Raw genomic sequence first — 49,781 nt, 5'->3', positions numbered from 1 at the left:
CCGCTTCCGCACAGGCCGCGGCGCCTGTGGCCGCGAAGAAACCGCCGGCACCGAAGGCTGCGCGCGCTCCCGCAGCACCGGTTCCGCTCGCGCCGCCGCCGGCAACGACGGCGGCTCCCGCGGCTGCGGATAACGAGTAGATCGGCATTCCAAATGCGGTGCTGCCCGGCTAATGCTTGGGCATGCCGCTACATCTGATCAAGCTCGCCGTCGGCTGCGACTCCGTCAAGGAATTGAAGGGGTGGGTGGCCGAGCGGATGCAGACCGCGAAGAAGAAGGGTCTGCCGCAACATCACATCCACATCACCCGCATGGTGCCCAAGCGCGACGCCGAGATCCTCGCGGGCGGGTCGCTCTATTGGGTGATCAAGGGCGAGATCGCCGCGCGGGAAAAGATCATCGGCATCGAGCCGTTCCGCGACAAGGACGGCATCGGGCGCTGCCGGATCGTGATGCAGCCGAAGGTGATCTCGGTGTCGCCGCGGCCGATGCGCCCGTTCCAGGGCTGGCGCTACCTGACCGACGATTCCGTGCCGCCCGATCTCGGCAAGTCCGCCGCCGGCTCGATCGCGGCAATGCCGGAGCCGATGCGGCGCGAATTGCGCGATCTCGGGCTGCTCTAAACCCCGATATTGTCGATCAGCCGGGTGTTGCCGATCTTGGCTGCGACCAGGATCCGCAATGGGCCGTCCTTGCGCGAAGTGGCTGGCGCCAGCGTCTCGGCATTGCGGACCTCGAAATAGTCGAGCGCAAAGCCGGCTGCCTTGATCGTCTCCGCGCCGCGCGTCATCGCCGGCGCGACGGCTTCGCCCGCCTTGATCCGTCCGGCGCTGTCCTTCATCGCGCGGTAGAGCACGGTGGCGGTCTGACGCTCCTCGGGCGAGAGGTAGACGTTGCGCGAGGACATCGCGAGCCCGTCGCGCTCGCGCACGGTGCGCGAGCCGATCACCCTGACGCCGAGGTCGAGGTCGCGCGCCATCTGCGTCACCACCCGCAATTGCTGAAAGTCCTTTTCGCCGAAGATCGCGAAATCCGGCCGGACTTGCGTGAACAGCTTGCCGACGACGGTGGCGACGCCGCCGAAGAAATGCGGGCGGAAGCGGTCCTCGAGGCCGGCGAGCGCCGGCCCCTCCGGCACGATCCGGGTGGCAAAGCCGTCCGGATACATGGCCTTGACGTCCGGATGCCAGACGATGTCGACGTCCTCGGCCGCGAGCTTGGCAATGTCGGCCTTCCAGGTGCGCGGATAGGCGCCGAAATCCTCGGTCGGGGCGAACTGTGTCGGGTTGACGAAGATCGAGACCACGACGCGGCTGGCGCGCCGCTTGGCAAGGCGGACGAGGGACACATGCCCGTCATGGAGGGCCCCCATGGTCGGGACCAGCGCGATCGTGGCCTTTCGCTTGCGAAGATTGTCGGCGGCGCGGCGCAAGGCCGGGACCGTGCGGGCGATCAAGGGGCTTGATGACATCAGGACTCGACAGGTTGTTGGAATCGGCGCGGCGTGATCCGGCGCCCGGGGCGGCTAACCTTAACAAGCAGCGATCGTGGACGCCATGCACCCGGATGCGGCACAGCATCTCGCGCAAGACCGCACACGACATCGCGACATTGTGGGCTGGATCACAGACGAAGATTGGCACTGCCATTCATGATGAAGAATGGCGCAGTACGATTTGTATGACCTGTCACGCATTTCACTTGACCGCAGACGCGGCCAACTCGAAGATATTCATCAGGGGTGTTGAGGATCGCCATGCTTGTGCAGGCTAGCCAAGGCCAATCCGGCTCGGCGCATGTGGTCGTGCTCGGCAACGAGAAGGGCGGCTCCGGTAAATCGACCACGGCCCTGCACATCGCGGTTGCGCTCCTGAAGGCCGGCCAGCGCGTCGCCACCATCGATCTCGACTGCCGCCAGCAGAGCTTCACCCACTACATCAGCAATCGTTCCGCCTGGGCGCGCCGCACCAAGCTCGACCTCGAACTGCCGGTGCATCGCTGCATCAAGCTCGGCGAGACCATGCAGATCGCCGAGAACGAGAATTCCGAGTTCCAGCAATTCATGGAGGCGGTCTCGGCCGTCGAGAGCAGCTTCGACTTCATCGTGATCGATACGCCGGGCACCGACAGCTACCTGATGCGCCTCGCGCACTCGATGGCCGACACGCTGGTGACGCCGATCAACGACAGCTTCCTCGATTTCGACGTCCTCGGCACCGTCGATCCCGCGAGCTACGCGGTGACCGGCGAGAGCCACTATGCCGAGATGGTGCGCGACGTTCGCCGCAAGCGCCGCCAGCTCGACGGTTCGACCACCGACTGGATCGTGGTGCGCAACCGCCTGTCGATGCTCGGCTCCCGCAACAAGCAGCTGGTCGCCGAGGGGCTGAAGGATCTGTCGCTGCGGCTCGGCTTCCGCTACGTCGACGGCTTCGCCGAACGCGTCGTCTATCGCGAATTTTTCCCGCGCGGCCTGACCGCGCTGGACGAGATCGACGAGGCTACCCTCGGCATGCGGCCCAATCTCGGCCATCTCACCGCACGGGAAGAGGTGACGAGCCTGCTTCGCCAGCTCAAGCTGCCGCTCGACGAACGCGGGCGCCGCCGCGCCGCCAACCGGGCCGAGTGGTTCAACCAGATCGACAAGCCGCTCGAAGTCCACGACATCTTGGGCGCCTGAGGCGGTACAAAGCTACTTTCGATCGATCCGCCTGCCGGTTCCTGCGGGAACCCCGGCCGCGTTCGGCCGTTTTCACCTTGCGTTTACCGCGAAATTGAACCCGATCGAGACCGGTTGCGTCCGATGGTGAGCTGCATCCTGGCGTAGCCGTGGAAGAAGAGGATGCACAGAAAACGTGTGCGGCGCACAATGAAAGGGCTGCCGGTTCACAATATTTGGCCTTCCTGTCACGCGCCTGTGACATATATTAGCGAATAGGCGACCAGGGGACGAAGAGCCTCGGAAGAACACGATTTTCAACAGGGATTCAGGCCGCAAGAGCCTGAGGCTGAGGACGAAAATGAAGCGTGGAATTGCCGTTCTGGTTTCGGTCAGTGCCCTCTGCGGCATCGCCTATTTCACGGCGAGCAAGTGGGCGATCAAGCACGAGACCATCACATTCTACGATGCCTCGCGCGACAACCGTCCGGTCCCCGTCCAGATCGCGGTGCGCCGTGACAAGGAAATGCAGGCCAATGCCGGGATGATCACGCTGCCGGTCGCAGTGATCAATCACGGCAACACCGTCAAGAACACCGAGTACGGTTTCCTCGCCAACATCTTCGCTGCGCGCGGCTACATGGTCGTGAGCCCGCAGCACGATCTGCCGACCGATCCTCCGATGGTCACCAAGCCCGGCGAGCTCTATGTCGGCCGGCTGCCGCAGATCCTGCGCGGCGTTGCCAACATCCATCTCGCCATGCAGGAGATGAAGAAGGTTCAGCCCAACGCCGACTACGCCAAGGTGACGATGGTCGGCCACTCCATGGGCGGCGACATCACGATGTATTTCGCCAAGCAATATCCGGATGAGGTCAAGAAGGTCGTCACGCTCGACAATCTGCGCGTGCCCTTCGTCACCGCCGGCAAGTTCAAGATCCTGTCGTTCCGCTCGCAGGATCCGCAGTTCAAGCCTGATTCAGGCGTAATCCCGACCGACGAGGAATGCGAGAAGGCGGGCATCCAGGTCGTGAAGACCGAATTTCAGCACAACGACATGCGTGACACCGGTCCGGATGTCGCCAAGAGCTCGATCCAGAGCATGCTGGATAAATTCCTGAGCGCGACTGACAGCGAGATCGCGCCGGTCGACACGCAATCGTCGCCGCCCAACATCCTCGAACCCGGCCCGGTCGCGCTGATGTCGCCTGCCAAGAGCTGACACCAAGAGCCGACATCGAGAGCCGACGCGCTCACCGATTGGACTGATTTCCAAAGCCTCCGCCGGCCTCCGCCCGCGGAGGCTTTGCACATTGACCGGGCTGTCCGCGCTGACCACATTAGCTGCTTACGCAGGGTCAAGGGATGTCGGGCCAACCCATCAAGCCGCGCGGCGGCGATGCCGTCTCGGCGCAAGCAGGCGGCGCGGTCCCGCAGACGGGAACGTCGACCGCGGAGGACATTGCCGCTTTCGTCGCCAAGGCGCGGGCGCTGTCACCCCATGCGCCGGGCGCGAAGGGGCGGCTGATCTTCGCATTGGACGCCACGATGAGCCGGCAGCCCACCTGGGACATGGCCTGCGCGCTTCAGGCCGACATGTTTCGCGAGACCGCGGCCCTCGGCAGTCTCGATATCCGGCTGGTCTATTATCGCGGCCTGAACGAGTGCCGCGCCACCGGGTGGATCTCCGACAGCACCAGGCTGGCGGCGTTGATGAGCAGGATCGATTGCCGGGGCGGGGACACCCAGATCGGCAAGGTGCTGAGCGAGGCGCGGCGCGAAGCGGTCGCGTCGGGCGTGCGCGCCGTCGTCTTCGTCGGCGATGCCATGGAGGAGAAGGTCGACGAGCTCTGCGTCAAGGCCGGCGAGCTCGGCATGCTCAAGGTCCCCGTGTTCGTGTTTCAGGAAGGTCATGACGCCGTCGCCGAACAGGCCTTTCGCGAGATCGCGCGCCTGACCGGCGGTGCCTGGTGCCGGTTCGATCCGGGCGCGGCGGCGCAGTTGCGCGAGTTGCTGCGGGCAGCAGCCGCCTATGCCGCCGGCGGTCGCGAGGCCTTGTTGAAACTGGCGAAGACTGCGAGCGGGGCGGCCAAGCTGATCGGCCAGATGAAGTAGCGCTCAGGCCGTTCTGGCGCGTGACGGCGTATGCCATGCATTTTGCCGCGATGGCGACTATATTCCCGATATGACCCTGATCGCCGGCGCCGTCGCTGTTATCACGCTTTACCTGCTGCTCCAGATGTTCCGCGCCGCCAACCCGGCGGCGCTGGCACGCGCCATCAGATTTGGTGGCGGCGTGCTGGCGCTGGCGGTCGCGGCATTCACGGGACTGCGGGGCGAGCTGGTGGTGGCGATCCCGCTCGGGTTTTTCGGCGCCGGGCTGCTGGGCTGGACGCCGCTGGCCAACGCCGGATTCGGTAATCTCGGCGGCCTGTTCGGCGGCGGTGCCGCGCCGGCGTCGGGACAGACCTCGCGCGTGCGCTCGCAATTTCTGGATATGCGGCTCGATCACGACACCGGCCAACTCGGCGGACAGATCGTCGCCGGGCCGCACGCCGGGCGCGATCTCGGCGAGTTCGACCTTCCGAGCCTGCTGGCGATGGTCCCGACCTTCGATGCCGAGAGCGTCGCCTTACTTGAAAGCTATTTGGACCGCCGGTTTCCCGCTTGGCGTCAGAACGCGCAGGGCGATGCGGCAGGGGGGCAGCGCCGCCCGGCGGCGAGCGGCAAAATGACGGCGGAGGAGGCCTATCAGATCCTTGGCCTGCAGCCGGGGGCGGGGCGTGACGACATCAGCCGGGCGCACAAATCCCTGATGAAGAAACTCCATCCCGACCAGGGGGGCTCGAACTACCTCGCTGCCCGTGTAAACGAGGCCAAGGATACTCTGCTTCGTACGCATAACGGCTAACTCCGGCACCACGCCACAAACGCCCGTACCGTGTGAGCTCCGCTTGCTCCGTTTGCCGTCGCCCCGATGCCCGCCATTGTCGGCGTGGTCGATCCCTTGGGCAAAGTTTTAACCGTAAATTCTTGACGAGAGGTTGTCGCGGAACAGCCTTGTCGAGACTGTGCTCGCATCAATACATCCCCAAAACGAAAATGCCCGCGCAGGGCGCGGGCATTTGGTCTGGAACGGTGTGGGAGATCAGTTGCGGACGGTGATGCAGGAGATCTCGGCGCGCTTCAGGGTGCGGCAGACAGCTTCCGCCTGGTCGCGCTCGAGGCCGGCGAAGCGGGCGCGGTAGAGCTTGCGATTGTCCTTGGCGACGACTTCGGTGAACGGATCAGCCTTGCTGAGCAGGCCGCGGGCCGAGCTGCGCGCGGCGTCGATACGCTGCTGGGCTTCGTTCTCGCTCTCGAGCGCGCCAACCTGGACGATCCAGCCGCTGTGGGTGACGACCGGCTTGGTGGTGGCGCTCATCTGGATCGGCGTCGGATCGGCGGAGGCAAGCTTCGGAGCGGCCGGAGCGGGCGCGGCGGCCGTTGCGGCCGGCAGCACCCCGAGGATCCCGTTCCCGGTGCCGAAGCCCGCCGGCTGCCGCGGCATCTCGGCGCGGGCCATCTCGGCCTTCGGCGTTTCCGGCTGGCTGACGATTTCGGGCTTGTTGATGAGATCGGCGCGGGCGACGACGGCGCCGGAGGTTTCCGCGACGTCGGATCGGGACGCAATCGCATTGGTGACCGGCGGGGCGACCTGGGTGGGGGAGGCGGAGGCGACCTTCACGGCACCGGCCTTGACCTGAACCGTCTTGACCCGAACCGGCTTCATCGGCTCGGACGAGCCGGGGATGATGGAGAGCGGCTGGCTCGAGATCACGCCGTTGGTGAGCGGCGCCGGCTCGATCTTGGATTCCGTCGCCCGAACCTCGGGTTTGGGCGGGGCCGGCGGCACCGCCGCCGTCGCAGCTGCCAGCGTCGACAGGCGCGCAGCGAGACGTGATTGGGCGGGTTCGGGGGCGGGGGCAGCGGCCTGAACCGGCGCAGCGGGCCGGACCGGAGCATCCGATGCGTCGGCGACCTCGATATTGGCGTCAGCGCCGTTACGCTCGGTGACCGCGACGACGGTGTGGGCGGTCGAGCCCTTCTCGAGATTCTCGGCGAGCAGGTTGCGCATGATGGCATCGCGCGAGCCGCCGCTGCGGCCGCCGAGCACGACGCCGATCAAATGGCGGTTGCCGCGGCGCATCGAGGTGACGAGGTTGAAGCCGGAGGCGCGGGTGTAGCCGGTCTTGATGCCGTCCACGCCCTCGACGCTGCCGAGCAGGTGATTGTGATTGCGGATCGACTGTCCGCGCCAGTTGAACGTGGAGGTCGCGAAATAGCGATAGTAGCGCGGGAAGCGCTCCTGGATGGCGCGGCCGAGCGTGGCCTGGTCGCGCGCGGTCGTGACCTGCTCGTCGTTGGGAAGGCCGTTGGCGTTGCGGTAGACGGTCTTGGACATGCCGAGCGCGCGGGCCTTGCGCGTCATCATCTGCGCGAAGTCGTCCTCGTCGCCGGCGATTGCTTCCGCGATCACCACGGCGGCGTCGTTGGCGGAGCGGGTGACGAGACCCTTGATCGCATCCTCGACACGGATGGTCTGGCCGGCACGCAGGTTCAGCTTGGTGGGGTCCTGGTCGGCAGCGTGCTGGGACACCGGCATCTCGGTGTCGAGCTTCATCTTGCCGGACTCGAGACGCTCGAACAGCAGATAGAGCGTCATGATCTTGGTCAGCGAGGCGGGATGGCGGATCCCGTCGGGGCTCGTTGCCTGCAGCACGGCGCCCGAATTGCCGTCGACAATGATCGACGCGAATTTCGGGCTGGAGCTCTCGGACACATCGCGCTGCACCCGGTGGTGCGCGTAGTGGCGCCGATGGCGCCGGGCCTCGGCGGCATCGGTGGTGAAGATGACTGCGGTGGTGACCGTCAGAAGCCCGAAAACGCCAACCCGCGCCAAGCGCGAGGAAGACAAGTTTTTACGAAGCATGGAACCCCGTCCCCGTTTCTCAACTGATCACCGGCTCGTGAGGCGAAATTGTGCCCAATGGACCGGGATCATTACCTGCTCAGGCTGTCCCTCCGCTGGTGTTCGCCGCGGGGGACGTTTGGCCTAAGCCGCTATTCTGGCTAAGGTGATGTTCTCAAACGGCTTTTGACCGCTTGCGAAAGCTGAACACGTCCAGGGAATCAGGGTAGGGGGCCGGGGTTTCCAAAAGCTTAAGGAACTATTGCGGGAAACCCCGGGAATCTCCACGAATTCAGTCTATTTTTGTGCGTCGCACAAAGATTCTTGACTTTTTTGTGCGTTGCACTAATTGTGGGCAGAGTCAGGGAGCCGGGGCTTCCCGACGAGAGCCAGGGAAAAGGATTCCGAAATGTTCAAGGTTGAAGACTTTCAGAACTACGGGAAAGAGCACTTCGAGCAGTACGTCGCCTCCGCGACCTCGGTGCAGCACGGCATCCAGGCGATCGCCAGCGCCTATGGCGACTATACGAAGAAGTCGTTCGAAGACACCAAGTCCTTCGTCGAGAAGCTTTCCGGCGTGAAGTCGCTGGACAAGGCTATGGAAGCGCAGACCGACTTCGCCCGTTCCGCCTACGAGACCTTCGTTGCGGAATCGCAGAAGATCGCCGGCCTCTACAGCGACCTCGCCAAGCAGGCGTTCAAGCCGGTCGAGACCATCGTGTCGAAGTTCACCCCGGCCGCCCAGTAATCCATTCAGGACTTCCTGGAATCGAAAAGCCCGGCTGAACCAGCCGGGCTTTTTGTTTGCGTGCGGTTTGTTTGCGTGCGGTCGTTCCCTCAGCGCGCGACGCGCAGCCTCGACAGCGAGGTGCCGATGTCCTTGAACACGGAGACGGTCTGGCTCGCCGACGTGACCAGATAGAATTTGTCGGTGCTGCTGGCGCAATATTGCAGCACGCTCGAGGTCGGATCGCTGCCGGTGTTCACCTGCACCGTGTAGATCGTGATGTTCTCGGCCTTGGCGTTGTCGCACAGCTTCTTCTGTCGCGCGTCGATCTGCGAAGCATTGCTGTACCAGCGGTTCTGCGTGTTCAGACCGTCGGAGAGCAGAACGATCGCGTCCTTGTAGGTGTAGTTCGGATCCTTGGCCGGCGCGTTCATGGGATTGCCGGTCGACAACGTCATCCAACCCCAGGCGAGGCCAATGCCCTGGTTGGTGTTTCCGGTCGGCTTCATGGCGTCGATGCGGCCCTTGAGTGAGCTCCAATAATAGCTCAGCGGCATGATCGGCTGCAGATAGGACGAGCTGCCGGGGTTGCAGTAGGAATACTGCTCGGCCGGGAAGAGGGTCCCTACATTGCCGCTCGTCGGCGTGGTGTTCTTGGTGTCGTAGTCCTGGTCGCGATCGACCACGCAGCCGGTCCAGCCGTTGTGGTTGGCCGGCACCCATTTCCACTTGCTGCAGTTCCAGTCGTTGCCCGCGGCGCAGGTCCAGTTGCCGTTGACGGAATCCCAATCGCTGAAATCGATCCAGTCCTTGTTGTAGTTGCTGGCGCCGACATTGACGTCCTTGGCGAACGGAACGATCGAGATGTAGACGTCGCCGGCCGCCTTCGCGAGCGTGCTGAGCTGATCGACCAGGTTCTTCGCGGCCGTCTGCATCGCCGGCATCTTGCCGTCCTGCGCCATGGAGCCGGTGTTGTCGAGGACCAGGGCCACGCGCATGCGCACGTTGCCCCAGGCGCTGGTGGACGTGGTGCCGATGTCGAGCGTCGGAAAGCCGGCGATCTTCATGAAGCTGGTCGTGTAGGTGCCAGTTCCGGTGAGCTGGATCGTGGAGCCCATGCTGGTGCTCGCCGTATAGGTGGCGGCGACGCTGACCGAGGGCAGGGTGGTGCCGGTATGCAGCGCGTTGAAATAGGCCTGCGCTTTCGTGCCGATCTGCGACGTGGTGATGGTGCCGGACGATAGATCCTTGGAGAGCATGAGGGCGGCGGAGTCGAGGGCCGCCTGCATCGACGTGCGGGCCTGGACGGCGCGGCTGTAATCCACCGCGGCACCGACCATGCTCAGAACCGGGACCAGCGCGATCGCGAAGATCACGGCGATATTGCCTTGCTCGGCCGCTGCGAAGCGGGCGAGCCGTCGGCCGATCTGTCTGAAAAGCGGCGAGCGAAACATGGCGGTCCCCGAAATCCGGTTGTCTGCCCGATTTCGCGCCACGCGTTTGAATGCTTGGTAAATTGCACCGTAGAAGTCCGGGGTATCCCGAGCGAAAGGTCGCAATCGCGTAAAATGGCCGGGTTCCTGGTCAATATGGTCTTACCGGCGCCGCGGAAATTTTTGTCAAATCGGTCCGGGTTGATTAACCTTGGGCAGATCGCCCGGACCGGGAATCAGGACTGCCGTGGCCGCATCCGCCGGACTTCTGTGCGCTTGCGGCGAGCCTGGGGCAGGCCCATATTGCTGGCGAACGATCCGGTTTGGACCGGATTTGTCGGGAGCGGCGATCCAACAAGGCGGCGCGCCTGCGCCAGGCTCCGAAGGGCGGGGTCGCGCGGTAACCGCCATTCGCTTCCGTGGGGAATTTGAACGCCTGAGCCATGCCGCAATTGACTTCCAGACTCGAACTGTCCGCGCCAGCCGCTGCCTACGCTCCTCGCATGAGCAATGACGAGAACCGTTCGGGTACCCCCTCGGGTCCGAACACGTCGGTCATCACCAAGGTCAAGCCCAAGACCAAGCGGCCGAACCTCTACCGCGTGCTGATCCTGAACGACGACTACACGCCGATGGAGTTCGTGGTCCACGTGCTGGAGAAGTTCTTCAACAAGGACATCGAGGCCGCGACCAAGATCATGCTGCATGTCCACCATCATGGCATCGGGGAGTGTGGCGTGTTCACCTACGAGATCGCCGAGACCAAGGTGACGCAGGTGATGGATTTCGCGCGCAAGCACCAGCATCCTCTGCAATGCGTGATGGAAAAGAAGTAGTCGCCGGTCGCGTTCTCTGGGGGCTGTTTAGAGTGGTTCTGTTCGTGCGCTGTGTGATGGCAGCACGTCTAGTTGCGTGATCCCAAGATCATCGGCGCCAGCGCCAAGCCCGCCCAGTCAAGCCTGCCCAAATGGGTAGTTCTGCCCAAACCGGAACGGGTCTTGCATCGAAAATACCGCGGGCGTGTCGCTGCCTGAGTCGCGGAACCGGTCTTTCGCCGCGGTCTTGTATAACTATATGTGACAAAGGTTGTTGTTGCCTGACCGGGCGATGGCGATCATGATGGTGGGGGCCATAGAGGACGCGAATGCCGACTTTTTCCCAAAGCCTTGAACAATCCCTGCATCGTGCACTGGCGATCGCAAACGAGCGTCATCACCAATACGCGACGCTCGAGCATCTGTTGCTCTCCTTGATCGACGATTCCGATGCAGCCGCCGTCATGCGCGCCTGTAGCGTCGATCTCGACAAGCTCCGCACGAGCCTTGTCAATTATCTTGAAACCGAATTCGAGAATCTGGTGACCGATGGCGCCGACGACGCCAAGCCGACCGCCGGCTTCCAGCGCGTGATCCAGCGGGCGGTGATCCACGTACAGTCCTCCGGTCGTGAAGAGGTGACCGGCGCCAACGTGCTGATCGCGATCTTCGCCGAGCGCGAGAGCCACGCCGCGTATTTCCTGCAGGAGCAGGACATGACGCGCTACGACGCGGTCAACTACATCAGCCACGGCATCGCCAAGCGGCCGGGCGTGTCCGAAGCGCGCCCCGTTCGCGGTGTCGACGAGGAGACCGAGGCCAAGGGCAACGAGGACGCCAAGAAGAAGGGCGAGGCGCTCGAGACCTATTGCGTCAATCTCAACAAGAAGGCGCGCGACGGCAAGATCGATCCGGTGATCGGACGTAATTCCGAAATCAACCGCGCGATCCAGGTGCTGTGCCGCCGCCAGAAGAACAACCCGTTGTTCGTCGGCGAAGCCGGCGTCGGCAAGACCGCGATCGCGGAGGGCCTCGCCAAGCGTATCGTCGACAGCGAAGTGCCGGAAGTTCTGGCGGCCGCCACCGTGTTCTCGCTCGACATGGGCACGTTGCTCGCGGGCACGCGCTATCGCGGCGACTTCGAAGAACGCCTGAAGCAGGTGCTGAAGGAGCTCGAAGCACATCCCAACGCCATCCTGTTCATCGACGAGATCCACACCGTGATCGGTGCGGGCGCGACGTCGGGCGGGGCGATGGATGCCTCGAACCTGCTCAAGCCCGCGCTGGCCTCGGGCACGATCCGCTGCATGGGCTCGACCACCTACAAGGAATACCGTCAGCACTTCGAGAAGGATCGCGCGCTGGTGCGGCGCTTCCAGAAGATCGACATCAACGAGCCCACGGTCGAGGACGCTATCGCGATCCTCAAGGGCCTCAAGCCGTATTTCGAGGACTACCACCGGCTGAAGTACACCAATGAGGCGATCGAGGCCGCGGTGCAGCTCTCCTCGCGCTACATCCACGACCGCAAGCTGCCGGACAAGGCGATCGACGTGATCGACGAATCCGGCGCGGCGCAAATGCTGTTGGCCGAGAACAAGCGCAAGAAGACCATCGGCATCAAGGAGATCGAGACCACGATCGCCTCGATGGCGCGGATCCCGCCGAAGAGCGTGTCGAAGGACGATGCCGAGGTGCTCAAGCATCTCGAGACGACCCTGAAGCGCACCGTGTTCGGTCAGGACAAGGCGATCGAGTCGCTCGCCGCTTCGATCAAGCTGGCGCGCGCCGGCCTGCGTGAGCCGGAGAAGCCGATCGGCTGCTATTTGTTCTCAGGGCCCACCGGCGTCGGCAAGACCGAGGTCGCCAAGCAGCTCGCGGCAAGCCTCGGCGTCGAGCTGCTGCGCTTCGACATGTCCGAATACATGGAGCGGCACACCGTGTCGCGCCTGATCGGCGCGCCTCCCGGCTATGTCGGCTTCGACCAGGGCGGCCTTTTGACGGACGGCGTCGACCAGCATCCGCATTGCGTGGTGCTGCTCGACGAAATCGAGAAGGCGCATCCTGATCTCTACAACGTGCTGCTGCAGATCATGGATCACGGCCGGCTCACCGACCACAACGGCAAGCAGGTCAATTTTCGCAATGTGATCCTGATCATGACCACGAACGCGGGTGCTTCCGATCTCGCCAAGCAGGCGTTCGGCTTCACGCGCTCCAAGCGGGAAGGCGACGACCACGAGGCGATCAACCGGCAGTTCGCGCCGGAGTTCCGCAACCGCCTCGATGCCATCGTCTCGTTCGGCCATCTCAGCGTCGAGGTGATCGGCACGGTCGTGGAGAAGTTCGTGCTGCAGCTCGAAGCCCAACTCGGCGACCGCGACGTCACCATCGAGCTGTCCGAGCCCGCCAAGGCCTGGCTGGTCCAGCACGGTTACGACGAGCAGATGGGCGCGCGTCCCATGGCCCGCGTGATCCAGGAGCACATCAAGAAGCCGCTGGCCGACGAGGTGCTGTTCGGCAAGCTGAAGGGCGGCGGCCATGTTCGCGTCGTTCTCGTCAAGGACGAGACGGACGAGACCAAGGAGAAGATCGGCTTCGAGTTCGTCGAGGGGCCGGTCACGCCGAAGCAGGAAAAGCTGCCCGGCGCCCGCAAGCGGCCGCCAGGCAAGTCCAAGCCGGGCGGTCCCGGCGGCTCGAAGGGGCCGACCTCCAAGGGGCCGCTGGTCAAGGCTTGACGGCGAGTGATGAAATCGAAAAGGCCGGCTGCGAAGCCGGCCTTTTTGTTTGTGGCGGGAAACAGCGACCTTGTGGCGAGGCTGACGCAAATAGTAGCCTTAGGTAGCAATGCCCAAGGATTCCCGCGATCTCATCAAGGAATTGGAAGCTGCCGGCTGGCGATATGTCGGAGCGACGGGAAGTCACCATCACTTTAAGCATCCGGTCAGACCGGGTAAGGTGACGGTACCGCATCCCAAGCGGGACTTGCATCCAAAGACTGTTCGCTCGATCTATAAGCAGGCAGGAATGAAGGAGCCAAGGTGAGTACGAGCGCAGGCTATATTGCCCTCGTCCACAAGGACGACAATACGAGCTATGGCGTCAGTTTTCCCGATGTTCCGGGGTGCATCTCGGCAGGGGACTCGTTCAGTGATGCGCTCAGGAACGCCTCCGAGGCGCTGGCGGGACACCTTCGGCTCATGGAAGCGGACGGCGACGCCATCCCTGCGGCGAGGAGCTTGGAAGACCTGAAGAAAGATCAGGACTTTCTCGACGATGCGGCGGACGCCATCGTTGCCGTCGTCGCACCCGAAACCCAGGAGGTGACGACTGTTCGGTTTGAAGGGCAGACGACGTTGATCAAGGAAGTCGCGTACGAAAGTATTCGCCGCGAGCTGTTGATCACGTTTTCCTCGGGGCGACGATACGTGTACGACAACGTTCCTGCCGAGCTCGTCGAGGCGCTCAAGGCCTCGGTCTCAAAGACGCCCTTCTTTGATCGCGAAATTCGTGAGCGATTTCCCCATCGGGAGTTCGACGAGCGGTTTCTGATTGCCGCGAGTGAAGGGTAGCCAAAGCTTCCGGCGCGTGCCTTGGCTGCCTCGCCCACCTGAATTTGGGTGCGCGGAGCGGCCCTAGGTCCCGGCCTCTGGCGCGGCCGCCGGGGGACGCGGCTTCTTCGGCGCGGCTGGTCGCGCGCTACGCGGAGGGGCCGACGGCTGCATCGTCACGATGACCGGATTGGGCTTGTGATCGGTGGCTGCCCCGGTCGCGGCATCGACACCCATGCCGATGACACCGCCGGCGAGGAGGTTGCCGGCGAAGCCGGCGGCGCCCGTGCCCGACACTTCTTTGGTGAGTTGCACCGTCTGGGATTGATAACCTTCCTTTTCGAAGGTGATCGTGATGTCGGCGCTACGCTTGGCGACGATGGCGCAAGGTGTTGTGCAGGTTGTCGGCACCTCAAGCCCCGTGACCACGGCCTCCACACCGGAAGGTGACGATGAGATGCTGATATTCTCGGTCGTGCCGCGCGTGACGGACGCGCAGCCGCCCAGCATGACGCTGAGCGCCATTATTCCCACTAAACGCATGAAATGCCCCTAATTCCCCGCGACAATGAAGCGCAACCGGAGCGCGAGGGCAAGGGGTCATTGGTCCGAATAGTTAAGCCACGCAGGGGTTGTGCACGAAAACAGCGGGTACCCGGACGTGGGCCCTTGCTACTCGCCGCGCAGGCGCTGATCGTCCTGGACGCGGACGTGCTCGGCGCCGCGCGCGCCGGCCGGCGACAGCCGCAGCATGCTCAGAACGGCGCCGCAGAGTGCAAAGCCGACGCCGGCAAGCAGCGCCAGCCGGGTGCCCTCAACCGGATACCGTCCGAGCAGCAACGCCACCAGTGCGGCGCCGGTGGTCTGGCCGAGCAGGCGCGCCGTGCCCAGCATGCCGCTGGCGCCGCCGGCGCGCTCGCGCGGGGCGGCTGCGATCATGGTGCGGTTGTTGGGGGTCTGGAACAGGCCGAAGCCGGCGCCCGCCAGCGCCATGCGCCAGATCACGTCGAACGGCGTCGGGTTCGCAGGCAGGAAGGCGAGCGCCGCCAGGCCGCAGGCGAACAGCGTGAGTCCGATGCCGCCGAGCAGGCCGGCCGGATACCGCTCGACCAGGCGGCCGGCGAGCGGCGCCGCGAACGCCACGGCGATCGGCCACGGCGTGATCAGGAGGCCCATATGCACCGCCGAATAGCCGAAGCGGCTCTGGAGGTAGAACGGGATCGCGACGAAGGCGAGCATCTGCCCGCAGAACGAGGCGATCGAGGTCGCGATCGACAGCGCGAAGACGGGAATGCGCAACAGGTCGACCGGCAGCAGCGGCGAGGTCATGTGGGTTTCGCGCCAGATCAGCAGCGCACCGGCGACGAGGGCGACGGCGAACTGCACGAGGCACGTGATGGCGGCCTCGCCATGGCCGACGCTGTCGACCGCGGCGATGCCGACACCGAACGTGATCGCGGACAGCCCCGCGCTCTGCCAGTCGAACGAACGGCTGGCGGGCTTGGTGTGCGGCAGGCTGCGTAAGCCGATCAGCAAGGTCACCGCGCCGAGCGGCACGTTGATGGCGAACAGCCAGGGCCAACTTCCGACCGCGAGGATGCCAGCGGCGAGCGTCGGGCCGACCGCCGCGGAGAAAGCGACGACGAGCGCATTGAGCCCGATGCCGCGGCCGAGCTGGCTGCGCGGATAGGTGAAGCGCACCAGCGCCGCGTTGACGCTCATGATGCCGGCCGCACCAAAGCCCTGGAGGATGCGCGCGATCGTCAGCAGCGGCAGCGTATGCGCCAGCGCGCAGAAGGCTGAGGCCAGCGTGAACAGAACGAGCCCGACCAGATAGACGCGGCGATAGCCGACGATCTCGCCGAGCGAGGCCAGCGGCAGCAGCGAGATCGTGATCGCGAGCTGGTAGCCGTTGACGATCCAGATCGAGAAGGCCGGACTGGCGTCGAGGTCGGCCGCGATCGTCGGCAGCGCGACATTGGCGATGGCGCTGTCGACGACCGCCATGATGATGCCGAGCGCAATCGTCAGCACCGCCTGGTTGCGCTGCGGCTGCGGCAGGCCGTCGGCATGCTCGATGGGGGCGGACGACATGTTGGCGAGCTTGATTCGAGCCGTGATTCATCTCCGAATAGGGAATTGCCGGATCGACGGCAACCCGTCAGGATACCGGCAGTTCCCGTAGCGGGCGCGCGAACATGGATCGGGACGGCGTCCCCAGCCCTACCAGCGCGCTGTCGACTTTCCGAAGACGTAAAGTGCGATGAGGCCGAACGTCACGGCCGTCGAGGAGATGAGGACGGCGCGATCCCAGTCGATCCGCTGCCGCTCGGCGCGGTTGAAATTGAGCACCATGAACAGGGCCTTCATGGCAAATCGGCGCATCGGGGGCCTCGCGACGGCCGCAGAATGTCACAGCCGACGCGAGCGGGCTTGATGCAGCTCAAGCGTCCTAAACCGCCGGCGGATTGCGGTCGGTGAAGGTCGTGCGCTGGTGCCAGTAGGGATAGGGCAGCGTCACCTTGCTCGCTGCGTCGAGCTTTGTGACCTGGTCCTTGGTGAGCGACCAGCCGACAGCGCCAAGATTCTCGCGCAGCTGCGCCTCGTTGCGCGCGCCGATGATCAGCGTCGCGACCGTGGGGCGCTGCAGCAGCCAGTTCAGCGCGATCTGCGACACGCTCTTGCCCGTTTCCTTCGCGACCTCGTCGATGGCGTCGACGACGCGATAGACGTGCTCGTCCGGCACCGGTGGGCCGAAGTCGGCGGTCTTCGGCAGGCGGCTGACCTCGGGCTTCGGCTGGCCGCGCCGGATCTTGCCGGTGAGGCGCCCCCAGCCGAGCGGCGACCAGACCACGGCGCCCAGCCCCTGGTCGAGGCCGAGCGGCATCAGCTCCCATTCGTAGTCGCGTCCGATCAGCGAATAATAGGTCTGGTTGGCGACGTAGCGCGGGAAGCCGTGCTTGTCGGCAACGGAGAGCGATTTCATCAGGTGCCAGCCCGAGAAATTCGAAACGCCGACGTAGCGGATCTTGCCGGCGCGCACGAGCACATCGAGCGTCGAGAGCACCTCTTCGGGCGGGGTGAAGGCGTCGAAGCCGTGAAGCTGGAACAGGTCGATGTAGTCGGTGCCGAGCCGACCGAGCGAAGCGTCGACGGCGGCGAGCAGATGCTGCCGCGACGAGCCGATGTCGTTGGGGCCGTCGCCGAAGCGGAAGGTGGCCTTGGTCGAGACCAGAACCTTGTCGCGACGGCCCTTGATGGCTTCGCCGAGCACGCGCTCGGACTCGCCGAGCGAATAGACGTCAGCGGTATCGAACATCGACACGCCAGCCTCGAGGCAGATGTCCAGCAAACGTCTCGCCTCGGTCGCATCTGTCGTTCCCCACGCCGCGAGACGGCCGACGCCGCCGAACGTGCCGGTGCCAAGACTCAAGGCGGGCACCATGAGGCCTGATCGGCCCAAGCGTCGGTGTTCCATCGATATGCTCCTCGGCTGAGTGCTGATTGTTCGTTGCGGTTTTAGCGGCGAAGTTAGCGCAAGCATGATCGTCGTACCATCGCCCGCGCACATGGCGGCTCTGCTTTGCGAGGTGCGCGCTCGTTACATCAGTGTCGCCTGCAGATTCGCAGCCGTAATCTTTGCGCGCAGCCAGGTCTCGAACGCGCCGACATGGCTGCGGCCTTTGGTTTCGACAGACCTCACCAGATAATAGGACACCGTCTCGACTTCGAACTTGGACTGGCGGAACGGCGCAATCAATGTGCCATTCGCGAGCTCCTCGGCGGCAAGGATCTCGCTTTCGAGAACGACGCCGAGACCTTCGGCGGCTGCATCGATCGCCATGGTGGACCGGTCAAACCACAATTCGTGGCGTGCCTTGATGGTCGATCCGGTGACCTTGCGCAGGTAGTCGGTCCAGGTCAACGCGTTCGAGGAGTGGATCAGGGTTGCGCGGGCGAGATCAGCAGGCTCGCGAAGCCCGAGTTGCTCGATTAGTTGCGGGCTGCACAGCGGACGCAGACGTTCGGCCAACAGCGGCTCGACCTGCCTGCCGTCGAGAGTGGGAGGGCGACCATAGGCAATGGCAAGATCGAAGCGAATGGTCTCGAGATCGCGCAAGTCCGAGATGGTCGACAGCCTGATGCCGATCTCCCGATGCAGACCGATGAAATCTCCGATCCGTGGCTGAAGCCATTTGGCGGCGAAGCTCGGGCCACTCGCGATGAAGAGATGATCGCGCTGCGATTGCGGCGCCACCAGCCGTGTCGCGCCGATGATCGTTCCGAACGCGCGCTCGATCTCGCTGGCATAGAGGCGGCCGGCATTGGTGAGCACCGCGCGACCGGCGTGCCGGGAAAACACGCGCACGCCGAGGAAATCCTCGAGGTTCTGGATGTGATGGCTGATCGCCGATGGCGTTACGCTCAGCTCGTCGGCGGCGCGGCTGAAGCTGCCGTGGCGCGCGGCCGCTTCGAACGCCGATAGCGCCTTGAGCGGCGGCATTCTCGGCCGCTCCGTTGACTCCAGCTCATCGGCTGCTGAGTTTTTTGAACTGGCGCCCATTATGCCTGCCCGTTACCAATTGCCGTGTTGCTCAGGCAATTTTCGTACCGCAAACCTCCTGATGCAACAGCTTCCTACCCCAAAACCGCCCAGAGACCGGCGAGCGCAATCCGCGTCGCGGCGCCGCCCAGCCGTGCGGCCGACGTCGCTCGCCCCGAGGAGACCAAATGACTTCATCGCTGAAACAGGCCGCCGACGAATTCATGGTCCGGTACGGCGGAGACGTGTTCCCGAACCTCTTCACTTCGGCGAAGGGGACGATCGTTACTGACAGCGACGGGCGCGACTATCTCGATTTCACCTCCGGCCAGATGTGTGCCACGATCGGCCACAACCATCCCGCCATTGTCGCGGCTGTGGAGCAGGCCGGCAAGAAGGCGTTCCACCTCTTCAGCGGAATGATCCCCGAAGTCGTGGCCGAGCTTGCTCAGGTGCTCGCCAAGGACTGGTTGCCCGGCGATCTCAAGCGCTCGATCTTCATCAACACCGGCTCGGAGGCGACAGAAGTCGCGCTCCGAATGGCCAAGATGTACACCGGCGGCTACGAGGTGCTTGTCCTCGGCGGCTCCTGGCACGGCATCACCGGCGGTGCCGCCTCGGTCTCCATGGCGAGCGACCGCAAGGGCTACGGAGTGCCGCCTCCCGGCGTATTCGTGATCCCGGAGCCCAACGCTTACCGGCCCTATATCGACAAGGGAAGCGAGGAGGCTTCCGCCCTCGCCAACCTCGAGTTGGCGTTGAAAATGTTCGACATGCAGTCAAGCGGGCGAGGGGCGGCGATCATCGCCGAGCCCGTGATCAGTGCCGGCGGCGTGCTGGTGCCGCCGAAAGCCTTCATGGAAGCGTTGCGCAAGGCCGCCGATGAGCGCGGCATGCTGCTGATCTTCGACGAGGCCCAGACCGCGTTTGGGCGCATCGGGAAGAAGACCGGGGCCGAATATTTCGGCGTCGTGCCCGACATCATGACCATGTCGAAGACGCTCGGCGGAGGGCTTCCGCTTGCGGCAGTGTCGACCACGGAGCCGATCGAGAGCAAGCTCTATGCGGATCATTTCACCTACTACACCAGCCACGTCTCCGATCCTCTCCTGGCGGAGGTCGGGCTCGCGGTGCTGCGCGTGATCACCGCGGAGAAGCTCGTCGAACGCGCCAATGTCATGGGCGCCTATCTGCGCGGCCGGTTCGAGGGCCTTCAGCAGAAATACGAGCAGATTGGCGACATCAGGGGGATGGGACTTCTGCTCGGCGTCGAGCTGGTCGTCGACCGCAACAGCCGGCGCGCGGCCCATCAGCTTGGTGCGCTGACAACGAAGAAGTGCTTCGAGTATGGGCTCAGCATGAACATCCGCCGCCGCCCCGAGCGCGGATCGGTCTGGCGCATCGCACCGCCCCTGACCGTCTCGACCGACGAGATCGACCGTGCTGTCGACATCCTGGACCGTTCCTTGAGGGAAAGCCTCGACGAGCTTGCGCAAAATCCCGCTGCCTAAGTAACAGCCCGGAGGCTGACATGATCTGCAAACACGCGCCCACGCTCGCCATTGCCGCTCTCTCGCTTGCGCTATTGGATATTCCGGTAGCGCAAGCGGCTAGCCAGACTCTCGAGAAAATCAAGGAGGTCGGAAAGGTCACGTTCGGCTATCGTGAGGCCTCGATCCCGTTTGCCTATCTAGGGGCCGATCAGAAGCCGGCCGGGCTCTCGCTTGATCTCTGCTCCGCAGTGGCCGACAAGATCAAGGCCGTGTTGAACAGGTCCGCGCTGCAAATTGACTATGTGCCGGTGAATGCGTCCAATCGTATTCCGCTGCTTCAGAACGGTACCATCGACGTCGAATGCGGCAGCACGACCAACACCGCCGAACGGCAGAAGCAGGTCTCCTTCTCCATCGCGACCTATGTGGCGTCGCCGCGCTGGCTGGTGCTTGCCTCGTCTCGTCTGACGGAGCCGAAAGAACTTGACGGACAGACGGTCGTCATCACGCAGGGCTCGCTGAACTTTGGTGTCGTCAGGAAATTTCTCGACGACCAGAGACTGAACGTGACGATAGTTCAGGCCAAGGATCATGCCGAGTCGCTTCTCATGCTTGGCACAGGCCGGGCCGCGGCGTGGTTCGAGGACGACATTTTGGTCGCCGGGCTCGTCGCAAACGCACCCGATCCCAAGTCGTTCCGGATGCTGGCGACGACCTATGCGCCGTCCTATTACGGGCTGATGACCCGCAGCGAGGATCCCGAGTTCAAGATGCTCGTGGACGCCGCGATCAAGGAGAAGATGGCCTCCGGCGAATTCGACCGCCTCTACGTCAAGTGGTTCGAATCGCCGATTCCCCCGAGAGGACAGAACCTCGAGCTTCCCATGAGCAAAGCGATGAAGGCGCGCGTGACCTCTCCCAGCGACGCGCTGGTGCCTTGAAGCGAGAGGGCAGGCGGCTTCACCATCACGTGCCTGCCGCGGCTGGAGCATGATGGTGCGGCTAAGAAACCTCTCTCGACGCTAGCCCACGCAATGGCCGAGCAATTCGGAATGTGCGGCGCAGATGTGATGCGCGCCGGCGTCCCTGAGCTCGGCCTCGCTGCCATAACCATAGAGCACGCCGATCGCGGTCATGCCGTTGGTGCGGGCGCCAATGACGTCGTGGCTGCGGTCGCCGATCATGATCGAGCTGCGGGCATCGATCTTGGTCTCGTCCAGCGCGTAGCGCAGCAGGTCGCGCTTGTCGACGCGCGTGCCGTCGAGCTCGGAGCCGAACACGCGCTCGAAATACGGCTTCAGGCCAAAATGATCGACGATCCGGGTGGCGTAGACCACGGGTTTGCTGGTGGCGACGAACATGCGCTGGTTGGTCGCGGCGATCGTCGTCAGCGTATCCACGATGCCGGCATAGGCTTCGTTCTCGAACAGGCCGATATCGCTGAAGCGTTCGCGATAGAGCAGCAGCGCGCGGTCGGCGAGTTCGTCGGTTCCGGTGAGCTTCTTCAGGCTCGCATGCAGCGGCGGCCCGATGCACCAGGTCAGCTCGTCCTCGCTCGGCACCGCGACGTCCAGCCGCGCCAGCGCGTATTGGATCGAGCGCGTGATCCCCGGCTTCGGGTTGGTCAGCGTGCCGTCGAGATCAAAGAAGATTGTAACCATCAGGGTAGGCCCAGGTTGAGAGCGCCGCCCCGTTGCGCGGGCGTGACGCATATGTGCGAATTGGCGGCTCCGAGTTCCTGCCACGTGTTTGAACATCGCGACAAGTCTGAAGAAGTGCCGCCCAGAGCGACGAAAGGTGGCATGACGTAACCGAGGCGGGCAAGCGGCGCAACTCTGGACCTCCAGTGGCCCTTTACGCCGACGTCGGGGGCTCGCTGACGTCGTACGGCACTTTAAAAGCTCGCTATTCGCAGAACCAAAGCGTAGGGTAACTGCATCACCGCCCTTCCCACGGCTTCCATCGGTGACTGAGGGTCACGAGCGCTCCCGCCGACTGAGGAGGAGGGTGCATGCCTCGATTTCGCCTGGCCGATTGGATCGTGCCGCCGGTGATGGTGCCGCTGTTTCTCGTGCTCCTGATAGCGGCGGCGGCTCTCCTGCATGGATAGGCCGCCACAACTGCAATATCTGGTTAGCGGTCGCGATCAAAGCGGCTATGTCAGCTTGAGCCGTGACACAACCAGTGCTGCCCTGAAGAAGGCGCGGGAACTTTTGCAGGAAGGCTATCTCGATGTGCGGATATGCACACCACAAGGCCGGCTGCTGCTCTCTGACGAGTTCGATGGGTTCGAGACATGAGAACCCTCCTGGTCGCATTGGCGTTCGGCACGTTCGCGCAAGGTACGTTCGCACAAGGCGCGCTCGCCGCTGAATCCGATTGTCGCGCAATCGAAAGCTCGAGCGGACGGCTCGCCTGTTACGACGCCGCGTTTCCTCCGATATTGAAGAAGCCCAGTGCCGTGGAGAACGACGCATTCCGGCCGCCTTACAAGGACCCGTTCGTTGCAGAAGAGGCTCGAACCGCGGCGAAGCTGAAGAACATCTGCCGCGGTTGTTGACGTCTATTAACCAAGCAGCGCGGTCTTGGCAGACGGCCGATGGCGCGAACAGGCGCCGTGAACAGGAGGATCTCCCATGCCCGAGTCGGACAACAGATGACCATCGAGCATGCCTCGGTAGAGATCGCTCGCAAACCCTGGGGCCGGCTCGATTTGCGACCCTGGAGCAGCATCGACGCGTCGACTGATCCGGTCGGAGAGTTGTGGCTCGAGCGGACGGACAAGAGCGCGCCCAACCCGGCACTCTTGCTCAAGCTGCTGTTCACCAGCCAGCCCTTGTCGATCCAGGTTCATCCAAATGATGCATTCGCGCGCTCCATCGGCTTGCCGAACGGGAAAACTGAAGCGTGGTACATCCTTTCGGCGCTGCCGGGCGCGCGGATTGCGTTGGGATTGAATCGGCATCTCACGCCGCAGGCGCTGCGCGAAGCGATCGGGGACGGCTCGATTGCGGACCTCGTACAATGGCGTCCAGTGGCGCAAGGCGACGTCATCTTCGTTCCCGGCGGTACGATCCACGCCATCGGCGCCGATATCGTGCTCGCCGAAATCCAGCAGCGGAGCGACACGACGTTTCGCCTGTTCGATTTTGGCCGGCATCGCGAATTGCACGGGGACAGCGTCGTGGCCGCCTCCGAAGCCGGGCCACCTCCGACACAACCGCCTCCGCGACGCCTCACCGATGCGCGACTGGTTTTGGTCGCGAGTTCGCATTTCGTGTTCGAGCGGATCGACCTTCAGGCGAATTCGCTTTGGGGACTCCAGACTGATCGGGAAGCCTGGATTTTCGTGATCGAGGGGGAGGGACGCATCGGACGGGCAAATGCAACAGTCGGGGACGCAATCTTCATTGAATCCGATAGCGCCGGCATCGACGTTGGCTCGAGCGGGATGAGCATCCTGATCGCCTATCCGGGACCGGATCCAATTGCATCCTTGTTGCAAGATTGCAGCGAACGCATGACGAAACCCACCGACGCTCTCTCCGGCAGTGAAATCATCGAGGTGCTGACATGACGCCGCTCCGCCGTATCGCCGTCATCGGCAACTCGTTGCCTCGCCGGTGCGGAATTGCGACCTATACGACCGACCTGAAGAACGCGATATCGATTGCGCGCCCGGACCTGGAGGCTTGCATCGTGGCGATGACCGATCGCGGCCAGACCTATGATTATCCTCCGGCGGTCGCTTTCCAGATCGGGGATAACAATATCGAAGACTACATGCGTGCCGCGGATTTCCTCAATGCGGGTCAGTTCGACACCGTGTGCCTGCAGCACGAGTTTGGCATTTTCGGCGGTGAAGCCGGGGCCCACATCCTGGTGCTGCTGTCTCGCCTTGCCATGCCGGTGGTGACGACGTTCCATACGGTGCTGGCCAAACCGTCACCCGCGCAACGGACGGTCATGGAGCGCATCGTCGATGCGTCGTCGAAGGTCGTGGTGATGGCCCACAAGGGCCGCGAGTTGCTGCACGACGTCTATCTGGTGCCCGACGACAAGATCGAGGTCATCCCCCACGGCATTCCCGATGTCGCCTTTGTCGAGCCCGATGCTGCGAAGGCCAGGCTCGGATTTGAGCAAAAATCAGTGATCCTGACGTTCGGCCTGCTGTCGCCCAACAAAGGCATCGACGTGATGATCGATGCGATGCCTTCGATTCTGAGGCGCTGCGAGAACGCCGTGTACGTCGTGCTCGGCGCGACGCACCCCAACCTGGTTCGGAACGAGGGCGAAGCCTATCGCGAAGGCCTGATGGCGCGGGTCCGTGAACTCGGAATAGACGATCACGTCGTGTTCCTCGACCGGTTCGCCGATTTGGCGACGCTGCTCGAGTTCATCTCGATGTGCGACGTCTATGTCACGCCTTATCTCAACGAGGCTCAGATGACGTCGGGCACCCTGGCCTACAGTTTTGGAATGGGGAAGCCGGTTGTCTCGACGCCATATTGGCACGCACGCGAGCTGCTTGCTGACGAGTGCGGAGTTCTGGTGCCGTTCGGCGACGCTGCAGCGATCGGCAGCGAGATCGCCAACCTGCTGACCGACGCCGCCCGCCGGCAGGCGATGTCTCGGCGTGCCTATGCGGCGAGCCGGACGATGACATGGGAGCGGGTCGCTGAGCGCTACGCGGCGGTCTTCGAGAATGCACGGCAGGGACACAGGTTGAAGGTCTTCGTGCGCTCCGACGTGGGCGCGCAGGAACCACGTAGTCCCGCGCCGCCCGATATGCAGATCGGCTACTTTCTATCGATGTGCGACGATGTCGGCCTGTTCCAACATGCGGTGCATTCGGTGCCCGATCGCGCGCACGGCTATTGCGTCGATGACAACGCGCGAGCGTTGCTTCTGGCCTGCGCTCTCAATGGTCCGGGCGAACGGCCGCTGCCGGATGTCCTGACGACCCGATTTGCAGCCTTCGTGCAGCATGCCTGGAATCCCGACACCAGGCAGTTTCGCAACTTCATGGGCTTCGATCGAACCTGGCTCGAGGACAGGGGCTCCGAAGACAGTCACGGACGGACGCTATGGGCGTTGGGTGAGGCCGCGCGCAGAGACGCGAGCCCGGCCCGGCGCCTGTGGGCTGCTGCCTTGTTCGCCCAGGCATTGTCGATCGCGGAGAGCTTCCGCTCGCCCCGTGCGTGGGCGTTCATGCTGCTGGGTCTGGACGCTTATTGCGCCGTAGCGCCGGACGATGTTCACGCCAGGGAAGTCCGGCATTCCCTGGCCGACAGGTTGATATCCTGCCTGGCGTCGGTCGAGACGCCGGATTGGATATGGTTCGAGGAAGGGCTGGCCTACGAGAACGCGCGATTGCCGCAGGCCCTCATCCTCACGGGTATGGCGACACAGATGCCTCGATATCTCGATGCCGGATTGAGGTCTTTGCGCTGGCTCATGACGCAGCAGACGTCCGCGGCGGGCTATTTCCGGCCGGTCGGTACCGCTGGCTTCGGAGAGCAGCGACAGCCCCCCCGTGCCTTCGATCAGCAGCCGGTGGAGGCAACGGCGACGATTGCCGCATGTCTGGCCGCGTGGCGTGGCGACGGCGATGCCGAATGGAAAGCCATGGCCATGCGGGCCTTCGCCTGGTTTCTTGGCAGGAACGACCTCTCGGTGGCGCTGGTTGATCCGATCACCGGCAGTTGCCGCGATGGATTGCACCCCGATCGGGCAAACGAAAATCGCGGCGGCGAGTCGGTCGTTTGCTATCTCCTCGGCCTTGCCGAGATGCGTCAGCTCGCGCGTGCCCACAGCCTGATGACAAAACCCGCACCCTTGCGTGCCGTGGGCGCCTGAATTTCCCCCTCCCATTCAGCTAGCCGAGGACACCCGTGCCACACGCTTCTTTCCTAAACCGGCAGGCGCTCCACCTGCGGCCCGATCCAGCGCGAGTCATCGTGCGACCGTTCAAGCCGGCAACCGAACCCCGCGATTTGAATCCGACCGACAAGATGCGCGCAAACCATATCGTCGACCGGGTTCTGGCGCTTAGTTCGGAAGCCGTCGCCGCGCAGCTGGCGGACGTCCTGGACAATTTCCAGGGGCGGCATCGTAACCTCCTGGAGAGCTTCGAGGCCCGCGCCGACGAGATGGAAGATGCTTTCACGAAGCATGGCGCATTCTCAAAGACCCAGCGCCAGCTGGTCGGCGCCTATTTTCTCAGCGAGTATTCGTTCGAGGCGTCTGCCTTGTTCAACCCCAGCATCGTGCCACACCCCGACCAAACGGAGACACCGCACGGGGCCTCGCGCTTCATCATGAGTCTCCGTGCCATCGGCGAAGGCCACGTTTCGTCGCTGACGTTTCGAACCGGAACGATTGCGGTTGACGGAAGCCTGGCCGTCGATCCGACGGTGCGCCTTGCCTCGGTTCCCCGGATCAACCGTCGCATATCCGGCCCGGACGGAGACTCCGTGGAATTGACGTTCAGGCCCGAGCAAGACCTCAGCGAGCGCGTCATCTTTCCCGTGACCGAATCCCAATCGAACGGCATCGAGGATGCGCGGTTTGTCAAATTCAACGACGGCGGTCGAGAGACCTACTATGCGACCTATACGGCTTATAGCGGACGGGCGATCCGGTCCGAGTTGATCGAGACCAGTGATTTCATGTCGTTTCGACTGACGCCTTTGCGGGGGGCTGCGGCACACAACAAGGGAATGGCGTTGTTCCCCCGCAAGATTGGCGGCAACTATGCGATGATCGCGCGACAAGACAATGAGAACCTGTATCTGATCTATTCGGATGACCTCTACACCTGGGAGAGCGGCCAGCTCCTTCTGAAACCGCAATTTCCATGGGAGTTCGTCCAGATCGGCAATTGTGGGTCGCCGATCGAACTCGACGAGGGCTGGCTGCTGCTGACCCACGGCGTCGGCCCGATCCGCAAATACTCGATCGGAGCGGCGCTGCTCGACAAACGTGACCCATCGAAGGTGCTGGCGCGTTCGAGCGAGCCGCTATTGCGGCCCGAGCCGTCCGAGCGCGAAGGGTATGTCCCCAACGTCGTCTACACCTGCGGTGGGATGAGGCACAACGACCAGATCATCCTGCCATATGCCGTGTCCGACACATTCTCCAGTTTCGCGACGATCAAAATTGCGGCGCTCTTGGATGCGATGCGGCGCTGATGGTGGGCTGAGAACTTGGTCGGGATCGAACAGATCTGCGCAGAGGAGGCTCCATGAGCGAGCGACTTGAGACACTGAAGAAGGCCCGTGATCGCATGATCGAGGACAGGGACGCGCACGCGAAAGTGCTGGCGGCGCCTTTCGAGCGCGACACGGCCGAGCGGGCGCGCAACAAGTTCGTCGAATTTCAGGCGCTGATTGACGCCCTTGACCGCGCCATCAGCGGCGAAAGCCTGGTTCCGGTCAAGAATTAACAACGAAAGGCGAGACCGGCTGTCGTTTCAACGCAGTGAGCCGGGAGCATGCCAACGGCGGGCGTGCTCGCATCATTGCTGGCGGGCCCATTCGGCGATCGCGGCGGCGTCCGCACCGGCCTGCGCCTCCCAAGAGCTGACCGTGGCCGTTGCGGCCTTCCGGAGCGCTTCGAGGAGGGATTGCGGCGCCGGCTCGGCGATGGTGACGCCGTTGTCGCGCATGCGCGCATAGTTCTCGGAGGTGCGATGGGCCAGAAGCGCGAACTGGCTTTGCTCGGTCTCGGCGGCTGCCGCCATCACCTCGCGCTGCATCGGCTCGGGCAGCGCCGCAAAGGTCTCGCTGCGGACGAACGCGATGGAGACCGGCATCGCGTAGTTGATGGCGGTGAAGTGCGGCAGGAAGTCCCAGAGCTTGCGTCCCGCGCCGCCGTCACCGGAGGTGAGGAACGCATTCAGACGATGCTCCTTCAACCCGGCGAGCGCCGCGTCCATCGGCAGGAACTGCGCATTGGCGCCGGCCGCCCGCATGACCTCGCTGGAATTGGCGTCATAGGCTCGTAAATTCAGCGTCGGCAGGTCGTCGGCTCCCTGGAGCGCACGCTCCGACCACAGCCCCGTGGCAGGCCAGATCGTCACATACAGCAGCTTAAGGCCGCGTGCCGCCAGCGCCTTCTCGTAGAGCGGGCGCGCCCGCAGATTGGTGGCGCGGGCGAGCTCGACCGACTGCACCAGGAAGGGCAGGGTGGACAATCCGAGCACCGGGTCGATGCCGGAGAGCGCGCCTGCGAATGCATCGCCCCCGGCGATCCGGCCATCGAGCGCAGCGCGCGGCATCTCGCCCGAATTGATCTTGAGCTTGTTGTCGAAGGCGTTGGCCACGGTCACGAAGCCGTGGGTGCGTTCCGCTACGCGGCTGGCAAAACTGGTGAGCCCGATCCCGGAGATGTTATTCTCAGGGTATTCCGTGGTCATTTGCCAGGTGCCTTTGGAGGTCTCTTGCGCGACGACAGGTGCGACGCTGAGAACGATCGCGATCCAGACGGCAAGGGCGACAATGGAGCGGATCCGTTTGGCGGGGTAACGCATTGGGAGAGGCAGGTCAGGCAGCATCAATTGGCAACTCGTCGAACCATGGCACGATGCCACAGCATGGCAGATCATCTTGTTGCACGCCGCGCCGGCGGACGCCATCGTCATGCCTGCCCGCAATGGATGCAGATTGCGTCTAGCATGCTCACTCTGCTGCTCGTCGCGGCGTCACAGGCCGCGGCTTTGGAGAGCCCGCCCGCGAAGACCGAGGAAGCCGGTCCCGGCGTCGAGGAGCCCGCGAAGCCGGCAGAGAAGCCGGCTGACGCGCGCGAGAGCGACACGCGGGAGTCGATCTGCCTGATCGTGGAGGCGGCGGCGCGCGATGCCAACCTGCCGCTGGAATTCTTCGCCCGGGTGATCTGGCAGGAGAGCCGCTTCCAGGCCGACGCGGTCGGGCCCACGACGCGCAGCGGCGAGCACGCGCAGGGCATTGCACAGTTCATGCCGGGCACGGCAAGCGAGCGCGGGCTGCTCAATCCGTTCAATCCGGTGCAGGCGCTGCCGAAGTCGGCCGAGTTCTTGAGCGAGCTGCGCAGCCAGTTCGGCAATCTCGGTCTTGCCGCGGCCGCCTACAATGCCGGTCCGCGGCGCGTGCAGGAATGGCTCGCCGGTACCGGCGCGATGCCCGAGCAGACCCGCAACTATGTGTACGCCATCACCGGCACCAGCGTCGATGCCTGGGCCAAGGCGGGAGCGACAGGCAAGGGCCCGCCGAGCTCGCCGCCGACCAGTTGCCGGGATCTGATGGCGCTCCTCAAGCGTGCGCCGAATGCCTTCGTCGCCGAGCTCGAGCAGCATGTGGAGCTGGCGGCCGCAAAGGCCTGGGGCGTCCAGCTCGCCGCCGGCTTCGATCGCAACCGGGCGCTGGCGATGTACTCCCGCGCCGTCACGCGGCTCAGCACGGTGATCGGCGAGCGCGATCCGAGCCTGCTGTCGTCGGTAATGCGCAGCCGCGGCACGCGCGCGTTCTACCAGGTGCGGATCGGCGCGGATACGCGCAGCGAGGCGGATGATCTGTGCAACCGCATCCGCAAGGCGGGCGGAGCGTGTTTCGTGCTGAAGAACAAGGGTGTCGCGGGGTAGGCTGACGGCGGTGGGTGTGTCATGCATGCCAGCCCCGACGCCGGCTTCCTTGACGCGAGCCGCTGCATCGCCCGTTATGCGCGCACGATTCCTCACCAGCCAAAGCACCCGTGGCGCTTCCTCCGCTCGACTCACCGCAATGGAATAGTCCCTGGCTTGCCTTCGGCTGGGGGCTGCGCTCGATCACGCAGACGATCCTCACGCTCGTCCTGTTCGCGACCTATCTCGGTATCGGCGCGCTCGCCCACGACACCCATTTCAGCCTGCTGTGGGCGCTCTGCTCGACGCTGTTCGTCTGGGCAGGTCCAGCGCAGATCATCCTGATCACCACGCTCGGCTCGGGCGCCACCATCATTCAGTCGGCGATCGCGGTCACCGTGAGCGCCATCCGGCTGTTTCCGATGGTGGTCTCGGTGCTGCCCTTGATGCGCACGCCGACCACCAAGCGACGTGAGCTGTTCTTCGCGGCGCATCTCACGGCCGTGACGCTTTGGGTCGAATGCCATCGCTTCCTGCCGCTGGTGCCGCGCGAGCGGCGCATCGCCTTCGTCAACGGGCTTGGCTTCGGCTTGGTCTCGGTGTGTCTCACCGCCAACACGGTGGGCTATTTCCTCGCCGCCAATTTGACGCAGACGCTCGGTGCCGCGATCCTGATGCTGACGCCGCTGTCGTTCCTGTTCTCGACCGCGCGCAACAGCCGCGAGGTCGCCGACGTCGTCGCGCTGGCGCTCGGCGTCCTGCTCTATCCGTTGGCCGCGAAGATGAACTCCGGCCTCGACATCCTCGTCAGCGGGCTCATAGCCGGCACGATTGCCTATGGCGTGCATTGGTGGCGGGAGGTGCGCGCATGAGCTACGCGCAGCTTATCGGCGACTGGCAGGCGCTCGTCGTGCTGTTCGTCGCCGGCGTCGTTCCCAATCAGATCTGGCGCATGCTGGGCCTGTGGTTCGGCGGCGGCATCGACGAGGGCTCCGAATTGCTGGTCTGGGTGCGGGCGGTTGCCACCGCGATCCTCGCCGGTGTGATCGCCCAGATCGTGGTCCAGCCGCCGGGCGCGCTCGCCAGCGTGCCCGATGGCCTGCGCTACGGCGCGGTGGCCGCCGGCCTCGTCGTGTTCCTGTTGACCCGCCGCTCGATCTTCGCAGGCGTCGTGACCGGCGAAGTCTTCATGCTGGCCGGGAAGTGGTGGTTGGGTTAAAACCGCCGGCGAACAGCCGGGGAACAGGAAATATGGTTCGCGAACAGGAGCTCCGCGAGGGCGAGGTCGCCATCGAGCTGCCATCGACGCAAGATGCCGGTCTCGTCTTCATCGGCCGTATCCGCACGCCCTGGACGTCGCGGCTGGAGACGCCGCGACAGGGGCGCCAGGACGGCCCGATCTGCCGGCTCGAGATCTTCGAGCCGTTCGTACCGGCGATCAAGGGCGTCGATTTCTACAGCAATCTCGAAGTGCTGTACTGGCTCGACCAGTCGCGCCGCGACATCATCCTGCAGAGCCCGAAGAACAACGAGAAGACCCGCGGCACCTTTTCGTTGCGCTCGCCGGTGCGGCCCAATCCGATCGGCACGTCGATCGTGAAGCTGGTCGGCATCGAGGGCAACACGATCCTGGTGCGCGGTCTCGACTGCATCGACAACACGCCGCTGATCGACCTCAAGCCGGATCGCTGCGAATTCACGCCGCTGGCGGCGCCGCAGAAGGGTGATTTCGAGACGGAGTGAGGGCGCAGCGCTCTCACCCGGTCATTGCGAGGAGCTTTTGCGACGAAGCAATCCAGACTGTCTCCGCGGCGACGGTCTGGATTGCTTCGCTTCGCTCGCAATGACGAGGAGAGATCGTAGCCTGCATGGAGCGAAGCGGAATGCGGGAACAGTCCCCCGGATTGCGCTGCGCTCCATCCGGGCTACGGGGCTACCCCGCCTTCAACGCCGCGATCAGCTTCGCCGCGTGCTCTTCCAGCACCTTGGCGTCTTCCTTGCGGCTCGCCGGCGGCAGCATGGCGACGCCGTCGTGGCGCGGCATGACGTGCATGTGGAGGTGAAACACCACCTGTCCGCCGGCGGGCTCGTTGAATTGCTGCACGGTGATGCCATCGGCCTTGAACGCCTTCATGGCGGCGGCGGCGATCTTGTGCGCGCCGCGGGCGACATGGGCGTAGTCGTCGGGCTTGATGTCGAGGATGTTGCGGGCAGGAGCCTTCGGGATCACCAGCGTGTGACCGGGGACGCGCGGCATGATGTCGAGGAACGCGAAGACGTGCTCGTCCTCGTAGACCTTGGAGCAGGGCAGCTCACCGCGCAGGATCTTTGCGAAGATGTTGTTGGTGTCGTAGGCGATCATGACGGCTCCCCAAAAATTTTGCGCTCAGAATTTTGCGCTTACTGTCACCAGCCACGGCAAGGCGTCAAGGCGCCTCGTCGATGCCTTTGCGGAACGGGCCGAGCTCGGCGAGCTCCCGCCCAGCCTCGGCGACATAGGCGCGCTCGCGCTTGAGATAATCGTCGATGGCGCGGCGCAGGCCGGGATCGGCGATGAAGTGGGCGGAATGGGTGGTGCGCGGCAGGTAACCGCGCGCGATCTTGTGCTCGCCCTGCGCGCCGGCCTCGACATGCGTGAGGCCGCGTTTGATCGCGAAATCGATCGCCTGATAATAGCAGACCTCGAAATGCAGGAACGGATGATGCTCGACCGCGCCCCAGTTGCGGCCGAACAGCGTGTCCGAGCCGATGAAGTTGATCGCGCCTGCGATCCAACGGTCGTTGCGGCGGGCCATCACCAGCAGCACGTCCTCTGCCATGGTCTCGCCGATCAACGAGAAGAATTCCCGCGTCAGATAAGGCCGGCCCCATTTGCGCGAGCCGGTCTCCATGTAGAACATGAAGAATGCATCCCAGGCGTCCTCGGTGATGTCCTTGCCGGTGAGCCAGTGGATGGAGATTCCGGCGGAGAGCGCATCGCGACGCTCGCGCTTGATCGATTTGCGGTGGCGCGAGTTCAGCGTCGACAGGAAGTCGTCGAAACCAGCAAAGCCCTCATTGTGCCAGTGGAACTGCTGGTCGGTGCGCTGCAGGAAGCCGTGCTCGGCGAGCAGCTTCCACTCGGTCTCGCGCGCGAAGGTGACGTGGACGGAGGAGGCCTTGCTGACGCCGCATAGCGCGATGAGGCCACTCGCCAGAGCGTCCATGATGCGCTCGCGGTCGACGCTGTCGCGGACCAAGAGCCGCGGTCCGGTCGCCGGGGTGAAGGGAACCGAGACCTGGAGCTTCGGATAATAGCGTCCGCCGGCGCGTTCATAGGCGTCGGCCCAGCCGCGGTCGAAGACGTACTCGCCTTGGGAATGCGATTTCAGATAGCAGGGCACAATTCCGACGACGCGGCCATCGATTTTGGCCACGAGATGCCGCGGGCCCCAGCCGGTGCGGATCGTCGCCGAACCCGATTTCTCCGCCGCAGACAGAAACGCGTGCGAGACGAAAGGGTTATAGGCAGGCTTTGAGAGGCTAGGGGAATCGCCTGGAAGGACGGATGAGGTTCCGTTGCCAGCCCCATGGCACCGCCCGGCGGGATTGGCGCAGGCGTCCCAATCCTCCGGTGACACGTTGTCGATCGAAGGTACGGCCTCGAGGGTGATGTCGGATGATGCCATCGACCCCCAAGATCGTGCATTGCAGCAGCGACTTCAAGGGGGTGGGAAGAGACGCTCCCTTGCCCCGGATGCAGCGCAGCACGCAGTGGTGCGCTGCTGAGCCGGGGCCCAACTCTCCGCGCGAGCACCGCCCTGGGTCCCGGCTCTGCGCTGCAACGCTGACGCGTTGCCGCTTGTCCGGGGCACGAGCGAGGCCTACGGCACAAACCCCTCAAAAATCATCTGATCCGCATATTGCCCGACCCGGGTCCGCTGCCCCGCCGTCCGCACGGTCCAGCCGAGCAGGGCGCATCCAAAGACGTTGCGGGCGATCCAGGGGGCGGGGGCCGGGAGGTCGTCGACCCGAAAGGCGACGAAATGGGGTTGGGTCTGAAAGCCGTGGCGCAGGTACAGCATGCTGTCGCGCTGCGGCGGCGTGAGCTTGGCCCAGTAATCGTCCTCATAGGTCCGCTGGGCAACGATGCCGCGCGGGCGGCCCGGCAATAGCTCACGCAGCGCCAGCACCTGGTCGGGATCGAAGGACATGCCGACGGCCCGTCCCTGATAGGACGCCAGCACCTCGGCCATCCGCTTCACCAGCTTGCGGTCGCCGCCAAAATGGCTCTTCACCTCGATCACCAGCGGCACGCGGCCGGCGACAAGGGCGCAGAGGTCGGACAGCGACATCATGCGCTCGTCCGTATCCCTGAACTTGACGGCCTTCAGCTCCGCGGCGGTCTTCGACACGACCTCGCCGGTGGCCTCGGTGAGGCGGCCGAGCGCATGGTCGTGATGCACCATGGCCTCGCCGTCGGCGGAGAGCTGGATATCGACCTCGATCGAGAAATTGCCCGCGATCGCAGCTTGCACCGCGCCCGGCATATTCTCGACGATGCCGCGGGAGATGTCGTGCAGGCCGCGATGGGCGACCGGCCGGGCCGTCAGCCAATCAGGAGCGCGCATTTTCCGTCAGGCGACCTCGAACACGCCATCGACCTCGACCGCCGCATCGGCGGGCAGCGAGGCGACGCCGACGGTGGTGCGGGCATGGCGGCCCTTGTCACCGAAAGCCGCGACCATCAGGTCGGAGGCGCCGTTGAGCACCTTCGGCCCGTCCAGGAAGTCCGGCGCCGAATTGATGAAGCCGCCGAGGCGCACCACGCGTACTACCTTGTCGAGATCGCCGAGCGCCGCCTTGACCTGGGCCAGCAGGTTCACCGCGCAGCCGCGCGCCGCCGCCGCGCCGTCCTCGATCGAGACGCCGGCACCCAGCTTGCCCTTGGCGATCAGCTTGCCGGCGGGATCGAAACAGACCTGGCCGGAGACGAACAGCAGATTGCCGGTGCGCACGAACGGGACGTAATTGGCGACCGGGGTGGGCGCCTCGTGCAGCTTGATGCCCTGTTCCGCCAGCTTCTGCTCGACCGTGCCCGCCATGTCCGACCTCGTTGTCCAAAATCATTCGCCCCGGCGCGTCCGCAAGGCGGCCGGGCGCGCCCTGTTTCGCCCATCGGGCCGCCACATGCAAGCAACCCGCAAGAAGATGCTTTGGCCCGCGGCGAGGCGGCAGGTTCAACGGCAGGGCCGCAACTTTACGTGAAACGGCCTCAGTTGCGACGCAATGGAACGGTCATTAAAATGTCGAATCTGCGCTTCCCAAGGACGCGTCCCCAAGGACTAGACATGGTGCACCTTTTCCGGACTTCGCTCGGTGTGATGGCGCTCGCGGCGGCCAGTTTCGGCCTTGGCGACCGCGCGCAGGCCGCCAACGGTCCGTTCCTGGCGCATCAGGCCCTCTATGACCTCAGCCTGGTGAAATCGCGCTCCAATTCGGTCAACAGCGCACGCGGCCGCATCCTCTACAATTTCACCGGAAGCTCCTGCGAGGGCTACACCTCCGAATTCCGCCAGGTCTCCGAGCTCGACAGCGGCGAGGGCAAGGTCACGCTGAGCGACCTCCGTTCCAATTCCTGGGAGGACGCCACAGGCAAGAGCTATCGCTTCAAGATCGAGACGCGGATGAACGAGGCGGACGCCGGCCGGGTCGACGGCTCGGCCGAGCGCGACGGCGACCACATCAACGTCAAGCTGAAGCTGCCGGCGCCGAAGAGCTTTACCCTCGACGGCAAGATCGTGTTCCCGACCGAGCAGATCCAGCGCATCATCGCCGCCGCCAAGGACGGCAAATCGCTGCTCGAGCTCTCCGTCTATGACGGCTCCGACGACGGCCAGAAGGTCTACAACACGCTGACCGTGATCGGCCAGCCGATCCCCGCCGACCGCGCCGCCTCGCCGGATCCGTCAACCGCGGACGAACACATGAAGTCGCTGAAGCGCTGGCCGGTCACCGTCAGCTATTTCGACCGCGAGGCTCAGCAGAAGGAAGGCGAGCAGACGCCGGTCTATGCGATGGCGTTCGAGCTCTACGAGAACGGCGTCTCGCGCCAGCTCGTGCTGGATTACAACGACTTCGTCATTTCCGGCGCAATGGGCAAGTTCGACGTCAAGGACAGCAAGCCCTGTAATTGAGGGGCTAGGGTCTCTCCTCCGTCATTGCGGGCGTAGCGAAGCGATCCGGAATCTCTCCGCGGAAAGATTCTGGATTGCTTCGTCGCATCTGCGCAAAATTGCTACGCAATTTTGTCGCTGAGCTCCTCGCACTGACGGGACTAGCTCTCGTCACACTCCCCAGCTACGCTCTCCCAACAAAAACCCTAGGGAGGCAAGCACCCATGCCCAAGCTCGATCATCTCCGCCCCAGCGGCCTGCATCACAATCCCGCTTATTCCCACGTCGTCACGGCGACCGGCGCGCGCACCATCTACATCTCCGGCCAAGTGTCGGTGGACGAGGAGGGGCGGATCGTCGGCGAGGGCGATATCGCCGCGCAGACCACGCAGGTGATGCAGAATCTCGGCCACGCGTTGAAAGCGGCGGGGGCGAGCTATTCCAACATCGTCAAGATCACGACCTTCGTCGTGAACTACAAGCCGGAGCTGCGCCCGATCATCGGCAAGGCCCGCTCGGCCTTCTTCGAGGGCATGGAGCCGCCGGCGTCCACGCTCCTGGGCGTCACCGCGCTCGCCGCGCCGGAATGGCTGATCGAGATCGAGGCGATCGCGGTCGCGGATTGAGGCCGCTCACTCCTGCGCCTTCTCCGGGCCCTCATAGGCGATCCCGCGGATCACCGCGGCGCTGCCGAACTTCTTGCGCAGGATGTCCACCGCGCGCTCGGCATGGGCGGCGCGGCGGTCGAGCATGTCGGTGTCGTCGGAGACCGAACCGTCGCGTAGCGCGCTGACGCCGGCGCCCATCAGGCGGAACGCGGTGCCGTCGATCTCTTTCGCCAACATCTCGCGGCAAATCGCAAAGATCTTCGCGGCGAGCTGGGTCGGCGCGGCGATCGACTGCGAGCGCGTGCGTTGGCGGAAATCGGCGGTCTTCAGCTTCAGCGTCACGGTCGAGCCAGCGAGCTCGCTGCTCTTGAGCCGCGACGAGGTCTTCTCGCACAGCCGCCACAAAATCTTCTCCAGCGTCGCGAAATCGCGGATGTCGGTCTCGAAGGTGGTTTCGCTGGAAATCGTCTTGGCGCCCCGGTCAGGCTCGACACGGCGGTCGTCGATGCCGCGCGCGAGCCGCCACAGCCTGCGGCCGTCGCTCGGAAACTGCCGCATCATCTCGATCTCATCGGCCTTCTGCAGGTCGGCGATGACGCGGAAGCCGCGCTGCACGAGACGCTCCTGCGTGGCGGGGCCGACACCGAAGATGAAGCCGACCGGCTTGTCCGCCAGCATCACCCGCGCTTCCTCCTGATCGAGCGTGGCAAAGCCGCGCGGCTTGTCGAGGTCGGAGGCGATCTTGGCCAGAAACTTGTTGCGGGACAGGCCGACCGAGACGGAGATGCCGATATCGCGCTCGACATCGCGGGCAAAGCGCGCCAGCACTTTTGCGGGGATCATGCCGTGCACGCGCTCGGTGCCGGAGAGGTCGAGGAAGGCCTCGTCGATCGAGAGCGGCTCGACCAGCGGCGTCAGGGCCTGCATGGCCTGGCGCACCTCGCGGCCGACGCGAACATATTTCGCCATGTCGGGCGGGATCACGATCGCATGCGGGCAGGCGTCCAGCGCCTTGAACATCGGCATCGCCGAGCGCACGCCGTAGGTGCGGGCGATGTAGCAGGCGGCCGACACCACGCCGCGCTTGCCGCCGCCGATGATGACGGGCTTGTCGGCGATGTCAGGGTTGTCGCGCTTCTCGACCGTCGCATAGAAGGCGTCGCAGTCGATATGAGCGATGGTCAGGCTCGCGAGCGCCCGGTGGCGGACGAGGCGAGGGGAACCGCAGGCCGAACAGCGCCGCGCTCCCATGTCAAGATCGGCCGAACAATCCCGGCAGAAGCAGCGGGGCCCGGCCGGGTCGGGACTGGTCACGGCACGTCGCGCTCCCAGGAGGGGTCGCCGAGCGCATCGCCCAGGACCTGCCGCGCTGCGGCGACGTTGGTCGGGTGCAATTCCGCGGAGCCGGCAAAGGCGTTCACAGTGGCGTCATCGCGCAGCACGAAATCGAGCACGCTGAGCAGGAAATTGGGGTCCGCGGCGGCATTGCGCAGGGTCTCCGGACCCACCCCTGTCTCGGCCAGGAACAGGCCCAGCCGCTCGGGCTCGCTCGCGACGAAGGACAGCGCCTGAATCGCAACGATTTCAGCGACTTCGCGGGGGTTGTGAACAGGCTTTTTCAAGGGGGCGGTTTGCCTTTCCGTTAACTTTCGGTGTCTACTTTGCATCATGCCCGAGTCTCCGCCGTGAGTCTTGCGATCCCGGGGCAAGCAACTGGAAACCACATCGCAGAAAGTCGACCCTCGGGTTTAACGAAACTCAAGCGAATCTGAGGCTAGTTTGAATCCAGTTTTCGAAACGCCGGAAAGCGGCGTCTGAGGCGTCACATGTACCGGTCCGTCGGACCCATCAGGAGGGCGGGATGGCTAAGACCGTCCTGATCGTGGAAGACAACGAGCTCAACATGAAGCTCTTCCGCGACCTGTTGGAGGCGCACGGCTATCAGACCTCCGGCACCAGCAACGGCTACGAAGCGCTCGATCTGGTGCGCAAGATGCGGCCGGACCTGGTGCTGATGGACATCCAATTGCCGCAGGTCTCGGGCCTGGAGGTGACGCGCTGGATCAAGGACGATCCGGAGCTGCGTTCCATTCCCGTCGTCGCGGTCACCGCGTTCGCGATGAAGGGCGACGAAGAGCGCATCCGCGAGGGCGGCTGCGAGGCCTATTTGTCCAAGCCGATCTCGGTCGGCAAATTCATTGAGACGGTCCGGCGTTTTATCGGATAGGAAGTGAGTTCACAGTGTCCGCGCGTATCCTGGTTGTCGATGACGTTCCTGCCAACGTCAAACTCCTCGAAGCCCGCCTGTCCGCCGAATATTTCGACGTGATGACCGCCTCGAACGGCACCGAGGCGCTGGCGATCTGCGCCCGCGCCGAATGCGACATCATCCTGCTCGACGTCATGATGCCCGACATGGACGGCTTCGAAGTCTGCCGCCGCCTCAAGACCGATCCGGCCACGCACCACATCCCTGTCGTCATGGTCACCGCGCTCGACAGCCCCTCCGACCGCAACCGCGGCCTCGAGGCAGGCGCCGACGACTTCCTGACCAAGCCCGTCTCCGACGTCGTGCTGATCGCGCGCGTCCGCTCGCTGACGCGGCTGAAGATGATGACGGACGAGCTGCGCATGCGCGCCATCACCTCGCTCGAGATCGGCATGCAGGCGCCCGAGCGCAGCGCCGTTTCCGACACCGGCAAGGGCGGCCGCGTCCTGCTGGTCGACGACCGCGAGTCCTCCTACGAGCGGCTGGCGACGATCCTCGCCGCCGAGCACACCGTCGACGTCGAGCCGAACCCGACGGAGGCGCTGTTCCACGCCGCCGAGGGCAATTACGACCTGCTCATCGTCTCGCTCGACCTCAACAATTTCGACGGCCTCAGGCTGTGCAGCCAGGCGCGTTCGCTGGAGCGCACGCGCCATGTGCCGATCCTGGCGATCGCCGACCCCGAGAACTCGACGCGGCTGCTCCGCGGCCTCGAGATCGGCGTCAACGACTATTTGCTGCGCCCCATCGACAAGATCGAACTGCTGGCGCGCGCCCGCACCCAGATTCGCCGCCGCCGCTACACCGATCATCTGCGCGACAACGTGCAGAACTCGATCGAAATGGCGATCACCGACGCGCTCACCGGCCTGCACAATCGCCGCTACATGGAGAGCCATCTGGCAACGCTCGCCGAGCAGGCCGCGACCCGCGGCAAGCCCTTGGCGCTGATGATCCTGGACATCGACTTCTTCAAGTCCATCAATGACAATTACGGCCACGACGCCGGCGACGACGTCTTGCGCGAATTCGCGGTGCGGGTGCGCAAGTCGATCCGCGGCATCGATCTCGCCTGCCGCTACGGCGGCGAGGAATTCGTCATCGTGATGCCGGAGACCGATCTCCACGTCGCCGGCATGGTCGCCGAGCGCCTGCGCCGCTCGATCGCGGGCGAGCCGTTCGCGATCCACAAGGGCGCCAAGCGCATCGAGGTCACGATCTCGATCGGCTTGACCACGCTGGAGCAGAAGGGCGAGGCGGTCGCCGACGTCCTCAAGCGCGCCGACACCGCGCTGTACCGCGCCAAGCACGACGGGCGCAATCGCGTGGTGTCGCAGGCGGCGTGACGGCTGCCCGCACAAATTTTGCGAAAACAACCCCATGCACAGTAGCCGGCGTGAGCCGGATCAATGGGTTAGGCGGGTGCAAAAAGGCGTTTTGCTGGCGGTCGCGTCGTTGGACCTGTCGGGCAAAACAGGGGCATGTTGGTCGGATCGCCGCGGTCCTCTAAGCTCCGCTGTCATTCCCCGCGAAGGCGGGGAATCCAGTACGCCGCGGCTTCTCGGCTAGAACCTCACTGTCTTTGGAATACTGGATGCCCCGCCTCCGCGGGGCATGACACCGAAATTGCGGTGACAGCAATCACTGGGGCGGGCGCTTGCTCTTCACCGGCTTCGCTGCTTCATCCCCCACATCCACCCCCGCATTCCGCAACAGCACTTTCGCCGCGTCCTTCGCTGCTCTTGCCATCGCCGGATCGTCGCGCACGAGGTCCTGCGCGATCGAGCCGTCGACTAGCAGCACCAGCTGCGTCGCGAGCGCCTCGGCATCGGCGACGCCGAGTTCGTTCAGGCGGTCGCGAAACCAGAGGCGGCGGCTTTCCTTGAAGGCGATTGCGATCTTCTTCACGGCGCGGTCGGCAGGCCCGAGCTCGGCGACCGCGTTCACGAACGGGCAGCCGCGAAAGTCTTTCGCCGCAAAGCGTCGCTCCAGCGAATCGAAGGTGGCGAGGATCTGCTCGGCCGGCGGCTTGTCGGAAGGGGACGCGTGCACGAAGCGTCGTTCCAGATAGGCCGCGATCAGCGCGTCCTTGGAGGGGAAGTGGTTGTAGAGCGTGCGCTTGGAGATGCCGATCTCCGCCGCGATGGTGTCGACGCCGATCGCGCGAATGCCCTGCAGATAGAACAGCTTGTCGGCGGTCTGAAGGATCCGCTCTTTCATCGTCTGTGGGGCGGGCGGGGGAGCCATGCAGCAGAAAAGGTCCTGTTCGCTTGACAGCAGGCGTCCAACATAGCCTAAGTACACAGGTCTGTGTAACCAAAATCAACGGCAAAAGCGGACGACGGCAATTGCGCCGTGCCCAAAAGGGAGAAGAAAAATGCCCCTGCTGCAGGTCCTGCGTCCGACATTGCCCATCCTGATCGGCGCCTCGATCATGCTGACGCTGAGCATGGGGCTGCGGCAGTCGCTCGGCATCTTCGTGCAGCCGCTGACGCATGACATTCACATCTCGATCTCGGACTTCACGCTGGCGCTGGCGGTGCAGAACCTCGCCTGGGGCTTTCTGCAGCCGCTCGCCGGCGCGATGACGGTGCGCTACGGCTTCCGCCCGATCATGATCGTGGGCTCGCTGATGTACATCGCGGGGCTCGCGCTGATGGCGACCGCGAACGGACTCGTCGCCATCATGATCGGCGCCGGCGTGCTAATCGGGACGTCGATGGCTTGCACTGCGGCTGCGATCGCCATGTCGGTTGCGGCGCGCGCGGTGCCGGCAACGGTGCGTTCCACCGTGCTCGGCATCGTCTCCGGCGCGGGCTCGCTGGGCGCGCTGCTGTCGGCGCCGATCGGACAGATGCTCAATGAGGGTTTTGGCTGGCGCGTCGGACTCGATGGCTTCGTCGTCATGTCGGTGCTGATGATTCCGGCCGCGTGGTACGCGGGACGCGTCGACCAGGTCCCGCTGCCGAAGCCGTCTACCGACGACATCGGCGATGCCACCGCTGCGACCGCGGCGAAGACCGCGTTCGGCAATGCGTCCTTTGTCGTGATGACCTGCGCCTATCTGGTCTGCGGCATGCAGCTGGTGTTCCTCACCACGCATCTGCCATCGTACCTCGCGATCTGCGGCCTCGACCCGATGCTCAGCGCGCAGACGCTCGGCATGATCGGCGGCTTCAACGTGCTGGGCTCACTGTTCTTCGGCTGGGCCGGCCAGCGCTGGAACAAGCTGGCGCTGCTGGGCAGCATCTACATCCTGCGTTCGCTCGCGCTCGCCTGGTACTTCATGCTGCCGGCGACGCCGTTCTCGACGCTGCTGTTCGGCGCCATCATGGGCTTCCTCTGGATGGGCGTCGGCCCGCTGGTCGCAGGCGCCGTCGTCGAGATGTTCGGCCTGCGCTGGCAGGCGATGATCCAGGGCCTCGCCTTCATGAGCCACCAGATCGGCAGCTTCCTCGGTGCCTACGGAGGCGGGGTGCTCTACGACGCGCTCGGCTCCTACACCATGGCCTGGCGCATCGGCGTGGCGCTGGGCTTGGCGGGCGGCATCGTGCAGGTGGCCTTCGCGCTTGTAAGGCCGTCACAGCCGCCGACGCCGGTGCTGCGGGCGGCGTAGACGGGAAGGGGCTCATGAGCGTTCGCTTGGGGGCCGACTGGCAGACGAGCCACTGCCTCGTTGTGATCGAGAGCTAGTGATCCCTTGCGGTCATCGGCGATCAACTAACGTTCTTGCAAGCCCCCGATACGTCAGGCAACGTATCATTGCGATCGGACCAGTATGGGGAACGGCATGGCGGAGAGAACGCCAGGCAAGCCGGAGCACCGGGCTGCGAGCGAGAACGATGCTTGCCGCCAGACCCGTGTTTTCATCTCCTATTCGCGCAAGGACTTAACGTTCGCCGAAACGCTGGTTACGTCCCTCGTCGCACTCGGATTCGAAGCCTACCTTGACAAGAAGGACATCCTGCCCGGCGAGCTCTGGCGCGAGCGGTTGACGGCGCTCATCGCACGCGCGGACGCCGTCGTCTTTCTGATCTCCCCGGATTCAGTTCTGCCCACCTCCGTGTGCGATTGGGAGCTCAACGAAACCGAGCGCATGGGCAAGCGCCTGTTGCCGGTGGTGATGCGGCGGACCGAAAACGCTCCCTCACGCCTTTCTCGCCTCAACTGGATTTTCATGGACGCGGGCGAGGTGCTTGAGCCCGGGCTGAACACGCTCGCGAGCGCGCTCATGCGCGACATCGCCTGGATACGCGAGCACACGCGCATCGGCGAATTGGCGTTTCATTGGGCCAATGCGCGCAACAAGGACGAGCACGCGCTGCTTCGCGGGAAGGACATCGACGACGCCGAACTGTGGATTTCCTCGCAGCCGTCGCTCTCGCCGGAAACGCCCGAGGTGACGGCGGATCAGCGCGCCTTCATCCAGGAAAGCCGTCGCGCCGAGCAGGCGCAGGCGCAACGCACTCGCCAACAACTCGACCGGACAGCATGGTTCCAGAGGTGGTTTGGCCGGGCTCTGGCGGGCGTGGGCGTGCTGTTGCTGGCGGGCCTCGCCGGTGTGATCTGGCAGGACATCGAGACGACGCGGCGGGAGCAGACAGTGTTCGTCAATCCGGTCGATACTGCTGTGCGCGAGCAACGCTATGACCGCGCCATGCGCTATGCGCTCCAGACATTTCCGGCTGAAGGTGCGATGCCCTGGATACCGATATCTACAGCCATTGAAGGCAAGCTCGCCGGCGCGGCCCTAGCCAATCAATTGAGCTTCGCAACAGTTGGACATGCAGGACCTGTTCGCACGGCAAAGTTCAGCCCGGATGGCAAACAATTCGTCACGGCATCGGATGACGGCGAAGCGCGGATCTGGAACGTCGGGACAGGTTCGCAAGCTGTAGTGCTGAGGGGACATACAGAGCGGGTGGTTAGCGCGGAGTTCAGCTCCAACGGCAGGCGGATTGTGACGGCCTCTGCCGACAAGACAGCCCGACTTTGGGATGCTGCTACCGGGAATCAGATCGGGGTGCTCTCGGGGACCAACCGAGGCGTTCATAGTGCTCGGTTCAACCCGGATGGGACGCGCGTCGTCACCGCGTCGGGCGACGGGACCGTCCGCATTTGGGATGCTGCAACGGCAAAGGAGCTCGCAGTCCAAAAGGCTCCGGATGGTTTTTCCAGTCTCGGCACTGCCGCGTTCAGCGCCGACGGGAAACATGTCGTCTCGACGTGGGGAGACGGCGCGCGCGTTTGGAACATGGCAAGCGATTCTGACCCCGTTCGCTTCAGCGACGGCTCTGTCGTGCACTACGCCGGCTTCAGCCCTGACAGCGCGAAGGTGCTCGTCGGCTACGCTGCCCTCGGAACGCCAGCCGACAATGCAGCGCTCTGGGACGTAGAGACTGGAACTGAAAAGCTGAAGCTCGATGGCTCCTCTGACCTTCGGTGCGCTGCCTTCAGTCCCGACGGCAAGACGATTGCCGGCTGCGTCGGGAAAAGCGTGCGTCTCTGGGATGCCGACAGTGGACAGATGAAGCTCGAGCTCAAAGGTCATGCGGGCGCCGTCAGCGCACTGGCGTTCAGCGGCGACGGAAGGCTGCTCGCCTCGGGATCGGCGTCGGACGGCAATAGGTCGGCTGCGATGGTGATGTCCTTCTCATTCATCCCCTTGCCACCGGGTAGTGACGACGTTCGCATTTGGGACATGGAGCGCGGCGAGGAGCTTGCCGACCTGAGGAGCCATACGGGTGGGATCACCGATGTGAGCTTCAGTCCCGAGGGTGATTATGTGCTGTCCGCATCCGACGACGGAACCGCACGTGTTTGGCTTGCGCAGCCGAATTTCACGAGGGCGATCCTGATTGGTCATGAAAAGGGCGTCGTCAGCGCTGCGTTCAACCCTGAGGGCAGCAGGATCGTCACCGGCTCCGACGACGGCACCGCACGCGTCTGGGACGTGGCGACTGCCAAGGAGTTGCTCAAATTTTCCGGGCATGGCCGCGATAGCTTCGAGGGCATTAAATCCGTTGCGTTCAGTTCCGATGGCAAGAGCATTGTTAGCACGGCCGTCGACAATACCGGCCGCATCTGGGATGCCGTGACAGGAAGCGAGCGTATCGTTCTGGCTGGCCCGGAAAAGGGCAAGCACACGACACCAAATGCCCCCATGGCGGCGTTCAGTCCGGACGACACGCGCGTCGTTACTGCTGGGATGGGTCCGAACGCTTATCTTTGGGACGCAAAGTCTGGTACCCAGATTGCGGTCATGGAGGGACAAGTGGGCCTCTCGCATGCCGCTTTCAGCCCCGACAGCAAGCTTCTTCTATTGGTCAATTCGCCAACTCTTCGCGACAACGTCGCAAGTCCGCGTCCCCGCCTGTTCGACGGGCAGACAGGCAAGATGATCCGCTCTTTACCGTTCGATATCGGCGGCGTCGTCGCCGTGGCTTTCAGCAGCGATGGCCAGCGAATTCTCGCTGGCTATGCCCGGGCGCCGGCGCGCGTGTTTGATTTGGAGACAGGCGCCAGCGTCAGTGTTCTCAAGGGTTACGAAGGTTTTGTCACGAACGTTGCCTTCAGCCCCGACGGCACGCGCATCGTCACGGCGTCCGCGGACGAGACCGCGCGGTTATGGGATACTGAAAGTGGCGAAGAGATCGTGGCGTTGCGCGGTCATCACGATTGGGTGACGGATGCGCAATTCAGTCGCGATGGCGCGAGGCTTGTCACGACTTCGCGCGACGGTACGGCCATCGTCAGGGATGTGGCAAAGGCCACACTCGTCAAAGGCGAGAAGCTGCGAGCGCACGTTTGCAACGATGTGCTGACGGGCGTGCAGGAGTTCTCGGACGCGGAACTTGCGGATCCGTTCCTTCGCAGCCTTGATAAGGCCGACCCGGTCGCTCGCAACCCTTGCCTTCGGCGCGGGCCGCTGCATTGGGAATATTATACGCAGGCCGCTGCCCGTTGGGGGCGCTGGGCGCGCAAGCAGCAGGTAGTGATTCCCAAACCCGCTCCTGCTCCGGTGCCGCAGTGATGGAATCCCTGCCTGAAGCACAACGAGGACAATGATGCGAATAGCTTCATTCGCGCTACTCGGCGGCGTCGAATCCAAGGAGCTGATGTCGCAGATCCTGGACCTGCTCCGCCCGGGCGACGTGCTGACCTATGCCTATTCCTGCGAGCTAGGACGGCGCGACGTGCACCTTCACCGCAACGGACAGCGGAAGACGCAGCCCTCGCGCCAACACCGAGCGGCGCGGTGCCGGCAGCCTGTGCGGCAGCTTGCCGAAATGCGCGACGGCCTGCAGCAGTGCGGTCCTGACGGCCGGCTCGATCTTCGCGCAGATGAACCAGCAGACCGGGACAAGCATGCCCAGCGCGAGCCACACGGCCGTGGTGGCGTCCAGGCCGGCCGCGACCAGGGCACGAATGATCGCGGTACCGATCACGTTGTGGGTGAGATAGAGCGGATAGGTGATGAGCCCGAGCGTCCTCAAATAGGCCGGAGCCTCAGCGGAAGCGACGGCCGCACTGCGCCGGCTCCTGTTGGCGGCACGGGCAATGAGCAACACCGCAGCTGCCCAGACCATGATCGGCACCAGGGCTGATTGATCCGCGATGGCGGAGATGGACTCCAGGAAGAAGGAGGCGAAGACGTAGATCTCCGCGGCACCTGAAAGACAGGTGACGGCAATTGCGAGCTGCTCGAGCGCCGTCAATTCTCTGTTGGCGGAAATGAACAGCCAGATGCCAAGCGCAAAGAAGCAGCCATGCGACAACAGGAACGCCGCGCACGGCACCCGGAACATCAGGATGACGAGAAAAGGCAGGTCGGACGGTGTGGTGCACGAGGCGACCAGCAGCGCGACGGCGTTGAAGATGGCGCTGTAGATGGTGAGGCCGAAGGCGAGATGCCGCAGGGTGATCTTCCTCGTGAGCATCGCGCAAAACACGAGGCCGTAGAACGCCGTTTCGGCGGCCAGCGTCCAGTAGACCTCGTCAAGCCACTGACCCGTGACGCCCTTGGGAACCATCAGCATGGCGTGGACGTAGGGCACGATCAGTTCGGAGGCCGGGCCGCTGCCAAAGAGCAGCAGAACGAGCAAGGTCGCGGTGGCGCAGACCCAGACCGCCGGATAAAGCCGGAGCGCTCGGCCGAGCAGAAACGTGCCCGGCGAAGATTGGCACGCCGAGTTCGCGATGACGAAACCGGAGATGACAAAGAAGATCTCGACGCCGACCCAGCCGAACCACGTGAAGGGCGCGGCGGAGGGGTAGATCACGTCGGCGGCGACGGTGCGCTCGAAGCCGGGGACGCCGATCGACGTCCAGGCCCAGGACCAGAACATCTGGTGGAAAATGGCAACTCCGAGTGCGGCTCCGAAGCGCAGCGGATCCAGCAGGGGCAAATGGCTCTTCACGGCAATGGACCAGGTTCATGAAGCGATCCCGCTGGAGATAGAGAAGCCGGTCAGGGTGCTCTGCGAGGTTGGTCACACTTGCTTTTGCGGACGTGAAATGCGGCGGTCCCAGCGAAGGTTAGCGCCGCCGGCGCGGCGCGGACAACTCACCGTCGAGAACGTTTCTGGTAAACGTTGGCCCAGCCGGCGAGCCGAGGGCGGCAGCGCACGATGGCGGTGAATTGACTCGATATTCGTGCCTCAGGCGCGCATGCTGCGGCCTCACGTATTTTCGACATGCTCCGACAAGCGACTTTTCACCGAATGGCGCAGGGGTAATCCATGAAGAAAATCCAGATGATGGCTGTTGTTTTCGCCGTGGTCGTCCTCACTGTCCTGGGCGGTCTGGCCGTTGCGCAGCAGGACAGATACGCGCTGAAGGTGCCTGGCGGGCTCGCATTCTCGGAGTTCAGGGGTTACGAAGGTTGGCAAGTCGTTGCCACCAGCCAGAGCCCGGCGCTGAAGCTCGTCGCAGTGATCCTCGCCAATCCCGAGATGATCGAAGCCTACAAGGCTGGCATTCCCGACAATGGCAAGCCGTTTCCGGACGGGGCCAAGATGGCAAAGATCCATTGGACGCCGAAGATGAACCCGCACTTCAAAGACACGACGGTGCCGGGCACGCTTCACGACGTGGACTTCATGGTGAAGGACAGCAAGAGGTTCGCGGACAGCGGCGGATGGGGATGGGCCGTGTTCAAATATGACGCTGCGACCGACACGTTTGCGCCGGGGACCGAGGCGGACAAGCCGCCGCAGTCGCATGACGCGAAATGCGGATTCTCGTGTCACACGGTGGTGCAGGCGAAGGACTACGTCTTCACCGAATATGGCAAGCGATGACGCCGAGCGGAGTGTTGCAACGCGCTTGTCGGGAGCGCCGGGATACCCGTGCCCGGGACGCGGCGCTTCCTGGCGCCGCGCCGCGTCCGCAACGCGAGAGGGCGGAGCTCGACGCAACAGAAGAGAGCAAGAACTAACGCGCACGTCCCGATCGCTTGAGATCGGCGACCTTGAACCTGTTGCCGGCGGCCAGGCTGCTGCAGAACCAGTGGGCTCGGTTTCGATTATCGCCGAGGAACACCTTGGTCTCGACGCATTTGTCGTAAGACGCATGAGTGATGGTGTCCCGGCACGTCGGCGAGAAGGGTCCATAGTTCAGGCCGCCACCCGACTCGCTGCACCCAATCCACGGCTCGTTGCCGTGTCGGAAGCTCGATGCACAGCCACCGTTACAGCTGCTGGCGACTCTCTCCAGGCTGGCAATCCTCGCCATTGGCGAGCCCGGCGCATAGGACGGCGTGCCCGCGGTTGCCGTTCGCGTTGGCGCAGTCCGGCGCGGCGCCGTTGTGCTTGCACCCCGGTCCGACACGTGCGGTCTTGCCACCGGTTTCGGCGCATCGACCGTGATGGGGGGAAGCGTGGCGGCGGATCCGCTCGGGATTTGCGATGACGCCGGGGCGCACAGCAGGACAGTCGACACGATGGCGATGGTAGAAGGCACGACAAGGCTTGATGAGATTCTCATGACCATTGTCCTTCCAAATCCGGCACGGAAATGCCGTGCAGGCAAGTGCACGCTAACATACATTCCGGTGTGAGCAACCAAAGGTTGAGATGATCTCTGCCCAATCTTTGGCCTGCGTGGCCCAAAGAGATTGGAGCGCTGTTCGTTCTCGTGCCCGGACGCAGCGCTGCAGCGTTGCACGCTGCAGCGCGTCCGGGACACGCGGGTCTATCTAAAACGAAAACGGGGCCCGTGAGGGCCCCGCAAAACTCTTCAACGCTTCGCCGATCTTACTTGATCTTGGCTTCGCGGAATTCGACGTGCTTGCGCGCGACCGGATCGTACTTCTTCTTGACCAGCTTGTCGGTCATGGTGCGCGAATTCTTCTTGGCGGTGTAGTAGAAGCCGGTGTCGGCCGAGGACACGAGCTTGACCTTGATGGTGACCGCTTTGGCCATGTTCTGAACCTCAGGAATGAAGGGAATCTGGAGCCGGCCAAACGGCCCGCGTTGGCCGGCAACCTAGCCAGAAACGGCCTGATGTCAAGGTTTTAGGTCCCGAAAACCACTCAAATCGGCCCAATTACCCCTCGAAGAAGCGGTTTTTCGGTCGTGGCAGTCCGAGATTCTCCCTCAAAGTGGGCCCTTCATACTCCTTGCGGAAGATCCCGCGCTTCTGCAGCTCGGGGACGACCTTGTCGACGAAATCGTCGAGGCCCGCCGGTAGGAACGGGAACATGATGTTGAAGCCGTCGGAGCCGCGCCCGACCAGCCATTCCTCCATCTGGTCGGCGATGGTCTTGGCGGTGCCGACAAACGAGAGGCCGCCATAGCCGCCGACGCGCTGGGCGAGCTGGCGCACCGTGAGCTTGTCGCGCTTGGCGAGGTCGACCATGCGCTGGCGGCCGCTCTTGCTGGCATTGGTCTCCGGAATCTCCGGCAGCTGCCCATCCGGATCGAAGCCCGAGGCATCGGTGCCGAGGATGACGGAGAGCGAGGCGATGGCGCTGTCGT

47 protein-coding genes and 1 pseudogene are annotated in these 49,781 nt (G+C 64.1%); 28 read left to right on the top strand and 20 right to left on the bottom strand.

Annotated features, from left to right (window positions below; translation table 11 throughout):
* The first annotated feature begins 182 nt into the window (after nucleotides 1-182).
* Entirely contained in the window at nucleotides 183-623 is a 441-nt protein-coding gene (locus SE92_RS06345; RefSeq protein WP_063194962.1) for a DUF1489 family protein, read from the top strand.
* Here the strand turns inward: SE92_RS06345 and panC are convergent.
* Nucleotides 620-1,471 (bottom strand): pantoate--beta-alanine ligase, encoded by an 852-nt coding sequence (gene panC / locus SE92_RS06340; protein ID WP_063194961.1) that lies wholly within the window; start codon nucleotides 1,469-1,471, stop codon nucleotides 620-622. The genes SE92_RS06345 and panC overlap by 4 nt on opposite strands.
* 285 nt (nucleotides 1,472-1,756) lie before the next feature.
* On the opposite strand from panC, the gene SE92_RS06335 reads away from it, so the two are divergent.
* The 4 genes from SE92_RS06335 (at nucleotide 1,757) to SE92_RS06320 (ending at nucleotide 5,570) form a co-directional block, all read left to right on the top strand.
* On the top strand, nucleotides 1,757-2,680 hold the full coding sequence (locus tag SE92_RS06335) for a division plane positioning ATPase MipZ (RefSeq protein ID WP_063194960.1): 924 nt from the start codon (nucleotides 1,757-1,759) through the stop codon (nucleotides 2,678-2,680).
* Between the two features lie 340 nt (nucleotides 2,681-3,020).
* Nucleotides 3,021-3,881, top strand: a complete 861-nt coding sequence (locus SE92_RS06330) for an alpha/beta fold hydrolase (protein ID WP_063194959.1) — start codon at nucleotides 3,021-3,023, stop codon at nucleotides 3,879-3,881.
* Nucleotides 3,882-4,024: 143 nt separating this feature from the next.
* Nucleotides 4,025-4,774: a vWA domain-containing protein gene (locus SE92_RS06325; protein ID WP_063194958.1), complete on the top strand. Its 750-nt coding sequence runs from the start codon at nucleotides 4,025-4,027 to the stop codon at nucleotides 4,772-4,774.
* A 70-nt stretch (nucleotides 4,775-4,844) separates the two neighbouring features.
* Complete coding sequence (locus SE92_RS06320) at nucleotides 4,845-5,570, top strand: DnaJ domain-containing protein (RefSeq protein WP_063194957.1); 726 nt, start codon at nucleotides 4,845-4,847, stop codon at nucleotides 5,568-5,570.
* A 237-nt stretch (nucleotides 5,571-5,807) separates the two neighbouring features.
* On the opposite strand, the gene SE92_RS06315 is transcribed toward SE92_RS06320, so the two are convergent.
* Nucleotides 5,808-7,631 (bottom strand): D-alanyl-D-alanine carboxypeptidase, encoded by a 1,824-nt coding sequence (locus SE92_RS06315; RefSeq protein WP_063194956.1) that lies wholly within the window; start codon nucleotides 7,629-7,631, stop codon nucleotides 5,808-5,810.
* Nucleotides 7,632-8,019: 388 nt separating this feature from the next.
* Here SE92_RS06315 and SE92_RS06310 point away from each other — a divergent pair, with 388 nt between their 5' ends.
* Nucleotides 8,020-8,358 (top strand): phasin family protein, encoded by a 339-nt coding sequence (locus tag SE92_RS06310; RefSeq protein WP_063194955.1) that lies wholly within the window; start codon nucleotides 8,020-8,022, stop codon nucleotides 8,356-8,358.
* A gap of 89 nt (nucleotides 8,359-8,447) precedes the next feature.
* Here the strand turns inward: SE92_RS06310 and SE92_RS06305 are convergent, their stop codons facing one another.
* A complete protein-coding gene (locus SE92_RS06305) occupies nucleotides 8,448-9,791 on the bottom strand; it encodes a TadE/TadG family type IV pilus assembly protein (protein ID WP_063194954.1) in 1,344 nt (447 codons plus the stop codon).
* Between the two features lie 482 nt (nucleotides 9,792-10,273).
* Here SE92_RS06305 and clpS point away from each other — a divergent pair, with 482 nt between their 5' ends.
* The 4 genes from clpS (at nucleotide 10,274) to SE92_RS34685 (ending at nucleotide 14,157) form a co-directional block, all read left to right on the top strand.
* Nucleotides 10,274-10,606: an ATP-dependent Clp protease adapter ClpS gene (clpS, locus tag SE92_RS06300; protein WP_063194953.1), complete on the top strand. Its 333-nt coding sequence runs from the start codon at nucleotides 10,274-10,276 to the stop codon at nucleotides 10,604-10,606.
* A gap of 308 nt (nucleotides 10,607-10,914) precedes the next feature.
* The gene (gene clpA / locus SE92_RS06295) at nucleotides 10,915-13,323 is read left to right on the top strand and encodes an ATP-dependent Clp protease ATP-binding subunit ClpA (RefSeq protein WP_063194952.1); all 2,409 of its coding nucleotides are present in this window, start codon (nucleotides 10,915-10,917) and stop codon (nucleotides 13,321-13,323) included.
* Between the two features lie 109 nt (nucleotides 13,324-13,432).
* Complete coding sequence (locus SE92_RS34845; RefSeq protein WP_084251765.1) at nucleotides 13,433-13,630, top strand: type II toxin-antitoxin system HicA family toxin; 198 nt, start codon at nucleotides 13,433-13,435, stop codon at nucleotides 13,628-13,630.
* On the top strand, nucleotides 13,627-14,157 hold the full coding sequence (locus tag SE92_RS34685) for a type II toxin-antitoxin system HicB family antitoxin (protein ID WP_063921208.1): 531 nt from the start codon (nucleotides 13,627-13,629) through the stop codon (nucleotides 14,155-14,157). Before SE92_RS34845 ends, SE92_RS34685 begins: the two co-directional genes overlap by 4 nt.
* Nucleotides 14,158-14,220: 63 nt before the next feature.
* On the opposite strand, the gene SE92_RS06285 is transcribed toward SE92_RS34685, so the two are convergent.
* From SE92_RS06285 to SE92_RS06270, 5 genes are all read right to left on the bottom strand, one after another.
* Complete coding sequence (locus SE92_RS06285; RefSeq protein WP_063194951.1) at nucleotides 14,221-14,679, bottom strand: peptidase associated/transthyretin-like domain-containing protein; 459 nt, start codon at nucleotides 14,677-14,679, stop codon at nucleotides 14,221-14,223.
* A 129-nt stretch (nucleotides 14,680-14,808) separates the two neighbouring features.
* Nucleotides 14,809-16,230: an MFS transporter gene (locus SE92_RS06280; RefSeq protein ID WP_063194950.1), complete on the bottom strand. Its 1,422-nt coding sequence runs from the start codon at nucleotides 16,228-16,230 to the stop codon at nucleotides 14,809-14,811.
* Nucleotides 16,231-16,359: 129 nt separating this feature from the next.
* A complete protein-coding gene (locus tag SE92_RS36510) occupies nucleotides 16,360-16,521 on the bottom strand; it encodes a hypothetical protein (protein ID WP_198172568.1) in 162 nt (53 codons plus the stop codon).
* Between the two features lie 67 nt (nucleotides 16,522-16,588).
* Nucleotides 16,589-17,614 carry an aldo/keto reductase gene (locus SE92_RS06275; RefSeq protein WP_063194949.1) on the bottom strand — a complete coding sequence of 342 codons (1,026 nt, stop codon included), beginning with the start codon at nucleotides 17,612-17,614 and terminating at the stop codon, nucleotides 16,589-16,591.
* A gap of 123 nt (nucleotides 17,615-17,737) precedes the next feature.
* The gene (locus SE92_RS06270) at nucleotides 17,738-18,640 is read right to left on the bottom strand and encodes a LysR substrate-binding domain-containing protein (RefSeq protein WP_063194948.1); all 903 of its coding nucleotides are present in this window, start codon (nucleotides 18,638-18,640) and stop codon (nucleotides 17,738-17,740) included.
* A 227-nt stretch (nucleotides 18,641-18,867) separates the two neighbouring features.
* Here SE92_RS06270 and SE92_RS06265 point away from each other — a divergent pair, with 227 nt between their 5' ends.
* Both SE92_RS06265 and SE92_RS06260 read left to right on the top strand, forming a co-directional pair.
* Complete coding sequence (locus SE92_RS06265; protein WP_063194947.1) at nucleotides 18,868-20,190, top strand: aspartate aminotransferase family protein; 1,323 nt, start codon at nucleotides 18,868-18,870, stop codon at nucleotides 20,188-20,190.
* A 20-nt stretch (nucleotides 20,191-20,210) separates the two neighbouring features.
* A complete protein-coding gene (locus tag SE92_RS06260; protein ID WP_063194946.1) occupies nucleotides 20,211-21,113 on the top strand; it encodes an amino acid ABC transporter substrate-binding protein in 903 nt (300 codons plus the stop codon).
* Nucleotides 21,114-21,194: 81 nt separating this feature from the next.
* On the opposite strand, the gene SE92_RS06255 is transcribed toward SE92_RS06260, so the two are convergent.
* Nucleotides 21,195-21,833 (bottom strand): HAD family hydrolase, encoded by a 639-nt coding sequence (locus tag SE92_RS06255; protein ID WP_063194945.1) that lies wholly within the window; start codon nucleotides 21,831-21,833, stop codon nucleotides 21,195-21,197.
* A gap of 441 nt (nucleotides 21,834-22,274) precedes the next feature.
* Between SE92_RS06255 and SE92_RS34840 the strand changes: the two genes are divergently transcribed.
* The 5 genes from SE92_RS34840 to SE92_RS06230 all read left to right on the top strand — a co-directional run bounded on the left by SE92_RS34840 (nucleotide 22,275) and on the right by SE92_RS06230 (nucleotide 27,619).
* The gene (locus SE92_RS34840) at nucleotides 22,275-22,472 is read left to right on the top strand and encodes a hypothetical protein (RefSeq protein WP_244611808.1); all 198 of its coding nucleotides are present in this window, start codon (nucleotides 22,275-22,277) and stop codon (nucleotides 22,470-22,472) included.
* Between the two features lie 356 nt (nucleotides 22,473-22,828).
* Entirely contained in the window at nucleotides 22,829-23,749 is a 921-nt protein-coding gene (locus tag SE92_RS06245; RefSeq protein ID WP_063194943.1) for a class I mannose-6-phosphate isomerase, read from the top strand.
* Complete coding sequence (locus SE92_RS06240; RefSeq protein WP_063194942.1) at nucleotides 23,746-26,031, top strand: glycosyltransferase family 4 protein; 2,286 nt, start codon at nucleotides 23,746-23,748, stop codon at nucleotides 26,029-26,031. The genes SE92_RS06245 and SE92_RS06240 overlap by 4 nt, the downstream gene beginning before the upstream one ends.
* A gap of 35 nt (nucleotides 26,032-26,066) precedes the next feature.
* Nucleotides 26,067-27,365 (top strand): glycoside hydrolase family 130 protein, encoded by a 1,299-nt coding sequence (locus SE92_RS06235; RefSeq protein WP_063194941.1) that lies wholly within the window; start codon nucleotides 26,067-26,069, stop codon nucleotides 27,363-27,365.
* A gap of 53 nt (nucleotides 27,366-27,418) precedes the next feature.
* A complete protein-coding gene (locus SE92_RS06230) occupies nucleotides 27,419-27,619 on the top strand; it encodes a hypothetical protein (RefSeq protein WP_063194940.1) in 201 nt (66 codons plus the stop codon).
* A 72-nt stretch (nucleotides 27,620-27,691) separates the two neighbouring features.
* On the opposite strand, the gene SE92_RS06225 is transcribed toward SE92_RS06230, so the two are convergent.
* Nucleotides 27,692-28,729, bottom strand: a complete 1,038-nt coding sequence (locus tag SE92_RS06225) for a TRAP transporter substrate-binding protein (RefSeq protein WP_063203370.1) — start codon at nucleotides 28,727-28,729, stop codon at nucleotides 27,692-27,694.
* Nucleotides 28,730-28,849: 120 nt separating this feature from the next.
* Between SE92_RS06225 and SE92_RS06220 the strand changes: the two genes are divergently transcribed.
* From SE92_RS06220 to tsaA, 4 genes are all read left to right on the top strand, one after another.
* Nucleotides 28,850-29,791, top strand: coding sequence for a lytic transglycosylase domain-containing protein (locus SE92_RS06220; RefSeq protein WP_245324469.1), 942 nt, complete (start codon nucleotides 28,850-28,852; stop codon nucleotides 29,789-29,791).
* Nucleotides 29,792-29,901: 110 nt separating this feature from the next.
* Nucleotides 29,902-30,642: an AzlC family ABC transporter permease gene (locus SE92_RS06215; protein ID WP_063194938.1), complete on the top strand. Its 741-nt coding sequence runs from the start codon at nucleotides 29,902-29,904 to the stop codon at nucleotides 30,640-30,642.
* Nucleotides 30,639-30,989: an AzlD domain-containing protein gene (locus SE92_RS06210; RefSeq protein ID WP_063194937.1), complete on the top strand. Its 351-nt coding sequence runs from the start codon at nucleotides 30,639-30,641 to the stop codon at nucleotides 30,987-30,989. Before SE92_RS06215 ends, SE92_RS06210 begins: the two co-directional genes overlap by 4 nt.
* Nucleotides 30,990-31,021: 32 nt before the next feature.
* A complete protein-coding gene (tsaA, locus tag SE92_RS06205; RefSeq protein WP_063194936.1) occupies nucleotides 31,022-31,513 on the top strand; it encodes a tRNA (N6-threonylcarbamoyladenosine(37)-N6)-methyltransferase TrmO in 492 nt (163 codons plus the stop codon).
* A 190-nt stretch (nucleotides 31,514-31,703) separates the two neighbouring features.
* On the opposite strand, the gene SE92_RS06200 is transcribed toward tsaA, so the two are convergent.
* The 4 genes from SE92_RS06200 to SE92_RS06185 all read right to left on the bottom strand — a co-directional run bounded on the left by SE92_RS06200 (nucleotide 31,704) and on the right by SE92_RS06185 (nucleotide 34,854).
* The gene (locus SE92_RS06200) at nucleotides 31,704-32,132 is read right to left on the bottom strand and encodes an HIT domain-containing protein (protein ID WP_063194935.1); all 429 of its coding nucleotides are present in this window, start codon (nucleotides 32,130-32,132) and stop codon (nucleotides 31,704-31,706) included.
* Between the two features lie 64 nt (nucleotides 32,133-32,196).
* The gene (locus SE92_RS06195) at nucleotides 32,197-33,438 is read right to left on the bottom strand and encodes a GNAT family N-acetyltransferase (RefSeq protein ID WP_084251764.1); all 1,242 of its coding nucleotides are present in this window, start codon (nucleotides 33,436-33,438) and stop codon (nucleotides 32,197-32,199) included.
* A gap of 195 nt (nucleotides 33,439-33,633) precedes the next feature.
* Nucleotides 33,634-34,380 (bottom strand): glycerophosphodiester phosphodiesterase, encoded by a 747-nt coding sequence (locus SE92_RS06190; protein WP_063194933.1) that lies wholly within the window; start codon nucleotides 34,378-34,380, stop codon nucleotides 33,634-33,636.
* A 6-nt stretch (nucleotides 34,381-34,386) separates the two neighbouring features.
* Nucleotides 34,387-34,854 carry a RidA family protein gene (locus tag SE92_RS06185; protein ID WP_018321130.1) on the bottom strand — a complete coding sequence of 156 codons (468 nt, stop codon included), beginning with the start codon at nucleotides 34,852-34,854 and terminating at the stop codon, nucleotides 34,387-34,389.
* 246 nt (nucleotides 34,855-35,100) lie between these two features.
* Here SE92_RS06185 and SE92_RS06180 point away from each other — a divergent pair, with 246 nt between their 5' ends.
* Nucleotides 35,101-35,946, top strand: coding sequence for a cell envelope integrity EipB family protein (locus SE92_RS06180; RefSeq protein ID WP_063194932.1), 846 nt, complete (start codon nucleotides 35,101-35,103; stop codon nucleotides 35,944-35,946).
* A 203-nt stretch (nucleotides 35,947-36,149) separates the two neighbouring features.
* Entirely contained in the window at nucleotides 36,150-36,551 is a 402-nt protein-coding gene (locus SE92_RS06175) for a RidA family protein (protein WP_063194931.1), read from the top strand.
* A gap of 6 nt (nucleotides 36,552-36,557) precedes the next feature.
* On the opposite strand, the gene SE92_RS06170 is transcribed toward SE92_RS06175, so the two are convergent.
* Together SE92_RS06170 and SE92_RS06165 are read right to left on the bottom strand one after the other, a co-directional pair.
* Nucleotides 36,558-37,847: a DNA polymerase IV gene (locus tag SE92_RS06170; RefSeq protein WP_063194930.1), complete on the bottom strand. Its 1,290-nt coding sequence runs from the start codon at nucleotides 37,845-37,847 to the stop codon at nucleotides 36,558-36,560.
* The gene (locus SE92_RS06165) at nucleotides 37,844-38,155 is read right to left on the bottom strand and encodes a DUF3572 domain-containing protein (RefSeq protein ID WP_063194929.1); all 312 of its coding nucleotides are present in this window, start codon (nucleotides 38,153-38,155) and stop codon (nucleotides 37,844-37,846) included. The genes SE92_RS06170 and SE92_RS06165 overlap by 4 nt, the downstream gene beginning before the upstream one ends.
* A 239-nt stretch (nucleotides 38,156-38,394) precedes the next feature.
* Here SE92_RS06165 and SE92_RS06160 point away from each other — a divergent pair, with 239 nt between their 5' ends.
* Nucleotides 38,395-38,760 carry a response regulator gene (locus tag SE92_RS06160; RefSeq protein ID WP_008130064.1) on the top strand — a complete coding sequence of 122 codons (366 nt, stop codon included), beginning with the start codon at nucleotides 38,395-38,397 and terminating at the stop codon, nucleotides 38,758-38,760.
* A gap of 14 nt (nucleotides 38,761-38,774) precedes the next feature.
* A complete protein-coding gene (locus SE92_RS06155) occupies nucleotides 38,775-40,148 on the top strand; it encodes a PleD family two-component system response regulator (RefSeq protein ID WP_063194928.1) in 1,374 nt (457 codons plus the stop codon).
* 295 nt (nucleotides 40,149-40,443) lie between these two features.
* On the opposite strand, the gene SE92_RS06150 is transcribed toward SE92_RS06155, so the two are convergent.
* Nucleotides 40,444-41,049 carry a TetR/AcrR family transcriptional regulator gene (locus SE92_RS06150; RefSeq protein WP_063194927.1) on the bottom strand — a complete coding sequence of 202 codons (606 nt, stop codon included), beginning with the start codon at nucleotides 41,047-41,049 and terminating at the stop codon, nucleotides 40,444-40,446.
* A 130-nt stretch (nucleotides 41,050-41,179) separates the two neighbouring features.
* Here SE92_RS06150 and SE92_RS06145 point away from each other — a divergent pair, with 130 nt between their 5' ends.
* Nucleotides 41,180-42,418, top strand: coding sequence for an MFS transporter (locus SE92_RS06145; protein ID WP_063194926.1), 1,239 nt, complete (start codon nucleotides 41,180-41,182; stop codon nucleotides 42,416-42,418).
* A gap of 174 nt (nucleotides 42,419-42,592) precedes the next feature.
* Nucleotides 42,593-45,835: a toll/interleukin-1 receptor domain-containing protein gene (locus tag SE92_RS06140; RefSeq protein ID WP_198172565.1), complete on the top strand. Its 3,243-nt coding sequence runs from the start codon at nucleotides 42,593-42,595 to the stop codon at nucleotides 45,833-45,835.
* Between the two features lie 148 nt (nucleotides 45,836-45,983).
* On the opposite strand, the gene SE92_RS06135 is transcribed toward SE92_RS06140, so the two are convergent.
* A complete protein-coding gene (locus SE92_RS06135) occupies nucleotides 45,984-47,222 on the bottom strand; it encodes an acyltransferase family protein (protein WP_084251763.1) in 1,239 nt (412 codons plus the stop codon).
* A 321-nt stretch (nucleotides 47,223-47,543) separates the two neighbouring features.
* Between SE92_RS06135 and SE92_RS06130 the strand changes: the two genes are divergently transcribed.
* Complete coding sequence (locus SE92_RS06130; protein WP_063194924.1) at nucleotides 47,544-48,104, top strand: cytochrome P460 family protein; 561 nt, start codon at nucleotides 47,544-47,546, stop codon at nucleotides 48,102-48,104.
* Nucleotides 48,105-49,058: 954 nt separating this feature from the next.
* Here the strand turns inward: SE92_RS06130 and rpmG are convergent.
* Complete coding sequence (rpmG, locus tag SE92_RS06125; protein WP_008139339.1) at nucleotides 49,059-49,226, bottom strand: 50S ribosomal protein L33; 168 nt, start codon at nucleotides 49,224-49,226, stop codon at nucleotides 49,059-49,061.
* A 124-nt stretch (nucleotides 49,227-49,350) separates the two neighbouring features.
* Nucleotides 49,351-49,781 (bottom strand): annotated as a pseudogene (locus SE92_RS06120) (LLM class flavin-dependent oxidoreductase); the annotation flags it as partial.

Origin of the sequence: Bradyrhizobium sp. AT1, from assembly GCF_001590795.1 — a bacterium.
In the GTDB taxonomy this organism is placed as follows: Bacteria; Pseudomonadota; Alphaproteobacteria; order Rhizobiales; family Xanthobacteraceae; genus Bradyrhizobium.
Note: the sequence above shows the minus strand (reverse complement) of the source record. Positions and strands in the feature narration are given on the sequence as shown.

Bases quoted from the DNA above. Each gene is read 5' to 3' on its own strand.
- SE92_RS06345 (WP_063194962.1), top strand. From the start codon at position 183: ATGCCGCTACATCTGATCAAGCTCGCCGTCGGCTGCGACTCCGTCAAG.
- panC (WP_063194961.1), bottom strand. From the start codon at position 1,471: ATGTCATCAAGCCCCTTGATCGCCCGCACGGTCCCGGCCTTGCGCCGC.
- SE92_RS06335 (WP_063194960.1), top strand. From the start codon at position 1,757: ATGCTTGTGCAGGCTAGCCAAGGCCAATCCGGCTCGGCGCATGTGGTC.
- SE92_RS06330 (WP_063194959.1), top strand. From the start codon at position 3,021: ATGAAGCGTGGAATTGCCGTTCTGGTTTCGGTCAGTGCCCTCTGCGGC.
- SE92_RS06325 (WP_063194958.1), top strand. From the start codon at position 4,025: ATGTCGGGCCAACCCATCAAGCCGCGCGGCGGCGATGCCGTCTCGGCG.
- SE92_RS06320 (WP_063194957.1), top strand. From the start codon at position 4,845: ATGACCCTGATCGCCGGCGCCGTCGCTGTTATCACGCTTTACCTGCTG.
- SE92_RS06315 (WP_063194956.1), bottom strand. From the start codon at position 7,631: ATGCTTCGTAAAAACTTGTCTTCCTCGCGCTTGGCGCGGGTTGGCGTT.
- SE92_RS06310 (WP_063194955.1), top strand. From the start codon at position 8,020: ATGTTCAAGGTTGAAGACTTTCAGAACTACGGGAAAGAGCACTTCGAG.
- SE92_RS06305 (WP_063194954.1), bottom strand. From the start codon at position 9,791: ATGTTTCGCTCGCCGCTTTTCAGACAGATCGGCCGACGGCTCGCCCGC.
- clpS (WP_063194953.1), top strand. From the start codon at position 10,274: ATGAGCAATGACGAGAACCGTTCGGGTACCCCCTCGGGTCCGAACACG.
- clpA (WP_063194952.1), top strand. From the start codon at position 10,915: ATGCCGACTTTTTCCCAAAGCCTTGAACAATCCCTGCATCGTGCACTG.
- SE92_RS34845 (WP_084251765.1), top strand. From the start codon at position 13,433: ATGCCCAAGGATTCCCGCGATCTCATCAAGGAATTGGAAGCTGCCGGC.
- SE92_RS06285 (WP_063194951.1), bottom strand. From the start codon at position 14,679: ATGCGTTTAGTGGGAATAATGGCGCTCAGCGTCATGCTGGGCGGCTGC.
- SE92_RS06280 (WP_063194950.1), bottom strand. From the start codon at position 16,230: ATGTCGTCCGCCCCCATCGAGCATGCCGACGGCCTGCCGCAGCCGCAG.
- SE92_RS36510 (WP_198172568.1), bottom strand. From the start codon at position 16,521: ATGCGCCGATTTGCCATGAAGGCCCTGTTCATGGTGCTCAATTTCAAC.
- SE92_RS06275 (WP_063194949.1), bottom strand. From the start codon at position 17,614: ATGGAACACCGACGCTTGGGCCGATCAGGCCTCATGGTGCCCGCCTTG.
- SE92_RS06270 (WP_063194948.1), bottom strand. From the start codon at position 18,640: ATGCCGCCGCTCAAGGCGCTATCGGCGTTCGAAGCGGCCGCGCGCCAC.
- SE92_RS06265 (WP_063194947.1), top strand. From the start codon at position 18,868: ATGACTTCATCGCTGAAACAGGCCGCCGACGAATTCATGGTCCGGTAC.
- SE92_RS06260 (WP_063194946.1), top strand. From the start codon at position 20,211: ATGATCTGCAAACACGCGCCCACGCTCGCCATTGCCGCTCTCTCGCTT.
- SE92_RS06255 (WP_063194945.1), bottom strand. From the start codon at position 21,833: ATGGTTACAATCTTCTTTGATCTCGACGGCACGCTGACCAACCCGAAG.
- SE92_RS34840 (WP_244611808.1), top strand. From the start codon at position 22,275: ATGGATAGGCCGCCACAACTGCAATATCTGGTTAGCGGTCGCGATCAA.
- SE92_RS06245 (WP_063194943.1), top strand. From the start codon at position 22,829: ATGACCATCGAGCATGCCTCGGTAGAGATCGCTCGCAAACCCTGGGGC.
- SE92_RS06240 (WP_063194942.1), top strand. From the start codon at position 23,746: ATGACGCCGCTCCGCCGTATCGCCGTCATCGGCAACTCGTTGCCTCGC.
- SE92_RS06230 (WP_063194940.1), top strand. From the start codon at position 27,419: ATGAGCGAGCGACTTGAGACACTGAAGAAGGCCCGTGATCGCATGATC.
- SE92_RS06225 (WP_063203370.1), bottom strand. From the start codon at position 28,729: ATGCTGCCTGACCTGCCTCTCCCAATGCGTTACCCCGCCAAACGGATC.
- SE92_RS06220 (WP_245324469.1), top strand. From the start codon at position 28,850: ATGCTCACTCTGCTGCTCGTCGCGGCGTCACAGGCCGCGGCTTTGGAG.
- SE92_RS06210 (WP_063194937.1), top strand. From the start codon at position 30,639: ATGAGCTACGCGCAGCTTATCGGCGACTGGCAGGCGCTCGTCGTGCTG.
- tsaA (WP_063194936.1), top strand. From the start codon at position 31,022: ATGGTTCGCGAACAGGAGCTCCGCGAGGGCGAGGTCGCCATCGAGCTG.
- SE92_RS06200 (WP_063194935.1), bottom strand. From the start codon at position 32,132: ATGATCGCCTACGACACCAACAACATCTTCGCAAAGATCCTGCGCGGT.
- SE92_RS06195 (WP_084251764.1), bottom strand. From the start codon at position 33,438: ATGGCATCATCCGACATCACCCTCGAGGCCGTACCTTCGATCGACAAC.
- SE92_RS06190 (WP_063194933.1), bottom strand. From the start codon at position 34,380: ATGCGCGCTCCTGATTGGCTGACGGCCCGGCCGGTCGCCCATCGCGGC.
- SE92_RS06185 (WP_018321130.1), bottom strand. From the start codon at position 34,854: ATGGCGGGCACGGTCGAGCAGAAGCTGGCGGAACAGGGCATCAAGCTG.
- SE92_RS06180 (WP_063194932.1), top strand. From the start codon at position 35,101: ATGGTGCACCTTTTCCGGACTTCGCTCGGTGTGATGGCGCTCGCGGCG.
- SE92_RS06175 (WP_063194931.1), top strand. From the start codon at position 36,150: ATGCCCAAGCTCGATCATCTCCGCCCCAGCGGCCTGCATCACAATCCC.
- SE92_RS06160 (WP_008130064.1), top strand. From the start codon at position 38,395: ATGGCTAAGACCGTCCTGATCGTGGAAGACAACGAGCTCAACATGAAG.
- SE92_RS06150 (WP_063194927.1), bottom strand. From the start codon at position 41,049: ATGGCTCCCCCGCCCGCCCCACAGACGATGAAAGAGCGGATCCTTCAG.
- SE92_RS06145 (WP_063194926.1), top strand. From the start codon at position 41,180: ATGCCCCTGCTGCAGGTCCTGCGTCCGACATTGCCCATCCTGATCGGC.
- SE92_RS06140 (WP_198172565.1), top strand. From the start codon at position 42,593: ATGGCGGAGAGAACGCCAGGCAAGCCGGAGCACCGGGCTGCGAGCGAG.
- SE92_RS06130 (WP_063194924.1), top strand. From the start codon at position 47,544: ATGAAGAAAATCCAGATGATGGCTGTTGTTTTCGCCGTGGTCGTCCTC.
- rpmG (WP_008139339.1), bottom strand. From the start codon at position 49,226: ATGGCCAAAGCGGTCACCATCAAGGTCAAGCTCGTGTCCTCGGCCGAC.